60 protein-coding genes, 1 tRNA gene and 1 CRISPR repeat array (1 of these 62 cut by a window edge) are annotated in these 55086 nt (G+C 55.3%); of the genes, 48 read left to right on the plus strand and 13 right to left on the minus strand.

From position 1 onward, the window contains the following. Positions 1 to 573: 573 nt before the first annotated feature. The 3 genes from JTM80_RS08670 (at position 574) to JTM80_RS08680 (ending at position 2898) form a co-directional block, all read left to right on the plus strand. Positions 574 to 1329, plus strand: coding sequence for a metal ABC transporter ATP-binding protein (locus JTM80_RS08670; protein WP_172358456.1), 756 nt, complete (start codon positions 574 to 576; stop codon positions 1327 to 1329). Between the two features lie 134 nt (positions 1330 to 1463). After that, positions 1464 to 2369: a metal ABC transporter permease gene (locus JTM80_RS08675; RefSeq protein WP_205370999.1), complete on the plus strand. Its 906-nt coding sequence runs from the start codon at positions 1464 to 1466 to the stop codon at positions 2367 to 2369. A 238-nt stretch (positions 2370 to 2607) separates the two neighbouring features. Beyond that, positions 2608 to 2898 carry a YiaA/YiaB family inner membrane protein gene (locus tag JTM80_RS08680; protein WP_172358454.1) on the plus strand — a complete coding sequence of 97 codons (291 nt, stop codon included), beginning with the start codon at positions 2608 to 2610 and terminating at the stop codon, positions 2896 to 2898. A gap of 153 nt (positions 2899 to 3051) precedes the next feature. Here JTM80_RS08680 and JTM80_RS08685 read toward each other — a convergent pair whose 3' ends face one another. Continuing rightward, on the minus strand, positions 3052 to 3588 hold the full coding sequence (locus JTM80_RS08685) for a DUF2808 domain-containing protein (protein WP_205371000.1): 537 nt from the start codon (positions 3586 to 3588) through the stop codon (positions 3052 to 3054). A 452-nt stretch (positions 3589 to 4040) separates the two neighbouring features. Further along, positions 4041 to 5690: direct repeats of the CRISPR family, unit length 35 nt; unit sequence GTTTCAGTCCCCTTGCGGGGAAATGGGTTTGAAAG. 1346 nt (positions 5691 to 7036) lie between these two features. On the opposite strand from JTM80_RS08685, the gene JTM80_RS08690 reads away from it, so the two are divergent. The 6 genes from JTM80_RS08690 to JTM80_RS22675 all read left to right on the plus strand — a co-directional run bounded on the left by JTM80_RS08690 (position 7037) and on the right by JTM80_RS22675 (position 13177). Continuing rightward, on the plus strand, positions 7037 to 8203 hold the full coding sequence (locus JTM80_RS08690; RefSeq protein ID WP_172358452.1) for a Re/Si-specific NAD(P)(+) transhydrogenase subunit alpha: 1167 nt from the start codon (positions 7037 to 7039) through the stop codon (positions 8201 to 8203). A 145-nt stretch (positions 8204 to 8348) separates the two neighbouring features. Then, positions 8349 to 8642: an NAD(P) transhydrogenase subunit alpha gene (locus JTM80_RS08695; protein ID WP_172358451.1), complete on the plus strand. Its 294-nt coding sequence runs from the start codon at positions 8349 to 8351 to the stop codon at positions 8640 to 8642. Further along, on the plus strand, positions 8642 to 10060 hold the full coding sequence (locus JTM80_RS08700; RefSeq protein WP_172358450.1) for an NAD(P)(+) transhydrogenase (Re/Si-specific) subunit beta: 1419 nt from the start codon (positions 8642 to 8644) through the stop codon (positions 10058 to 10060). Before JTM80_RS08695 ends, JTM80_RS08700 begins: the two co-directional genes overlap by 1 nt. Before the next feature lie 209 nt (positions 10061 to 10269). Then, positions 10270 to 11115, plus strand: coding sequence for a biotin--[acetyl-CoA-carboxylase] ligase (locus JTM80_RS08705; RefSeq protein WP_172358449.1), 846 nt, complete (start codon positions 10270 to 10272; stop codon positions 11113 to 11115). 224 nt (positions 11116 to 11339) lie between these two features. Then, positions 11340 to 11468, plus strand: coding sequence for a hypothetical protein (locus JTM80_RS22990; RefSeq protein WP_255548897.1), 129 nt, complete (start codon positions 11340 to 11342; stop codon positions 11466 to 11468). A gap of 326 nt (positions 11469 to 11794) precedes the next feature. After that, a complete protein-coding gene (locus tag JTM80_RS22675; RefSeq protein ID WP_225906805.1) occupies positions 11795 to 13177 on the plus strand; it encodes a peptidoglycan DD-metalloendopeptidase family protein in 1383 nt (460 codons plus the stop codon). Between the two features lie 94 nt (positions 13178 to 13271). Here the strand turns inward: JTM80_RS22675 and JTM80_RS08715 are convergent, their stop codons facing one another. Then, positions 13272 to 14273: a folate-binding protein YgfZ gene (locus tag JTM80_RS08715; protein ID WP_172358446.1), complete on the minus strand. Its 1002-nt coding sequence runs from the start codon at positions 14271 to 14273 to the stop codon at positions 13272 to 13274. A 214-nt stretch (positions 14274 to 14487) separates the two neighbouring features. Here JTM80_RS08715 and JTM80_RS08720 point away from each other — a divergent pair, with 214 nt between their 5' ends. Beyond that, complete coding sequence (locus JTM80_RS08720; RefSeq protein ID WP_172358445.1) at positions 14488 to 15078, plus strand: chromophore lyase CpcT/CpeT; 591 nt, start codon at positions 14488 to 14490, stop codon at positions 15076 to 15078. 13 nt (positions 15079 to 15091) lie between these two features. On the opposite strand, the gene JTM80_RS08725 is transcribed toward JTM80_RS08720, so the two are convergent. Further along, positions 15092 to 15949 (minus strand): 2-isopropylmalate synthase, encoded by an 858-nt coding sequence (locus JTM80_RS08725; protein ID WP_205371001.1) that lies wholly within the window; start codon positions 15947 to 15949, stop codon positions 15092 to 15094. Next, the gene (locus JTM80_RS08730) at positions 15946 to 16425 is read right to left on the minus strand and encodes a GNAT family N-acetyltransferase (RefSeq protein ID WP_172358443.1); all 480 of its coding nucleotides are present in this window, start codon (positions 16423 to 16425) and stop codon (positions 15946 to 15948) included. The genes JTM80_RS08725 and JTM80_RS08730 overlap by 4 nt, the downstream gene beginning before the upstream one ends. A gap of 520 nt (positions 16426 to 16945) precedes the next feature. On the opposite strand from JTM80_RS08730, the gene rplC reads away from it, so the two are divergent. The 31 genes from rplC (at position 16946) to prfA (ending at position 35111) form a co-directional block, all read left to right on the plus strand. Further along, complete coding sequence (rplC, locus tag JTM80_RS08735) at positions 16946 to 17587, plus strand: 50S ribosomal protein L3 (RefSeq protein WP_172358442.1); 642 nt, start codon at positions 16946 to 16948, stop codon at positions 17585 to 17587. Positions 17588 to 17666: 79 nt separating this feature from the next. Further along, positions 17667 to 18299, plus strand: coding sequence for a 50S ribosomal protein L4 (gene rplD, locus JTM80_RS08740; RefSeq protein WP_205371002.1), 633 nt, complete (start codon positions 17667 to 17669; stop codon positions 18297 to 18299). Then, a complete protein-coding gene (locus JTM80_RS08745) occupies positions 18292 to 18594 on the plus strand; it encodes a 50S ribosomal protein L23 (protein WP_068510083.1) in 303 nt (100 codons plus the stop codon). Before rplD ends, JTM80_RS08745 begins: the two co-directional genes overlap by 8 nt. Positions 18595 to 18628: 34 nt before the next feature. Further along, positions 18629 to 19492, plus strand: coding sequence for a 50S ribosomal protein L2 (gene rplB / locus JTM80_RS08750; protein ID WP_172358440.1), 864 nt, complete (start codon positions 18629 to 18631; stop codon positions 19490 to 19492). A gap of 76 nt (positions 19493 to 19568) precedes the next feature. Continuing rightward, entirely contained in the window at positions 19569 to 19847 is a 279-nt protein-coding gene (rpsS, locus tag JTM80_RS08755) for a 30S ribosomal protein S19 (RefSeq protein WP_068510079.1), read from the plus strand. A 114-nt stretch (positions 19848 to 19961) separates the two neighbouring features. Then, positions 19962 to 20321 carry a 50S ribosomal protein L22 gene (gene rplV / locus JTM80_RS08760; protein WP_205371003.1) on the plus strand — a complete coding sequence of 120 codons (360 nt, stop codon included), beginning with the start codon at positions 19962 to 19964 and terminating at the stop codon, positions 20319 to 20321. Between the two features lie 88 nt (positions 20322 to 20409). After that, positions 20410 to 21147: a 30S ribosomal protein S3 gene (gene rpsC, locus JTM80_RS08765; protein ID WP_172358438.1), complete on the plus strand. Its 738-nt coding sequence runs from the start codon at positions 20410 to 20412 to the stop codon at positions 21145 to 21147. An 87-nt stretch (positions 21148 to 21234) separates the two neighbouring features. Then, positions 21235 to 21669, plus strand: a complete 435-nt coding sequence (gene rplP, locus JTM80_RS08770; protein ID WP_068510074.1) for a 50S ribosomal protein L16 — start codon at positions 21235 to 21237, stop codon at positions 21667 to 21669. A 2-nt stretch (positions 21670 to 21671) separates the two neighbouring features. Next, complete coding sequence (gene rpmC, locus JTM80_RS08775; RefSeq protein WP_172358437.1) at positions 21672 to 21899, plus strand: 50S ribosomal protein L29; 228 nt, start codon at positions 21672 to 21674, stop codon at positions 21897 to 21899. Between the two features lie 6 nt (positions 21900 to 21905). Then, the gene (gene rpsQ, locus JTM80_RS08780; RefSeq protein ID WP_172358436.1) at positions 21906 to 22157 is read left to right on the plus strand and encodes a 30S ribosomal protein S17; all 252 of its coding nucleotides are present in this window, start codon (positions 21906 to 21908) and stop codon (positions 22155 to 22157) included. A gap of 22 nt (positions 22158 to 22179) precedes the next feature. After that, complete coding sequence (gene rplN, locus JTM80_RS08785) at positions 22180 to 22545, plus strand: 50S ribosomal protein L14 (RefSeq protein WP_172358435.1); 366 nt, start codon at positions 22180 to 22182, stop codon at positions 22543 to 22545. Then, the gene (gene rplX, locus JTM80_RS08790) at positions 22545 to 22877 is read left to right on the plus strand and encodes a 50S ribosomal protein L24 (RefSeq protein ID WP_068510066.1); all 333 of its coding nucleotides are present in this window, start codon (positions 22545 to 22547) and stop codon (positions 22875 to 22877) included. Before rplN ends, rplX begins: the two co-directional genes overlap by 1 nt. Before the next feature lie 64 nt (positions 22878 to 22941). Continuing rightward, positions 22942 to 23490 (plus strand): 50S ribosomal protein L5, encoded by a 549-nt coding sequence (gene rplE, locus JTM80_RS08795; RefSeq protein ID WP_068510065.1) that lies wholly within the window; start codon positions 22942 to 22944, stop codon positions 23488 to 23490. Positions 23491 to 23513: 23 nt separating this feature from the next. Then, positions 23514 to 23915, plus strand: coding sequence for a 30S ribosomal protein S8 (gene rpsH / locus JTM80_RS08800; protein ID WP_068510063.1), 402 nt, complete (start codon positions 23514 to 23516; stop codon positions 23913 to 23915). Between the two features lie 161 nt (positions 23916 to 24076). Continuing rightward, positions 24077 to 24616: a 50S ribosomal protein L6 gene (gene rplF, locus JTM80_RS08805; protein WP_172358434.1), complete on the plus strand. Its 540-nt coding sequence runs from the start codon at positions 24077 to 24079 to the stop codon at positions 24614 to 24616. 3 nt (positions 24617 to 24619) lie between these two features. Beyond that, positions 24620 to 24982, plus strand: a complete 363-nt coding sequence (gene rplR, locus JTM80_RS08810; RefSeq protein WP_205371004.1) for a 50S ribosomal protein L18 — start codon at positions 24620 to 24622, stop codon at positions 24980 to 24982. 50 nt (positions 24983 to 25032) lie between these two features. Then, positions 25033 to 25554 carry a 30S ribosomal protein S5 gene (gene rpsE, locus JTM80_RS08815; protein WP_172358432.1) on the plus strand — a complete coding sequence of 174 codons (522 nt, stop codon included), beginning with the start codon at positions 25033 to 25035 and terminating at the stop codon, positions 25552 to 25554. A gap of 6 nt (positions 25555 to 25560) precedes the next feature. Further along, complete coding sequence (rplO, locus tag JTM80_RS08820) at positions 25561 to 26007, plus strand: 50S ribosomal protein L15 (RefSeq protein ID WP_172358431.1); 447 nt, start codon at positions 25561 to 25563, stop codon at positions 26005 to 26007. Between the two features lie 89 nt (positions 26008 to 26096). After that, positions 26097 to 27401: a preprotein translocase subunit SecY gene (secY, locus tag JTM80_RS08825; RefSeq protein WP_172358430.1), complete on the plus strand. Its 1305-nt coding sequence runs from the start codon at positions 26097 to 26099 to the stop codon at positions 27399 to 27401. Further along, positions 27401 to 27955, plus strand: a complete 555-nt coding sequence (locus JTM80_RS08830; protein WP_172358429.1) for an adenylate kinase — start codon at positions 27401 to 27403, stop codon at positions 27953 to 27955. The genes secY and JTM80_RS08830 overlap by 1 nt, the downstream gene beginning before the upstream one ends. A gap of 352 nt (positions 27956 to 28307) precedes the next feature. Then, the gene (gene infA, locus JTM80_RS08835) at positions 28308 to 28535 is read left to right on the plus strand and encodes a translation initiation factor IF-1 (protein WP_058881950.1); all 228 of its coding nucleotides are present in this window, start codon (positions 28308 to 28310) and stop codon (positions 28533 to 28535) included. 164 nt (positions 28536 to 28699) lie between these two features. Continuing rightward, the gene (rpmJ, locus tag JTM80_RS08840; RefSeq protein ID WP_006618079.1) at positions 28700 to 28813 is read left to right on the plus strand and encodes a 50S ribosomal protein L36; all 114 of its coding nucleotides are present in this window, start codon (positions 28700 to 28702) and stop codon (positions 28811 to 28813) included. Between the two features lie 84 nt (positions 28814 to 28897). Beyond that, a complete protein-coding gene (gene rpsM / locus JTM80_RS08845) occupies positions 28898 to 29281 on the plus strand; it encodes a 30S ribosomal protein S13 (RefSeq protein WP_068510050.1) in 384 nt (127 codons plus the stop codon). Between the two features lie 356 nt (positions 29282 to 29637). Then, positions 29638 to 30033: a 30S ribosomal protein S11 gene (rpsK, locus tag JTM80_RS08850; protein ID WP_068510048.1), complete on the plus strand. Its 396-nt coding sequence runs from the start codon at positions 29638 to 29640 to the stop codon at positions 30031 to 30033. Between the two features lie 234 nt (positions 30034 to 30267). After that, positions 30268 to 31215: a DNA-directed RNA polymerase subunit alpha gene (locus JTM80_RS08855; RefSeq protein WP_172358428.1), complete on the plus strand. Its 948-nt coding sequence runs from the start codon at positions 30268 to 30270 to the stop codon at positions 31213 to 31215. A gap of 117 nt (positions 31216 to 31332) precedes the next feature. Further along, entirely contained in the window at positions 31333 to 31683 is a 351-nt protein-coding gene (gene rplQ / locus JTM80_RS08860; protein WP_172358427.1) for a 50S ribosomal protein L17, read from the plus strand. Positions 31684 to 31701: 18 nt separating this feature from the next. Beyond that, a complete protein-coding gene (gene truA / locus JTM80_RS08865; RefSeq protein ID WP_172358426.1) occupies positions 31702 to 32598 on the plus strand; it encodes a tRNA pseudouridine(38-40) synthase TruA in 897 nt (298 codons plus the stop codon). Positions 32599 to 32700: 102 nt separating this feature from the next. Beyond that, positions 32701 to 33153, plus strand: a complete 453-nt coding sequence (gene rplM / locus JTM80_RS08870; RefSeq protein ID WP_205371005.1) for a 50S ribosomal protein L13 — start codon at positions 32701 to 32703, stop codon at positions 33151 to 33153. Between the two features lie 2 nt (positions 33154 to 33155). Further along, complete coding sequence (gene rpsI / locus JTM80_RS08875; RefSeq protein WP_068510037.1) at positions 33156 to 33569, plus strand: 30S ribosomal protein S9; 414 nt, start codon at positions 33156 to 33158, stop codon at positions 33567 to 33569. Positions 33570 to 33671: 102 nt separating this feature from the next. Beyond that, positions 33672 to 33920 (plus strand): 50S ribosomal protein L31, encoded by a 249-nt coding sequence (gene rpmE, locus JTM80_RS08880; protein ID WP_172358424.1) that lies wholly within the window; start codon positions 33672 to 33674, stop codon positions 33918 to 33920. Positions 33921 to 34019: 99 nt separating this feature from the next. Continuing rightward, a complete protein-coding gene (prfA, locus tag JTM80_RS08885) occupies positions 34020 to 35111 on the plus strand; it encodes a peptide chain release factor 1 (protein WP_172358423.1) in 1092 nt (363 codons plus the stop codon). A gap of 103 nt (positions 35112 to 35214) precedes the next feature. Here the strand turns inward: prfA and JTM80_RS08890 are convergent, their stop codons facing one another. After that, on the minus strand, positions 35215 to 36057 hold the full coding sequence (locus JTM80_RS08890; RefSeq protein ID WP_172358422.1) for an SPFH domain-containing protein: 843 nt from the start codon (positions 36055 to 36057) through the stop codon (positions 35215 to 35217). 219 nt (positions 36058 to 36276) lie between these two features. On the opposite strand from JTM80_RS08890, the gene JTM80_RS08895 reads away from it, so the two are divergent. The 3 genes from JTM80_RS08895 to JTM80_RS08905 all read left to right on the plus strand — a co-directional run bounded on the left by JTM80_RS08895 (position 36277) and on the right by JTM80_RS08905 (position 38887). Next, positions 36277 to 37452: a M20 family metallopeptidase gene (locus JTM80_RS08895; RefSeq protein WP_172358421.1), complete on the plus strand. Its 1176-nt coding sequence runs from the start codon at positions 36277 to 36279 to the stop codon at positions 37450 to 37452. Positions 37453 to 37909: 457 nt separating this feature from the next. Continuing rightward, positions 37910 to 38320, plus strand: coding sequence for a phasin family protein (locus JTM80_RS08900; RefSeq protein WP_172358420.1), 411 nt, complete (start codon positions 37910 to 37912; stop codon positions 38318 to 38320). A gap of 159 nt (positions 38321 to 38479) precedes the next feature. Beyond that, positions 38480 to 38887 (plus strand): hypothetical protein, encoded by a 408-nt coding sequence (locus JTM80_RS08905; RefSeq protein WP_172358419.1) that lies wholly within the window; start codon positions 38480 to 38482, stop codon positions 38885 to 38887. An 89-nt stretch (positions 38888 to 38976) separates the two neighbouring features. On the opposite strand, the gene recR is transcribed toward JTM80_RS08905, so the two are convergent. After that, positions 38977 to 39573, minus strand: a complete 597-nt coding sequence (gene recR / locus JTM80_RS08910; protein WP_225906847.1) for a recombination mediator RecR — start codon at positions 39571 to 39573, stop codon at positions 38977 to 38979. Positions 39574 to 39744: 171 nt separating this feature from the next. On the opposite strand from recR, the gene sppA reads away from it, so the two are divergent. Beyond that, positions 39745 to 40590 carry a signal peptide peptidase SppA gene (sppA, locus tag JTM80_RS08915; RefSeq protein ID WP_172358417.1) on the plus strand — a complete coding sequence of 282 codons (846 nt, stop codon included), beginning with the start codon at positions 39745 to 39747 and terminating at the stop codon, positions 40588 to 40590. A 110-nt stretch (positions 40591 to 40700) separates the two neighbouring features. Next, on the plus strand, positions 40701 to 41093 hold the full coding sequence (aroH, locus tag JTM80_RS08920) for a chorismate mutase (protein WP_172358416.1): 393 nt from the start codon (positions 40701 to 40703) through the stop codon (positions 41091 to 41093). A gap of 5 nt (positions 41094 to 41098) precedes the next feature. Here aroH and JTM80_RS08925 read toward each other — a convergent pair whose 3' ends face one another. Beyond that, complete coding sequence (locus tag JTM80_RS08925; RefSeq protein ID WP_172358415.1) at positions 41099 to 41689, minus strand: Uma2 family endonuclease; 591 nt, start codon at positions 41687 to 41689, stop codon at positions 41099 to 41101. A 361-nt stretch (positions 41690 to 42050) separates the two neighbouring features. On the opposite strand from JTM80_RS08925, the gene recN reads away from it, so the two are divergent. Further along, the gene (gene recN / locus JTM80_RS08930) at positions 42051 to 43892 is read left to right on the plus strand and encodes a DNA repair protein RecN (RefSeq protein ID WP_205371006.1); all 1842 of its coding nucleotides are present in this window, start codon (positions 42051 to 42053) and stop codon (positions 43890 to 43892) included. Positions 43893 to 44140: 248 nt separating this feature from the next. Here the strand turns inward: recN and infB are convergent, their stop codons facing one another. The 4 genes from infB to ileS form a co-directional block, all read right to left on the minus strand. Further along, positions 44141 to 47248, minus strand: a complete 3108-nt coding sequence (gene infB / locus JTM80_RS08935; RefSeq protein WP_205371007.1) for a translation initiation factor IF-2 — start codon at positions 47246 to 47248, stop codon at positions 44141 to 44143. A 545-nt stretch (positions 47249 to 47793) separates the two neighbouring features. Beyond that, positions 47794 to 48084, minus strand: coding sequence for a YlxR family protein (locus JTM80_RS08940; protein ID WP_172358412.1), 291 nt, complete (start codon positions 48082 to 48084; stop codon positions 47794 to 47796). 16 nt (positions 48085 to 48100) lie between these two features. Then, positions 48101 to 48173 (minus strand) — tRNA-Met (locus tag JTM80_RS08945). Between the two features lie 211 nt (positions 48174 to 48384). Continuing rightward, entirely contained in the window at positions 48385 to 51222 is a 2838-nt protein-coding gene (gene ileS / locus JTM80_RS08950; RefSeq protein WP_225906848.1) for an isoleucine--tRNA ligase, read from the minus strand. Between the two features lie 440 nt (positions 51223 to 51662). Here ileS and JTM80_RS08955 point away from each other — a divergent pair, with 440 nt between their 5' ends. Further along, positions 51663 to 53120: a S8 family peptidase gene (locus JTM80_RS08955; RefSeq protein ID WP_172358410.1), complete on the plus strand. Its 1458-nt coding sequence runs from the start codon at positions 51663 to 51665 to the stop codon at positions 53118 to 53120. Between the two features lie 8 nt (positions 53121 to 53128). On the opposite strand, the gene JTM80_RS08960 is transcribed toward JTM80_RS08955, so the two are convergent. Then, on the minus strand, positions 53129 to 53890 hold the full coding sequence (locus JTM80_RS08960; protein WP_225906806.1) for a class II aldolase/adducin family protein: 762 nt from the start codon (positions 53888 to 53890) through the stop codon (positions 53129 to 53131). A 301-nt stretch (positions 53891 to 54191) separates the two neighbouring features. Beyond that, positions 54192 to 55086, minus strand: partial view of a calcium-binding protein gene (locus JTM80_RS23330; protein WP_172358408.1) — the 3' end only. Its footprint extends 1097 nt past the window's final position; the window shows 895 of its 1992 coding nt (coding positions 1098-1992); its start codon lies off the right edge, out of view; its stop codon occupies positions 54192 to 54194.

Raw genomic sequence — 55086 nt, forward strand, 5'->3', positions numbered from 1 at the left:
TCAGGCTCCGAAAGATCCCCCTAAATCCCCCTTGATAAAGGGGGACTTCCGAGCCAGTTCTCCCTGCTTCGCTTCTCCCGGCTTGGGCTACCGTGTACACACATTTCGATGGTTTGCGTCAGGCTCCGAAAGATCCCCCTAAATCCCCCTTGATAAGGGGGACTTCCGAGCCAGTTCTCCCTGCTTCGCTTCTCCCGGCTTAGGCTACTGTGTGTAGACCTCTCGATGGTTTGCGTCAGGCTCCGAAAGATCCCCCTAAATCCCCCTTGATAAGGGGGACTTCCGAGCCAGTTCTCCCTGCTTTGGGTCACTCCGGGATCAGTTCCCCCCTTGTTTAAGGGGGGCAGGGGGGATTACCCCCCTTGTTCAAGGGGGGTTAAGGGGGGATCACAGCATCGCTGCTCAAGCCTAGAAGATTTTGTCGTACACAGTAGCCCGACTTGGGAGAAGGGTTCGGGGATGAGGGCAGATGGAAAATCGCACATCGCGTATTCATCCCTTTCGGGAATATTTGCCCAAATTGCCCAAATTACCCAAGTCTATGAACCCTTCAAACTCCAACTCCTGACTCCTATGACTCGCCTCACCATCGACCATCTCACCGTGAACTACCGCGACACCCAGGCCTTGCGGAACATCAACTTGACGCTGGAATCGGGGCAACTGGTAGGCATCTTTGGCCCCAACGGCGCGGGCAAAAGTACGTTCATCAAAGCTGCGCTGGGGCTGATTCCGACGGTCACCGGGCGCGTGCTGTGGGGCGATTCGAGTAGCGATGCTTCTGGGAATCGCCCGCTCACCCACCAGCTCGATCGTGTCGCCTACGTGCCGCAGCGATCGCAGATCGACTGGAGCTTTCCGGCGACAGTGTGGGACGTGGTGATGATGGGCCGAACCCAAAAAACGGGCTGGTTTCAGCGCTATTCTGCGGTTAGCCGCCGCATTGCTGCCGCTGCACTGGAGCGCGTGGGCATGGCCGCCTATGGCGATCGCCGAATCGGATCTCTTTCCGGTGGGCAACAGCAGCGCGTGTTTCTGGCAAGAGCGCTGGCCCAAGAAGCCGACCTATTTTGCTTCGACGAACCCTTCGTCGGCGTGGATCAAACGACGGAAGCAGTGCTGTTCCGCATCTTTGGCGAACTTGCAGCCGACAGTAAGCTTGTCCTAGTGGTCAACCATGACCTGGGCGAATCGATCGCAAACTTTGACCAACTCGTCCTGCTCAACCGTGACCTGATCGCCGCCGGCCCGCGATCGCACGTCCTCACCCCCGAAAATATGCGCCGCGCCTACGGAACCTCGGTTCAGTTCTTCTCGCAAGCCGCATAATTGGCCCCATCATCGTGTGCTGCATCTGCCTTGCGATCTCGCCGTTACGCACGAGATGCCGTTACGCACGAGCGATGGATGCGTCTTCACTCCTAAACCCCATCACCTGCCCCCTTTCACCTGCCCCCTTTCAAATGTGGGATCTCCTGCTCGACCCGCTCAGCTATAGCTTCATGCAGCGATCGCTCTTGGTGGCGGTCATCGTCGGGGTCATTTGCTCGGTGGTGGGCAGCTACCTGATGGTGCAGCGGCTGTCGCTGTTGGGCGATGCCATTAGCCACTCGCTGTTGCCCGGATTGGCGATCGCCTTTTGGCTAGGCATCAATATCTATGTGGGTGCGTTTGTGGCAGGAGTGCTGAGTACGGTGCTGATTGCCTGGATTCATCGGCGATCGCCCATCAAAGAAGACGCAGCGATGGGAATCGTCCTATCGTCCTTTTTTGCGCTCGGCATCACGCTGATTACGCTAATCCAAAAAGAAAACAAGATTGACTTAAACCATTTTCTATTTGGCAATATTCTCAGCGTTACGCCAGGAGAAGTCCGCGACACAGCCCTGATAGCCGTGCTAGTGCTGGCCTGCGTGGTGCTGCTTTACAAAGAGCTACTGTTCTACAGCTTTGACCCCCTGGGGGCGCAGGCGGCAGGACTGCCTGTTAACTTGCTCAACCTGGGGCTGATGCTGCTGATCGCGCTGACGGTGGTAGCCAGCATGAAGGCCGTCGGCGTAGTGCTGGTGCTGGCGCTGCTGATCACACCAGGGGCGACGGCCTATCTCCTCGTACCGCGATTTCATCAGGTCATGGGGCTGGGCGCTGTGCTGGGCGTTGTTTCCAGCATCAGCGGCATGTACCTCAGCTACTATTTCAACCTGCCCTCTGGCCCGGCGATTGTGCTGGTGGCCTCGGTGCTGTTTTTCCTGGCGCTGCTATTTAGCCCCAGCCAGGGCATTTTCACCCGGCCGCGAACGGGGACAGGGGGCGAGTCGGGCCTGTGGCGTGAGATAAAAGCACTGTGGAGTGGGCTAAAGTCTCGATAATTAGCAACCTCGATAATTAGCAGCACTAGTTATCAGTACGTCTGTTCATCCAGTTCGGGCAACTGACTCCTGGCTTTCAGCCCAAACCGCAGATCCAGCCTAGAAAATTGGTGAAAATTGGTGCTGCGGATCGGTTTTTCCCAAGACAGTTTTGGAAAGTGTCTGGCTGGATAAAATCTGCTGCATCAGCCCTCTTACGATGCTGTTCAAGAACCTGAATCGTAAGGAGAGAACAGCAATGACGAAGGCAAAGGATTTGATGGTTTCCCCCACGCACAGTTCTGCCTGGGTGGTTCAAACGTGGGCAGCATTTATCATCTCGCTGGGAGCGACGAGTCTGGGGATTTGCTACTTACCTGTCAATGGCTGGGTGAAGGCCTACTTTGGCATGGGGTTGGCCTTTACGGTCGGGTCTACCATCAGCCTGTCGAAAACGACCCGCGATATTCACGAAGCGCAAAAACTGGCGGCACGGGTCGATGAGGCACGGGTAGAGCGGCTGCTGGCGGAGCATCATCCGCTGAAATAATCCGTCAGGAACTGTCTGCTCGGTGAAAGGCAAACTGGGTGAAAGGCAAACTGGGCGAAAAGCAACCCACAAGTGTAAAGCCCGGAGCGAGGCGAAAGGATCTTGCTCCGGGCTAGATTTTTGTCTTGATAGGCAATTTCGATGATTCGCGGACTATTCGCGGCCGATTCCGATAATCCAGGTGCCAATGTAGCGACGGAGAGGCACGTCTCCAGTTGCTCGAACCAGCGCGTTGAAATAGAACGTGCCGCCGTTTCGGGGATTTCGCACGTTTGACAGAACAATCTCGACGCGGGAACCCGCCGGAACTGGCTCGGTGGGGTAAATCGTAATTTCACGAGTTTCGCGATTCCAGATCACTTCGTTCAGCGGAACCGAGTTTCCTCGCACCCGTAGTTCAATCCGATTCTCGTCGAACGTGCCCTGGTAGGTATCGGGATAGGTCACCGTAAACTCGTACACGTCTGAGCGCATCTTTTGGCGAGAAATCCGCAGGCGGTATCGATCCGTCTGAAAGGGTCTGCCATTAAAGTCCAACCGATAGTTCAGTTGATTTTCACGCTCTACACCGCTGAAAATCACCAGGCCCGGCAGTCCTTGGGCGTGAACCACAGGAGCTAGTCCCGCTACTACACATCCAGACACCGCCACTGCCGAAAGCATTCGGAGAATTGAGGACTTAGACACCATAGCTCTGCGTTTGAGTAACATGATTTCTCGAACCATCACTAAACTTTACCGTTTAATGCTCCTCTCAGGATACACTACGCTTCTCGGATTCAGAGGCGGAGGCATCAGGATGCAGGGCATCAGGCAGTGTGGACGAACCAGTTCCTAAAAAGTGCCCTGGCAAAGGAGGCGCGTTATTTCTTAGGACAATAGGTTTTCAGGAGGGGTTTAGCTGGTTGCCTGACACAAGTTCCAAAAGCCGCGAAAATGCGCTGTCTTGGAGTCGAAATCCCTGGATTGGAGCCAGAGGGGTTGGACGAAGGAGCTTTTGGGCCAGCGTTCTCTACGAGAAATCGGGGGTTCGCAGAGATGTGTCAGGCAGCTTAGTATCAGGCAGTCAGGTGTCAGGCTTCTTTGCAAATCAGCTCTGTAAGGTTGTTTTTTCGTTTTTCGCTTTTTGTTCCTTCCCAAGCGTTTCAGTCCCCTTGCGGGGAAATGGGTTTGAAAGTTGATGCAAGATCGGCCGCAGGGGTAGCCGATCTTGCATTGTTTCAGTCCCCTTGCGGGGAAATGGGTTTGAAAGTCTCTATGTCACCGATGTAGAGGGAAATCAGACCGATGGGATGTTTCAGTCTCCTTGCGGGGAAATGGGTTTGAAAGCGGCAGATTGGTGGAAACACAAACTGCGCGGGTTCAGTTTGTTTCAGTCCCCTTGCGGGGAAATGGGTTTGAAAGACGGCGAGATCATTGGTTTAGATCCTCGCACCAACTCCCGTTTCAGTCCCCTTGCGGGGAAATGGGTTTGAAAGCTGTTCGAGGATGGCGGAGTGAGCAAGCTGACGATGGATGAAGTCGTTTCAGTCCCCTTGCGGGGAAATGGGTTTGAAAGTGGGAGGAACTGCGGTTTGAAGTAGTTTTAAGTGAGGTTTCAGTCCCCTTGCGGGGAAATGGGTTTGAAAGGCTGGAGCCCAGCTCCAGAACCAAATTTTGAAACTCTCTAGTTTCAGTCCCCTTGCGGGGAAATGGGTTTGAAAGAGTGGCAAATGGATTCCGGATAACAGGTTCCATCACCGTAAGTTTCAGTCCCCTTGCGGGGAAATGGGTTTGAAAGAATACCGGTATCTGTCTGCATACGCTCGGCGCGTTTCAGTCCCCTTGCGGGGAAATGGGTTTGAAAGAGTACAACACCCGCTTCTGCTCAGCACAGGGAGGTTTCAGTCCCCTTGCGGGGAAATGGGTTTGAAAGTTTGTAGCTTCCATACTCCTCTGTATCTTTAATTTCCCGGTTTCAGTCCCCTTGCGGGGAAATGGGTTTGAAAGTCTAGACGAAAAGCTGCCCCTGATACTAGCTCAGGCGGGTTTCAGTCCCCTTGCGGGGAAATGGGTTTGAAAGTGGCTTCATCTGCCGACTCTTTGCCAATGTCACAAGGTTTCAGTCCCCTTGCGGGGAAATGGGTTTGAAAGGTAATTTCGTTTGAAGGCAAACCAAAGTGTGTAATCTGTTTCAGTCCCCTTGCGGGGAAATGGGTTTGAAAGCGGACAAACCCATCGGAGGCAGTCCAGATTGACTGCACCCAAAGTTTCAGTCCCCTTGCGGGGAAATGGGTTTGAAAGCGACTTCACGAAGCGGTAGCGCCCCGTCACGCCACGAAGTTTCAGTCCCCTTGCGGGGAAATGGGTTTGAAAGTTGAACCGCCGGAGATGCGGCATTTTAGGTATTTGGGGTTCAGTCCCCTTGCGGGGAAATGGGTTTGAAAGCGGCAGCTTGGCTATGAGTGTGAAGAGATCCTCTTGGTTCAGTCCCCTTGCGGGGAAATGGGTTTGAAAGAAATGGATACACAGCCCAGGAATTAGCTATACTTACGGTTCAGTCCCCTTGCGGGGAAATGGGTTTGAAAGTTTATACCATTATCTGTATGAGCTACATATACAGGTTCAGTCCCCTTGCGGGGAAATGGGTTTGAAAGTTTTTACTCGTGAATAAAAACGAGTTCGGCGAAAAGCTTGGCGTTAGGGTTCAGTCCCCTTGCGGGGAAATGGGTTTGAAAGCGCCCAACGCACCGGATCCAGGTGGTCGCCGCCACGCACCGTTCAGTCCCCTTGCGGGGAAATGGGTTTGAAAGAGTGCTGTCTGAAACCCGCTCCTGGCAATGGCTCGTAAGCGAAAATCGACGGTAATCATTTTGGAACCCCAAAAATGATTTTTCTCCCTTAAAACCTTGAATCTCTAGCGCCTGAAGTACCTACTGAATAAGGCATCGACACGATTCAACGGAATTATGCGGCTTTCAAGGTTTGGACAGATCGTGGAGGTGGCTTATCTCTGGGTATAGGATAGAAGACCTGCGCCAAAGAAGTCAATGGAAGAAAAAGTTAAGGGGAAGAGGGAAGAGGGAAGAGGGGAGAGGGAAGAGAGAAGAGAGAAGAGGGAAGGGGGGAGGGGGGAGGGGGGAGGGGGTTGGTTGTCTGACGAAAGTTCTGAAAGCTTTGAAATGCGTTGTTTTGGGGTTGAAGCTTGTAGTCTTTGGGTTGGAGTTTGGAGGGGTTGGCTGAAGGGTTTTGGGTCAGCGTCCTCTAGGAGAAACTAGGGGGTTCCCAGAGATGTGTCAGGTGGTTAGGGGGTTTAGGGTATGCTTTGGGCGATCGCCCTCGACTGACTTCCTAAATATTGTTTAATCCAGATATGTTCAAATTTTTCAAAAAATATTTCAAAATACATCCAGATGTTTACATTCTTTCCGGAACCCCTGGAGTTTTTATAGGCTAGAGGGTGAGTGCTTCTTGGCGATTGTGTTTGGGTTGATGATTTGAGTAATCACAAACTGAGTAATCACGAACATTGAGTCATTCTTATGAGGGGAAAATTTCATCGTTCATAAGCGATCCATAAATTAACCTGAAGATGAGCCAGTTCTAGTTCAGAAGCTTGTAGGATGCGAATTGAAGCTTGGTGAGTTGCGAGTCAGTAAGTTTGTCAGTAAGTTTTAGGGCACTAGACTCATTGCAAAACGCTAAAAGTGCTAGTTGCTAAGCTGCTAGTTGAAAGGTGCCAATCGAAAGTCCCCAATCGAAAGGTGTCCGTTTGTGGATATAAGGTCGGTGCAGTCCTGATTAAGTGCTGCCAAGCTGTTCGGAGTGGCGCAGCACAATTTCAGGTTGAGCAAGGGATTGAGGCGATCCAAACTACCTGTACAAAACTACCTGTACAGCGTTATCTTTGCAATGTTTATGAACTGTGTAGTTTGTGTGGATTGCCTTGTTGCTGTTAGAGTTTGTGTCCCAAGTTTTAAGTCATGCTTCCAGTCTTGAAGTCTGATTAAAAACCAGTCATTAAAATTACAGAATTTCATTCTGAAAATTGCAGTCTGATTGCACGGAGGGGTTGCGTCTGAGTTTTTAATTCAGCGCATTTTTTGTGAGGTTTTCAGAATAAACAGTGGTTACTGAATCGTGTCATCCAGGAGAATGAATGAAGATAGCAGTTGCAAAGGAAATTGAAGTTGGAGAACGTCGAGTTGCGCTTGTGCCCGATGTGGTTGGGAAACTGGTGAAACAGGGCTTGGAAGTGTGGGTCGAAGCGGGAGCAGGCGACCTATCTTATTTTTCTGATGCAGCCTATGAGTCTGCCGGAGCGCAGGTTTTGAACGATGGGGCGCGGCTGTGGGGCGAAGCAGACGTGGTGCTAAAGGTGAGTCCGCCGCGAGAGCGAGAAGATGGACAATCCGAAATCGACCGATTGCGTCCGGGTGCAGTGCTGATTAGCTTTTTGAACCCGTTGGGGGAGCCGTCCCGCATTCAGCGGCTTGCTGAGCGAGGGGTCACAGCAATCAGTATGGAGATGATCCCCCGCACAAGCCGTGCCCAGAGTATGGATGCGCTGTCGTCGCAGGCGGGTGTGGCGGGGTATCAGGCGGCGCTGCTGGGTGCGGCGGCGCTACCCAAGTTTTTCCCGATGCTGACGACGGCGGCGGGGACGATTCCACCCGCGAAGGTGTTTGTGATGGGGGCGGGCGTAGCAGGTTTGCAGGCGATCGCCACCTGTCGCCGTCTGGGTGCTGTGGTAGAAGCCTTCGACATTCGTCCAGCGGTGAAGGAAGAAGTGCAAAGCCTGGGGGCGAAGTTCGTTGAGGTGAATCTGGAAGAGGATACCGTGGCCGAGGGCGGCTATGCCAAGGAGATTTCGGAAGCGGCCAAAGCGCGATCGCGCCAGATCATCACCGAACACGTTAAACAAGCTGATGTGATTATCACCACGGCTCAAGTGCCGGGTAAAGCTGCGCCCATCCTGCTGACCGAAGAAATGGTCGCCCAGATGAAACCTGGCTCCGTAGTGGTCGATCTGGCTGCTGAGCAGGGCGGCAACTGTGCCTGCACCGAACCGGGCAAAGACGTGGTGAAAAACGGCGTGACCATTATGGGCCCAATTAACCTGCCGTCGTCGCTGCCCATTCACGCCAGCCAGATGTATGCCAAAAACCTCACCTCGCTGTTGCAACTGATTGTGAAGGACGGCGAACTGGCGCTCAACTTTGAGGACGATATCATTGCCAGCGCCTGCGTTGCCCACGGGGGCGAGATTCGCAATGAGCGCGTGAAGGCAGCGCTGGCGGCGGCGTGTGAGGGCGTAAGGGGATGAGGGGGGAGGGGACGGCAGAAAGAAGAAAGAAGAACGAAAAACGAAAAACGGAACCTCTTCCCTCTTCGTTCTTCCCTCTTCGTTCTTCGCTCTTATTTCTTCCCTCTTCTCTCGCTCTGAAGATTTTTTAATACGGGAGAAAAACATGGCAGACAGTCTCATTATTGGACTGGTGGTGTTTGTGTTGGCTTCGTTTGTCGGGTTTGAAGTGATTAATAAAGTGCCGCCGACGCTGCACACGCCGCTGATGTCGGGTTCCAACGCGATTTCTGGCATTGCGGTGGTGGGGGCGCTGCTGGTGGCGGGCAGCGGCAACGGAACGGTGACGACGGTGCTGGGGGTGGTGGCGATCGCCCTGGCCACCGTCAACGTGGTCGGCGGGTTTCTGGTGACCGACCGGATGCTGCAAATGTTCAAGAAAAAAGAGGCACGGAGCTAATGAACAACACCCTCGATAGCTTATTGCTCAATGGCATCCAGCTTGCTTATTTAGCAGCCGCCTCGCTGTTTATTGTGGGTTTGAAACAACTGGGATCGCCCGCCACAGCCCGACGGGGGAATGTGCTGGCGGCGGTGGGGATGCTGGTGGCGATCGCCGCCACGCTTCTAGATCGCGGCATTATCGACTACACGCTGATTGCAGTGGGCATCCTGATCGGCTCGGCCGTGGGCGTGGTGATGGCGCAGAAGGTAGAAATGACCGCCATGCCCCAGATGGTGGGCTTGCTCAACGGCCTGGGCGGTGGCGCATCGACCTTGGTGGCGATCGCAGAATTTTGGCGACTGACGGGCACAGGCCAGGCGCTGCCGTTGGGAAGCGTGCTGACGATTATCCTTAGCGTCTTTATCGGTGGCATCACGCTCACGGGCAGCTTGGTCGCTTTTGCCAAGCTGCAAGAGTTGTTGAGCGGCGTGCCGATTATCTTTCCGCTCCAGCGGTTTGTCAGCCTGGGCCTAATTGGTCTGTTTTTGGTGGGTAGCGTGCTGCTGATTGCAGAACCAAACGATCCCACAATCTTTTTGGTGCTGGTCGCCATTTCGCTGATTCTGGGCGTGCTGTTTGCAATTCCCATCGGCGGCGCAGATATGCCCGTGGCAATCTCGCTGTTGAACTCCTTTTCGGGGCTGGCCGCCAGCGCGGCTGGGTTCGTTTTGTTCAACAACATGCTGATCATCTCTGGCGCACTGGTGGGCGCGTCGGGGATCATCCTGACGCAGATTATGTGCAAAGCAATGAACCGATCGCTGCCCAACGTCCTCTTCAGCGCCTTTAGCAAGGCAAAGGAAAAAGCGGCGGGTGGTGCAGCAGGGGCGATCGCCGACAAGACGGTTCACTCGGTCGATACCGAAGAAGCGGCGATGATGCTGGGCTATGCGCGATCGGTCGTCATCGTTCCTGGCTATGGCATGGCGGTGGCCCAGGCGCAGCACGCCGTTCGGGAACTGGCTGACCAGCTAGAGCGGCTGGGCGTGGATGTAAAATATGCCATTCACCCCGTTGCCGGACGGATGCCCGGTCACATGAACGTGCTGCTGGCAGAGGCCAATGTGCCCTATCCCCAGCTTTACGACATGGACGCGATCAACCCTGAATTCGAGCATACCGACGTGGCCCTGGTGATCGGCGCGAACGACGTGGTGAACCCCGCCGCTGCCCACGACACGGAAAGCCCAATTTACGGAATGCCGATTTTGGAAGTGGAAAAGGCAAACCACACCATCGTGATCAAACGCGGCATGAATAAAGGGTTCGCGGGTGTCGAAAACGAACTGTTTTATCAAGACAAAACGCTAATGCTGTTTGGCAGCGCAAAGGATGTCGTGACGCAACTCGTTGCTGGGGTAAAGGAACTCTAGTTAGGGCTGTAGGGCCAGGGACTCAGGTCTTGGAAAGCTGAGAGTGGCTATGTTTTAGCCTGTCGCCCTTTGCTTTTGTCTTGAATCACTCAACCCAGTGTGGGAAGCTAAACCACGGCCCTCCCACATTTTTATTTGCTCTATAACTACTTTTCTTGCGCTACAACCTTTTTGCTCTATAACCGCTGCTAGCCAGCCCAATTGCCTCGATGCCCTTTAGCCTTGATCGCTTTTACAACGCGCTTCCGGCGATCGCCCATGCCAACGTTTCCAGTCCCCCAGACCTAGCGGGGCTGAACGTCCAGGTCTACGAGGTGCTGGATTCCACGAACCGGGCCGCTTGGGCGCATCTGGCCCAGCATCCCGCAGATGAGGTCGTGGTCATTGCCGAACAGCAGCGGGCAGGGCGGGGACAGTGGGGGCGGCAGTGGCAGTCGCATCTGGGTGGCTTGTATCTGTCCTGGGGCTTTCGTCCGTCGCTGCGGGCAGAACACGCGCCCCAGATTACCCTGTGGAGCGCTTGGGGTGTGGCGATCGCCCTGCGTCAGGCGGGTGTACCTGTTCAGCTTAAGTGGCTGAATGACTTGGTGGTGTTGGGTTGCAAGCTGGGGGGCGTGCTGACGGAAACGCGGGTGCAGCAGGGGCACATTAGGCAGGCTGTGGTGGGCGTGGGGCTGAATTGGGCGAATCCTGTACCGGAACCGGGTATTAATCTGAACACGCTGCAAGACCAGGGATATGCCCTGAAAATTTCGTCCCTAGAAGATCTGGGGGCGATCGCCCTGCAAGGGCTGCGGTTAGGATACGCATCCTGGCAGCAGCGTGGCATCGAGGCACTGCGAATAGAATACGAAGCGCTGCTGAGCAACTGCGGGCAGACAATTACCCTGGTGGGGGATGCTGAAACCCCTGGCGAAACTGTAGAAATCGTAGGGATTGGCTTAGATGGGCAACTGCGCGTCCAAGCGAACCACGCCTCTGGGCTTTCAGAGCATCTCTTGCCCCCTGGCAGCATCCGGTTGGGCTATCCAGCGGGAACTTGTTCTGAAGGCTGACGGTCTAAGGCGGCGGGGTGATTCCCGCAGGGATCGCTTCGCGCATCGCCCGACTTTTCCTGAGCAATTGCTCTGGCGGGTGAAGAATCTCCAGGATGCCGTGGCTTTGGCGGTCTTCAGCGGTGATTCGCGCCGCTTATCAGATAGATGTTTATTAGAAAAGTGAGCAACCTGTATAGGCGGCACTGGGAAATTACATAGATTTCGCTGTGGGGATTGGCGGAGTGAAGCAATCTGAAGCTGGGTCAGGCAATACGCAGGAATTCTGGCACGCCCAGCCGTCTGTAAAGCATCCCGACGACAGCCAGTCTGCTCTGCTCTATGTTAAGAAAGGACAATATTGGTTTCCTTGATGCGAAATTTATATGAATTGATGAAGTCGTCATCAAGCTCAGTTTTACTTCCATGAGGATCACGGATTGTTGGTTAGGATTGTTTACGAAGTCGTGCAGAGAACCGCAGGTTTAGACTGCTGAGCGTCGCCCTCGCGCACCACGGCGCAAAAATTGGCGGAAACTGCTGATTTCTCAAGGCTTGTTTTGTCAGGACTCGGTTGGCGCGGAATCAGCGGAATCATTTGTCAGGACTCGCATTTGTCAGGACTCGTTTGTTAGGAATGGTGATGACTCAGAATCGGAACACTACCTCTGCAAAGAACTCTTCCGCGAAAGTGGATAGCGTGCGCCGCTCCCTGTCGGTGGTTTTAGGACTAAGCATTATGGGCAGCACCGGAATCTTGCCAAGCGCAGTGGCGATCGCCCAAACGGCAGACAGTGCCGATGAGGTTCCCAGCGCCCAAGAGTTGCTCTCGCCGCCCCCGCCCCCGGCTTCACCAGAGTCCGCCTCGCCCGCCCGCGTTCCCCGGCTGAATCGAGAAACGCCCGCGCCCCAGTCTCCGGTTGCCCAGCCTGCGCCGCTGCCCCAGCCCGTGGTTGAGCGCCCCGCTCCAGAGCGATCGCCCGCCCCGGTTCTGCCCCGCGCCACTGGCACAAGCGATGCTAGCAGCGAATCGCCCGTTAGCGCCGAGAGTCGGCCTGCGGCGAACCAGCCCTCCCTCAATCCACAGGATTACACCAACGTTTACATCGACAACACGCCATACGACCTTGGTTCGACCCGCAGTGGACAAGCGCCCGTCGTCCTCTCGGAGCGGTCTACGGGCTGCCAGGTCGTGCTGCAACCCGGCGCAGGCGTACCCAACAGCGTGTGCGCTCCTGGCATGGGTGCAAGCGGGGTCACAACTGTCCAAATTGACCCAGAGACGGGCAAACCGATTGTGGGCACAGAGGTGATCGCCCCTGGTAGTGTCCCTGGAACTGTGGCAGCCAGTGCCCCCACGGGCGGCGGTCGCGCCCTCAGCCTGTCGGTTGCCTCGCTGCAATCCTTCTACAACCGCACGATTCGTCCCCTGGCGCTGCGCGGCAATGGCAACACCAGCCTGATGTTCCCATTGTCTATTCCTGCCGCCATTTCCTCAGCCTTTGGCTGGCGGGTGCATCCGGTCATGGGAGATGCACGCTTCCACTACGGCACCGACCTGGCCGCCCCGACGGGAACTCCGGTGCTGGCTGCCTTTTCGGGGCGCGTGGAAACGGCTGATTATTTGCGCGGCTATGGCCTGACGGTTGTGCTGAATCACAACAACGGTCGTGAGCAGACGCTCTATGCCCACATGTCGGAACTCTTCGTCCGGGCGGGGCAAACGGTCGAGCAGGGCGAAGTGATTGGCCGGGTTGGCAGCACGGGCCTATCCACCGGGCCGCACCTCCACTTCGAGTTCCGCGAGCTGACCCCGCAGGGCTGGGTGGCGCTGGATGCGGGCCAGGTGCTGCAAGCGGCGCTGAATAACTTGTTTAACGGCGTTCAGCTTGCTCTGGCGGCTCCGGCAACCAAGGTTGAAAAGTCGGAGTCCGAATTTTCGGTAAAGGGACTCCAGGATTTTGGCAAGCTGGCGGAACGGGCCACGCCCCAGGTTGAGGCCGCAGCGGCATCCAATGCGCCTGAGGATCAGGCAGCGTTGCCGACTGTTACGGTTCCTAAGCAAGCGCCGGGAGCAGAATAGCTCCTGTTAGTCCGCTAAGTGGTGCAGTTAAGGGTTACGAAGGGGCCGTTGGCGAATAACCCTAACCCTTGCTACATCGGCTGAATTAGCTGAACTATAGGTACTCGTGGCTGAGGAAAGGCAGTGGAACCAGTGTCCCCACTACGTCGCTTGCTTGCACTGTCCCCAACCCTGCCTCGATTGCCTTCGTGCGGATGTAGGCCAGCCCCAGTGCCCCCGACTCGGTTTCTACCACGCTAGTCACATGCCCCACTTTATCTTCGCCGGAGGTTAGCACCGTCTCCTGCGGCGTGGCGGCACTGAATTGTACGCCCCATAATTGCTGCTTGACCCCGCGATAGGTGTGCAGACGGGCAATGGTTTCCTGCCCAATGTAGCAGCCTTTATTCAGCGAAATGGTGTGCCAAAGTCCTGCTTCTAGCGGGTTGTAGTCTTCCGTCAGTTCGTGGTCGGGCATCGGCCGTCCCTGCTCGATTCGCAGTCGCTCCCAGGCAGCCGCTTCTATCTGCGTCGCGCCTGCCGCCTGTACCGCTGCCCGGAGAGGCTCTGCTGCTGCGACTGGAGCCATGAGCGTGTAGCCTGGTAGCCCCAGCCCGCTGCCTACCGCCACCCGCACCGCTGCTCCTGCGATGGGATAGAGGGCATGGCTACCGTAGGGCTGTCCCGCGCGATCGCCCGCTCCCAGCGCTTCAATCAGGCGATCGCTCTCTGGGCCAATCAGCACCAGTGCGGTAGTCTCTGCGGTCACGTCCGCCAGCTTCACCTTGTCAGCAAAGAAAATAAACCGATCTAGCCAATCCATCAAAAACTCGCGGCGGATAGGCGACACCAGCAGCAGCACGGAATCATCTTGCACGTAGGCTGTTGCCAGATCGATTGTCCGCCCCGTCGAGGTGACAAACACGGTATCGCAGCCCTCTCCTGGCTGACGAGTCTGGAAGGTGTTCGTCGTCTGATTGTGCAAAAATCGCAGGCGATCGCCATCTGACACCACAATGCGCCCCCACTCCGAGGCATCGTATACTACGACGCTGCTGCGGGCTGCCGTTACTTGGTCGCCAATCGAAACCTGAGTTGAATCAAACCCCGCACTCATTCCAAACCCCGTCCTGTCAAATGTTTACTGAATACCCTTGTTTATTCAATACTCTACGTCGGAATTCGGTCAGTCGGAATTCGGTCGAAGTCTTCGGAATTCGAGGTTAGTGCTTCACTCCTGCTTCCCGTCCGCTAGCGCTGCGGAGCCATTCCCAAATCCCTGCCCCTTGTTCCCTTACAATAAATTGCAATGCTTCAAAATGCGATCGCCCATGACTCATTCGACCGACCTCACCGCCCTGGCCCGCTGGATGGCTGCCGACTTTAGCAACCAAGAACAAGCCTTCGAGAACCCGCCTTTTTTTGCCCATATCCGGGTCTGTATGCGGCCGCTGCCCGTGGAACTGCTGTCGGGCATTAGCCTGTTTGTGGAGCAAGCCTACGACTATGCGCTAAATGATCCCTATCGGCTGCGGGTGCTGAAGCTAGTGAACGCAGGCGACCATATCGAGATTGAAAACTACACCGTCAAGGACGAGACAGAGTTTTATGGTGCATCTCGCGACCTGACTCAGTTGAGCAAGCTGACGGGCGATCGCCTAGAAAAACTACCAGGCTGCAACATGATTGTGGAATGGACGGGGCACAGCTTTCGCGGCAAGGTGGAACCTGGCAAAGGCTGCATGGTGACTCGTCGTGGCAAGGAAACCTATCTAGACAGCGAGTTTGAAATCGACGACCAGATTTTTATCAGCCTCGACCGGGGCCGCGATCCCGAAACAGACGAGCATATCTGGGGTTCCGTCGCGGGGCCGTTTCACTTTGTGCGCTGGGCTAGCTTCGCGGATGAGATCCGCGCCTAGATCGCTATTCCAATCACGCTTCCAATCGTGCTTTCGGCGGTAGCGATTGCGCCAAAGCTGCAACTTGCGCTGACAAGGCAGGCAGGTGAGCCGCTTGAACCCCGGTGTGAAACTTGGGATGGGAGGCAATCGCCGCTACGATAGCTTCTAGATCGGCGTTGCCCGCCCGCGCTCCCAGCCCATTCACCGAACATTCCACCTGGCGCACACCGACCGTCAGGGCCGCCAAGGAGTTTTCGTCCGCCAGCCCCAGGTCATTGTGACAGTGAACCGCCAGCGTTGCCTGGTCAATATTCGGAACGCGATCGCCCACAGATTTGACCAGCGCGACAAACTCAGATGGCCTTGCCACTCCCATACTGTCGGGAATCGTGATGATGCTGGCTCCGCTGCAAATGGCCGTTTCCACCGCGCGACACACCACGTCGAGAGGGCAGCGCGTCGCGTCAAACGCAGACCATTCCACCTCTCCGCTATAGCGTCTGGCTAGGGACACCCCCTGCCGAATAGCGGCGATCGCCTCTGACTCAGCCCCCGCCGACGGGACGCGAATCGGCGTGAACACATTGATCCGGCTCCGCTCAGCGGGTTTCAGCGCTGCTGCCACCGCCTCAATTTCTTCCGGCTGACTGCTGGCAAGTCCGCAGATCGTTGCCTGCTTGACCTGGGCTGCCACCTCCAGCAGGTCGTCCCTATCTTTGCGAAACGCGCCCGGATAGCCCACTTCGATCACGTCTACACCCGCCGCCTCCAGCATCAGCGCCAGTTGCAGCTTTTGAGCAAGGGTAAATTTTTGCGTCAGCGCCAGTTCACCGTCGCGCAGCGTCGTGTCAAAGATGGTAACTTGAACCGTTTCATCTGGCTGCCTCATCGCTCTACGCTCCCTTCCGCCAGATATTCCACCAAATATCGGGTAAACGCCACGCCGTTAAAATCCACCGCTTCAGTGTCGTATAGACGGAAGCCGAATTTCTGAAACAGCCCCAGGCTAAACTCGCTGGCTTCTGCATAGAGCCGCGTGACAGGTTTCGCGGCTGCGTCGTCCAAAAGCGCTTGCAGCAGCATAGACCCGATACCCTGATGGAGGCGATCGCCCCGCACATAGGTCGAGCGAATGTGGCCATTGATCTCGATACCTGCAAATCCCACAATTCCGGTTTCATCAGTCGCCACATAGGTCGTCGCGTCAAATATAAAGTGGCGAAAGAGGTCCAGATTTTCGGCAAAGGATGCCCAAGTCTGCGTTTGAACGAGGCTGTAATGCTGCGGCCCGTGCTGCAAGACGGTGTGCTGATACAGCGCCGCCAGTTCAGCCAGATCTGATTCTTCATCGAGTCGAATATTCATAGTCCCTATCCCGCCGCTTCCACTCCCTGAACTTTGCCCATCTCTTTTTTTCTCATCTCATCTCTTTAAGGGTCGCGAAACCTGTAAAAGATTTTTTCACGATGCTGATTTTATGCGTTATCCTAGACAAGGCACAAATCTCTAACACAGCTTGCAGATTGTCTTTGAAAGTTCTGTCTGCAACTTGCTAGACAGCTTGTGTTGATTGGTTTATAATTTGAAATTGTCGCCAAAATCGGGCCGTGCGTGTTTACGAGTGCCTTCCCGGCAGGAATAGTGCCCGGAAGCCCTTACGGATACTGGGTGGTTGATCTGCTCAAGTCCCGGCGACTCAGGCAGAAGCCATTTATTTGAGCTAGTAAGTCTGTCTGCAAGATTGTAGAACATCTGTGAATCTGTGCGCCTTTGGGCTGACAGCAGATTGATTATGTTCGACAGAAACAGCTTGGTGTCTTATGAAGTTTGCGAGGCAAATTTTGTCTGGCACTCTTGCAGCGTGTAAATAGGGGGACGATTAACCGTGTCTGTTGGAATTCTTGGCACCAAACTGGGGATGACCCAGGTTTTTGATGAGGCAGGGAAGGCTATTCCTGTAACCGTCGTCCAGGCTGGCCCCTGCACAGTCACGCAAATTAAAACAGCAGAGGTGGATGGCTACAGTGCTGTCCAAGTTGGCTTTGGCGAGGTTACCGAAAAGGCGTTGAACAAGCCTGAACTCGGACACCTCAAAAAAGCTGAAGCGTCTCCCCTCCGCCACTTAAAGGAATATCGCCTCGACAGTCCTGCTGATTATCAGTTAGGGCAGCAGTTGACGGCGGATATCTTTACGCCAGGGCAGCAGGTGGACGTAATTGGAACGAGCATCGGACGCGGCTTTGCGGGCTACCAAAAGCGCCACAACTTCAAGCGGGGGCCGATGGCTCACGGTTCCAAGAACCACCGTCTTCCCGGTTCTACGGGTGCAGGCACTACGCCAGGTCGCGTTTATCCTGGCAAGCGCATGGCAGGTCGTCTGGGTGGCACGAGAACCACGATCAAGAAGCTGACAATTGTGCGGGTGGATGGCGATCGCAACTTGCTCCTGATCAAAGGGGCAATCCCTGGAAAGCCGGGTGCCTTGGTCAATATTGTTCCTGCCAAACAGGTCGGAAAAACGAACTAAAAATTTGCTGAGCGTTTGGATTTTGCGATTTTGGTGATTGGAGCAGTGAGCCAGCACCCCGACGAGGAGAAACAGACCCATGGTTGAGTGTGTAGTTAAAAATTGGCAGGGTGAAAGCGCTGGCACCGCCTCGCTAGATCTGCGCGTCGCTAACGAAGACAATGCGCCCCATATCGTTCATCGGGCCTTGGTGCGCCAGTTGAATAATGCTCGACAGGGCACTGCCTCTACCAAGACTCGTTCTGAGGTTAGAGGTGGTGGACGTAAGCCTTGGCGGCAAAAGGGCACAGGTCGCGCCCGTGCGGGTTCGATTCGCTCTCCCCTATGGCGCGGCGGCGGCGTTATCTTTGGCCCCAAACCCAGGGACTACTCCGTCAAGATGAACCGCAAGGAGAGGCGCTTGGCGCTCGGAACCGCGCTGCAAAGCCGTGCTGAAGACCTGATTGTGGTTCAAGATTTCGCAAATGAGTTGCCCCGTCCCAAAACCAAGGAACTGGCGCAGGCGCTGACTCGCTGGGGTGTAGGGGAAAACGAAACGGCTCTCCTAATTGTTTCTGAGCGAGACGAGATGGTTTATCTGTCGGCTCGAAACATTAGCTCCATCAAGCTAATTTCTGCTGGCAATCTCAACATCTTTGATTTGCTGGCGGCTGACAAGATCGTGGCAACTGCGTCTGCCCTAGAAAAAGTGCAGGAGGTATACGGTGACTAAGTTTGATTCGCGCAACCTGGCAGATCTGATTCGCCGTCCCCTAGTGACTGAAAAGGCAACTCAGCTTCTTGAGGAAAACAAGTACGTCTTTGAAGTGGTTCCCAGCGCAACAAAGCCGCAGATCAAGGCAGCTATTGAATCTTTGTTTGAGGTGAAGGTGGTTGGTGTGAACACCAGCAAGCCCCCGAAGAAGCATCGTCGAGTCGGTCGATTTGCTGGACACAAGCCCCAATACAAGCGGGCAGTTGTGACCCTGGCAACAGGTGATTCCATCGTCCTGTTCCCCGAAGTGTAACGTCTGAAAGCCATCCCCTTAAGAGATTGAAGCCATGGGCATTCGTACATACCGACCTTATACACCTGGCACGCGAGAGCGCTCCGTTGCTGACTTTGCTGAGATCACTCGTAGTGAACCAGAAAAGTCCCTGACTCGCTCGGTGCATCGTCCCAAGGGACGCAACAATCGGGGCGTAATCACCTGTCGCCATCGGGGTGGCGGGCACAAGCGACTGTATCGGATAATTGACTTTCGCCGCGACAAGCGAAACATTCCCGCTAAAGTAGCAGCAATCGAGTATGATCCCAACCGCAACGCCCGGATTGCGCTTCTATATTATCAGGATGGCGAGAAGCGCTACATCCTTTGTCCGGCTGGCTTGACGGTCGGTACAACTGTGATCGCAGGTGAAGACTCTCCTTTTGAGGTCGGAAACGCTTTACCACTGGGCAGTATGCCGCTAGGTACGACGGTTCACAATGTGGAATTAGTCCCTGGCAAGGGTGGACAGATTGTTCGCGCAGCAGGCGCTTCGGCGCAAATTGTAGCGAAAGAGGGTGATTTTGTGACACTCCGCCTGCCATCCACAGAGGTGCGGATGGTTCGCCGCGAGTGCTATGCCACGATTGGTGCGGTGGGTAATGCCGAGTCTCGCAACATTAGCCTAGGCAAGGCAGGGCGCAAGCGTTGGTTGGGCCGTCGTCCGGAAGTTCGCGGTAGTGTCATGAACCCAGTCGATCACCCCCACGGCGGCGGTGAAGGACGTGCTCCGATCGGTCGTTCTGGCCCTGTGACCCCCTGGGGTAAGCCAGCCTTGGGCATGAAGACTCGGAAGAAGAAGAAGGCAAGTAATGCGTTGATTGTTCGTCGCCGCCGCCGCACGTCCAAGCGCGGTCGCGGAGGTCGTGAGTCTTAAGGTTCCGAATCTTTTTACAGGGTTTATGGTTCGTTGACTATCACACGTTTGGTCAATTGGTAGAGGTAAGTCGGTTATGTCTCGCTCACTCAAAAAAGGTCCTTTCGTGGCTGATCACCTTCTAAAAAAGGTTGAAGCGTTGAATGTGAAGGGCGATAAGCAGGTAATCAAAACCTGGTCTCGTGCCTCAACGATTCTGCCTCAGATGATTGGACATACGATTGCCGTTCATAACGGTCGTCAGCATGTTCCGGTTTATGTAACGGAGCAAATGGTGGGACACAAGTTGGGTGAGTTTGCGCCGACTCGTACCTTCCGGGGACATGCCAAGAGCGACAAGAAGTCTCGTCGTTAGGTTGAGTCAGGTTTATTTCAGGACGTTCGCAGTAGTTCACAGATACTTGGATTTAGTGCTTGCTGTTGCTCAAACTCTAAAAGCTCTCTGCAAGACACTTGAGAGGAAATCATCATGGCAGTTACGACCGCAGACGAAGTAAAAGCTGTTGCCCGTTATATCCGCATGTCGCCCCACAAGGTGCGTCGGGTTCTGGATCAGATCCGGGGGCGTTCTTACCGAGAGGCACTGATTATCCTGGAGTTTATGCCCTACCGCGCTTGCGATCCTGTGCTTAAGGTGCTGCGTTCTGCCGTTGCCAATGCTGAGCATAACGAGGGCTATGCCCCTGCTGATCTCGTAGTGACGACTGCCTATGCTGATCAGGGCCCCGTGCTGAAGCGGTTTCGTCCCCGCGCTCAGGGTCGGGCCTATCAAATCCGCAAACCGACTTGTCACATCACGATTGCGGTTGCGCCGGGTGCTGAAGACTAAGTTACGACCCTGTTTGGGCGTTTTGAATGGCGATCGCTCCTTGTTTTATACCCTTCACTCAAATTTTTGCCTTTTCTGAGGACGCATTGTGGGACAGAAGATTCATCCAGTTGGTTTCCGCCTCGGCATCACCCAGGAGCATCGCTCTCTCTGGTTTGCTGACTCCAGCCGCTATCCCAAGCTGCTGCAAGAGGACTACAAAATCCGCAAATATGTTGCCAAAGAGTTGAGCAGTGCAGGTATCTCTGAGGTTCGCATTGAGCGCAAGGCCGATCAAATCGACCTCCAAGTTCTGACGGCCCGCCCTGGCGTGGTTGTGGGTCGTGGCGGCGCGGGGATCGAAAAGCTGCGCGAGGGTCTTCAAAAAGAGTTGGGAGACACCAGTCGTCAGATTCGGATCAACGTAGTTGAGGTTGCTCGTGTGGATGCTGATGCTGCGCTGATTGCTGAATACGTGCAGCAGCAGCTCGAAAAGCGGGTTTCGTTCCGTCGGGTTGTGCGTCAGGCGATTACTCGCGCTCAGAAATCAGGGGTGCAGGGTATCAAAATCCAGGTGAGTGGTCGGCTAAACGGCGCAGAAATTGCCCGTACTGAATACACTCGCGAAGGCAAGGTGCCGCTCCACACGCTGCGGGCAGATATTGACTATGCCTACACCACTGCCCAGACGATCTACGGCATTTTGGGGATCAAGGTGTGGGTGTTCAAAGGCGAGATTATTCCTGGGCAGGAACGAGTAACGCAAGAAGCCGCTCCCAATAATGTGCCGCCCCGTCGCCGTCAGCAGCGCCGCCGCCAGTTTGAGGATCGTTCTAACGAAGGATAGGGAAGGCGGGCTGAAGGGCGAAAGCTGAATCAGACCAGTGCTTCCATCCCCACCCTGACCCTAGCTTCAATTTCAAGGTAGTGAGCCATGTTAAGTCCAAGACGAACTAAATTCCGCAAGCAGCAGCGCGGCCGCATGAAAGGGCGGGCAACTCGCGGCAACAATATTGACTTTGGTGATTTTGGGCTTCAGGCAATGGAGCCGTCCTGGATTACCTCCCGTCAGATTGAGGCTAGCCGTCGAGCCATGACTCGATACATCCGTCGGGGTGGCAAGATCTGGATTCGTATTTTCCCGGATAAGCCTGTTACCATGCGTCCAGCCGAAACCCGGATGGGTTCGGGTAAGGGCAACCCTGAGTTTTGGGTGGCAGTGGTAAAGCCGGGTCGAATCTTGTTTGAGATTGCTGGAGTACCGGAAGAGACAGCCCGCGAGGCAATGCGACTGGCGCAGTACAAACTCCCAATCAAGACCAAGTTCATTGTTAAGGAACAACAAGAGCAAGCAGTGGAGGAGTCGTAGAGATGGCTCTGCCTAAGATTTCAGAGATTCGTGATCTCAGTGATCAAGAACTCAGTGAGCAGATTGTAGCTGCCAAGAAGCAGTTATTTGACTTGCGCTTCCAAAAGGCGACGCGGCAACTGGATAAGACGCATCAGTTTGGGCATGTCCGCCACCGGCTGGCGCAACTGATGACTGTGGAGCGGGAGCGACAATTGGCAGCTGCACAAGCGGATGCAGAGAAGGAGTAAGGGGCAATGGCAGTCAAAGAGCGAGTTGGAGTCGTGGTGAGCGACAAGATGGAAAAGACGGTCGTCGTCGCGGTGGAGAACCGTGCCCCTCACCCGAAGTATCGCAAGATTATGGTGCGAACCAAGCGTTATAAGGTTCACGACGAAGAAAACAAGTGCAAAACGGGCGATCGCGTTCGGATTCAAGAAACCCGTCCGCTCAGCCGCACAAAGCGTTGGATCGTTGTGGACATCCTAAATCAGACTTCAGAGAGCTAGTCCACCCCGGAGGAGAGACACCATGATTCAACAGGAAACTTATCTCAGCGTGGCGGACAACAGCGGCGCTCGCAAGCTGATGTGCATTCGAGTGTTGGGTGGCAACCGCCGCTATGCCGGTGTGGGGGATGTGATCATCGCTGTGGTTAAGGATGCCATTCCGAATATGGCAGTCAAGAAGTCTGATGTGGTACGGGCAGTGGTTGTGCGAACCAAGAAGGGTCTGCGCCGAGACAGCGGCATGAGCATTCGGTTTGACGATAATGCCGCTGTGATCATCAACAACGATGGCAACCCTAGAGGAACTCGCGTGTTTGGCCCGGTTGCGCGGGAGTTGCGCGATAAGAACTTTACTAAGATTGTCTCGCTGGCTCCGGAGGTGCTGTGATGGGCAAGCTGCGCTACAAAATGCATGTGAAGAAGGGCGACACCGTCCAGGTTATTTCAGGAAGCGATAAGGGCAAAGTCGGCGAGATCTTGCGTGTTTATCCTGAAACCAGCAAGGTGGTGGTCAAGGGCGTTAACGTGCGGACGAAGCATGTTAAGCCTCAGCAAGAAGGGGAGTCTGGTCAGATTCAGACCTTTGAGGCTCCGATTCATAGCTCCAATGTCCTTCCCTACTCTACCAAGCAGAAGGTTGCGAGCCGAATTTCTTATACCTTCAATGCGGATGGCCGAAAAGTCAGAATGCTGAAGAAAACCGGTGAGATTATCGACTAGCGTTTCAGATTCACGTTTCATGTTTCATTCCTGACCAAGCCCAGGAATATATCAGGAGAGTGTTATGGCAAGTCCCAGGTTAAAAACCTACTATCAGGAGACCGTAGTTCCGAAGCTGGTTGAGCAGTTTAACTACGAAAACGTTCATCAGGTTCCTAAAGTGGTCAAGGTGACCGTGAACCGGGGGATGGGCGAAGCGGCTCAGAATGCAAAAGCGCTGGAGGCTTCTCTGGCAGAGATTGCGGTAATCACTGGACAAAAGCCAGTGGTGACGAGGGCTAAGAAGGCGATCGCCGGTTTCAAGATCCGTAAAGGAATGCCAGTGGGTATCATGGTCACCCTGCGCTCGGAGCGCATGTATGCCTTTCTGGATCGCCTTATAAACTTGGTGCTGCCTCGGATTCGAGATTTTCGCGGCATCAGCCCCAAGAGCTTTGATGGTCGTGGCAACTATACTCTGGGGCTTCGTGAACAGCTCATTTTCCCCGAAATCGAGTACGACAACATTGATCAAATTCGGGGCATGGACATTTCGATCATCACCACGGCAACCACAGATGAAGAGGGACGTGCCCTGTTAAAGGAACTGGGAATGCCCTTTCGCGATAACTGAGGCAGGCTGACAAAGAGGAAATTATGGCGTCTAACGACACAATTGCAGACATGCTGACCCGCATTCGCAACGCGAATCTCGCCCGGCATCAAACGACCGAAGTCCCGTCTACCAAGATGACGCGCAACATCGCTCGTGTGCTCTTGGAAGAAGGATTCATTAGCGAGTTTTCTGAGACAGGCGAAGGAGCGCAGAAGCGACTGGTAATTGCTCTGAAATATAAGGGCAAAGGCCGCCGTCCGATTATCAATGCGCTACAGCGGGTCAGCAAACCTGGACTGCGAGTTTACTCAAACTGCCGCGATCTGCCTCGCGTGTTGGGTGGCATTGGAATTGCCATTGTTTCAACCTCCAGCGGCATCATGACGGATCGGGATGCCCGTCGTCAGGGTGTGGGAGGAGAAGTTCTCTGCTACGTCTGGTAAGGATTTTTCTCGATCTGGCTTTGTCTGAGCGGATGGCTGCTTGGGTCAAAGCTAAATCTAGCCTTTCATTTTATTTGTGTTTGCTTTGTGTTTGCCTGGTGGCGCTTGTGTCGTAAGCGCATCGCTTGAAGGCCAGCAAGATCGTCCAGGAGTGACTTGTCATGTCTCGCATTGGAAAACGTCCTATTAGTGTTCCTCAGAAGGTGACCGTTACCCTTGACGGTCAAACTCTGGTTGTTAAAGGCCCCAAGGGAGAACTCTCGCGCACGCTTCCGCCAGAGGTTGAGGTTCTGCAAGAGGGCGATACGTTAACGGTGAATCGTCGCAACGAGTCCCGTGCTGCCCGTCAGCGCCACGGGTTGTGCCGAACGCTGGTTGCCAATATGGTGGAGGGCGTATCTCAGGGATTCCAGCGCAAGCTTGAAATCCAGGGGGTGGGTTATCGGGCTCAGATTCAAGGGCGAAATCTGAACCTGATTGTAGGCTATAGCCATCCAGTTTTGATCGAGCCGCCTGATGGAGTTCAATTTGCTGTTGAGAATAACACCAACATTCTGGTCAGCGGAATTGATAAAGAAATTGTCGGTAATATTGCGGCTCAGGTTCGCGCAGTTCGTCCGCCAGAACCCTACAAGGGCAAGGGCATTCGCTATGCTGGCGAGGTTGTCAGACGTAAGGCCGGTAAGGCAGGGAAGAAATAACCTATGAAACTGACTCGTAAAGAAGCGACTCAGCGTCGTCACGTCCGCATCCGCCAGACAGTTTCTGGCACGTCTGAACGTCCTCGTCTGGCTATATTTCGCTCTAATCAGCATATCTACGCCCAGGTCATTGATGACACGCAGCATCGAACGCTTGCTGCTGCATCGACGCTAGAGCCTGCGCTGCGCGAAAAGATCACTTCAGGTGCTAACTGCGATGCGTCTGTAGAAGTCGGTAAGCTGATCGCAGCGCGATCGCTCGAAAAGGGGATTACGCAAGTCGTGTTTGACCGGGGCGGCAAGCTGTATCACGGCCGCGTCAAGGCTTTGGCAGATGCCGCTCGTGAAGGTGGTCTAAGCTTCTAGCCTTTCAGATTCATCTTTAGGACAAGCACACTATCCAGGACAAGCAAGCTATGGCGAAGAAAACCAAGACAAGTCGCGTCAAAGAAAAAGAAACTGAGTGGCAGGAGCGTGTTGTTCAAATCCGCCGCGTTACCAAAGTGGTTAAGGGGGGTAAGAAGCTTAGCTTCCGGGCGATCGTGATCGTCGGCAACGAACGGGGTCAGGTTGGGGTTGGGGTTGGCAAGGCCGCTGACGTAATCGGTGCAGTGAAGAAAGGCGTTGCTGACGGCAAGAAGCACTTGGTCGAGGTTCCCCTGACTAAATCTGACTCCATTCCTCACCCAACCAACGGCGCAGGCGGCGGCGCGAAGGTGATGATTCGTCCTGCAGCTCCGGGAACTGGTGTAATTGCAGGTGGTTCCGTGCGTACCGTGCTAGAACTGGCGGGTGTGAAGAACGTTCTGGCGAAACAGTTGGGTTCGGGTAACCCGCTCAATAATGCCAGGGCCGCTGCAAATGCACTTTCTGCCCTCCGCACCTTCTCTGAGGTAGCAGAAGAACGCGATGTTCCCATTGAAAAACTCTATTCTTGACGAACTATGAGACTTTCAGACACATTTCCAAAACCGGGTTCTCAGAAGCGTCGTCGCCGGGTTGGCCGGGGCATTTCCGCCGGGCAGGGTGCAAGCGGCGGCTTCGGAATGCGGGGACAAAAGTCGCGCTCTGGACGCAGCACCCGACCGGGTTTTGAGGGTGGGCAGTTGCCTCTCTATCGCCGGATTCCGAAGCTGAAGCATTTTCCGCTGATCAACCGGATGTCCTACACCATCGTGAACGTCGGAGACTTGGCTGAACTGCCTAAGGGGACAGAGGTCAGCCTCGATTCGCTGATGGAATTGGGAATTGTGACGCAAAACGATGGCCCGTTGAAGATTTTGGGCGACGGTGAACTGAGTGTTGCGCTTCAAGTGACGGCTGCGGCCTTTACTGAATCGGCGAAGCGTAAGATTGAGGGCGCAGGCGGAAGCTTCAACCTGCTAGATTAAGATATGGAGCGACTTTGCAGCAAGGCAGAGCGGTGAGTGGTTGGCTCTCCTGCTCTGCTTAGTTTTATAGAGGGAGAGGTACTGAGACTATGGTGCGCGATAAGACACCCACGGCGCAGGAAACTTTCTTGCAGATGGCCCAAGCGGCCGGACTGCGAGGACGACTTTTGCTGACTTTGGGAATGTTGATTCTGGTACGGTTGGGTGTCTTTATCCCGATCCCTGGCATTAATCGACAGGCCTTTCAGGCGGCCACAGAGACCGGCGCTTTATCGGCCATCATTGGCTTTTTAGATGTGTTTACGGGTCGAGGACTTTCGACGCTGGGTATTTTTGCACTGGGTATTTTGCCTTATATTAATGCGTCTATTATTCTGCAACTGCTGACGGCTGCGCTCCCCAGTCTTGAGAAGCTGCAAAAAGAAGAGGGAGAAGCGGGACGCCGAAAGATTGCTCAAATTACGCGCTACGTTGCACTGGGTTGGGGCATTATTCAAAGCCTGGGTCTAGCGATTTTTGTGAACCAGTTTGCTGAGTCGCCGGGGCCGCTGTTCATTGCACAGATGGTGCTGGCTCTAACGGCTGGCTCGATGTTTGTGATGTGGGTGGGTGAGCTGATTACGGAGCGGGGTGTGGGCAATGGTGCGTCGCTGCTAATTTTCGTCAGCATTGTGTCAACTTTGCCGCGATCGCTCGGACAAACTATCGACCTTGCCCAGAGTGGCGATCGCAGCGTGGTTAGCGGCGTGATCATTCTGCTTCTAGTGTTCCTGGCAATGATCGTCGGCATCGTCTTTGTTCAAGAGGGAACCCGGCGTATTCCCATCATCTCTGCCCGTCGCCAGGTCGGGCGCAGGCTCTACCTTGAGAAGAGCAGCTATCTGCCGCTGCGCCTCAATCAGGGCGGCGTAATGCCGATTATTTTTGCTACAGCGGTTCTGTCTCTCCCGATCTACCTCTCGCAGTTTTTTGGGGATAACGAGATGGTGACGCGGGTGCTGTCTTATCTGCGTCCGGGCACTTGGGTCTACGTGCTGCTGCTGCTGCTGCTGATCTTGTTTTTCAGCTACTTCTATGCCTCGCTAGTGGTCAATCCAGTAGACATGTCCCAGAACCTGAAGAAGATGGGCGCAAGCGTGCCGGGGATTCGTCCTGGTAAGGCAACGAGTGACTATCTTGAGCGGGTGCTGAACCGACTGACCTTTTTGGGTGCGATTTTTCTGGGATTGGTTGCGATTGTTCCGGCTGCCGTTGAAGGCGCGACCCGCGTGACGACCTTTCAGGGCTTGGGTGCTACGTCACTGCTAATTCTAGTGGGCGTCGCAATCGACACGGCAAAGCAGATTCAGACCTATGTAATTTCGCAGCGCTATGAAGGGATGGTGAAGCAATAGTGGCACGACTGATATTTTTAGGACCGCCCGGAGCGGGCAAAGGAACTCAGGCGGCCGAACTAGCGGCTAGCTCTTCGATTCCTCATGTTTCTACAGGAGATATTTTGCGGGCTGCTGTGGCAAGCGGAACCGAGCTTGGGCAAAAGGCTCAGTCCTACATGGATCGCGGGGAACTGGTGCCGGATGCTTTGATTCTGGACTTGGTGCGCGATCGCCTCAGCCAGCCAGATGCCCAAGGAGGCTGGATTTTGGACGGCTTTCCTCGCAATGTTGAGCAGGCCAAGTTTCTCGATGAGCTATTGGCAGAAATTGAACAGTCCTGCGATTGTGTCGTTAATTTGGAAGTGCCCGATGAGGTTTTGGTGGCCCGCCTCCTGGGTCGAGGGCGGACAGACGATAACGAGGAAGTGATTCGTACTCGTCTGGCGGTATACCGCAATCAAACTGCGCCGCTGATTGACTTTTATCGCGATCGCCAGCAGCTTGTTTCAATCGATGGCAATCAATCCATTGAACATGTGGGGGCGGCGCTACGCCAGTTGATTAGCAGCTAAGCAGCGTAGCTTGGCTTGAAAAAAACATGTATAGATAGACCGTCCCAAGCTTATTGGTCGTGCCGCGGATAACAACACACGCAGGTTCTTGGAGTATTTGTTAATCTAATAGATGGCGCATTTTTTATAGATGGCGCATTTTTTAGGTGTTTAGGGTACTCAACGGTTCCCTGGGGTATGAAAGCGGTTTGCTTCAAGACCCTTTGTGATGGATATGTTTGGAATACCCGCTTGGAACATCAGAGAGGCAGGATCGCTCTAGGCTGTAAATTGGCACGCTGCAAAGCGCTATGGGGTCTGGATCAATGGTCTGAGTCACTGGTTTGAATCGTTTGTAGTTTAGGAGGATGCATTGTCTAAACAGGATCTGATTGAAATGGAAGGAACGGTAACGGATTCGTTGCCCAACGCCATGTTTCGCGTGGACTTAGACAACGGATTTAACGTCTTGGCCCATATTTCGGGCAAGATTCGCCGAAATTACATCAAAATTTTGCCGGGCGATCGCGTCAAGGTTGAGCTAACACCCTACGACCTGACAAAAGGGCGAATTACCTATCGCCTCCGAAATAAGAAGTAGGAGACGCACTGCATTCAAGTGTTAGTAGCTGTTAATGGCGTTTAGCGCGATCGCCTGCCCACAGGCGGCATATTTAATCTGAGACTTTTCCTTGACATTCTATCTAAAAAGTTGATAAGATACTGGGTTTGTAGTCAGTACTCAAATTTGGGACATTTCGGGGCATGAAAGTCCGAGCATCCGTCAAGAAAATCTGTGAGAAGTGTCGCGTCATCCGTCGCCGCGGCCGAGTTATGGTGATTTGTTCTAACCCCAAGCATAAGCAACGGCAGGGTTAGTACGTTGAGTGGTTGAATCGACCTAATCTTAGGTCAGTTTGAAGTTGAGTTCATTGCTGAGCGGCAGAAGTAGGAGTACAAAGCGTGGCACGAATTGCCGGAGTGGATCTTCCTCGCGATAAGCGTGTTGAAATCGGTTTGACCTATATCTATGGCATCGGGCTGACCCGATCCAAAGCAATCCTTGCGAAGACGGGTGTGAACCCCGATACTCGCGTTAAGGATCTGAGCGACGCAGATGTTGCAGCCCTGCGCGAAACGGTGGAGTCTGACTATGAGGTCGAGGGTGACCTCAGACGTTTGGAATCCCTGAACATTAAGCGCCTGATGGACATCGGCACCTACCGCGGCCGGCGGCACCGGATGGGTCTACCCGTTCGCGGACAGCGGACTCGCACGAATGCTCGAACCCGTCGCGGCGGTCGGCGCACGGTGGCTGGCAAGAAGAAGGCTCCTGGCAAGAAGTAGACGATAGGTTGAGGGTGGTGCTAGCGGACTTGTGTGAACCAGTGCGTGGTTCTTTGTCAGGCCGCTTTTGCCAGAAGTGAATTAGCGCGTTGGTTTTGTTCCCTCTTTGGTGTGGTTGTATCTGATTGCTTGACCTACTTGCCTCAGCGATCGAGATAGTTGCGGGCGGGAAGGCTTTTAGTCCTGGCTCTAAGGCTGTTTGAGTGCGATCGCCCTTCTACTTTCCTCTCAAGTGCTGCCAGTCCAATCTTCCACGCCTATTCACCCCATCCCTCTGAATCTATTTCCCTGTCCTAACAGTTTGACTACCCTTGGTTTGACAAAGTAAACCCTATTCCTAGACTTAGCGAAGAGAAATGGCTCGACAACCCACGAAACGAACTGGCCCCAAGAAGCAAAAGAAGAACATCCCCAGCGGCGTTGCCCATATCCAGTCCACATTCAACAACACGATCGTGACGATCACGGACGCAAACGGAGAGGCGATTTCTTGGGCCTCTGCTGGCTCCAGCGGCTTCAAAGGGGCCAAGAAAGGAACCCCTTTTGCGGCTCAGACTGCTGCTGAAAATGCGGCTCGTCGTGCCATGGATCAGGGAATGCGTCAGATTGAGGTGATGGTCAGTGGGCCCGGGTCAGGACGGGAGACTGCCATTCGAGCGCTCCAGGGCGCTGGACTGGAAATCACACTAATCCGCGACGTAACGCCTATCCCACACAACGGCTGTCGTCCTCCCAAGCGGCGTCGAGTCTAGTTTTTCCTGCTTTGTTGGGGCAAGGACTGCCGGAAGCTCAGCAAGCAGGGAGTCGAGCGGATTCAGTTGAGGGATAAAGCGCTGGTTTTTGTTTCGACGGTTGATATCTTTGCTAGGCTGACCAGTCAGGTTTTGTTTCTCCAGAGCAAGGGGATAGAGCGCTGGCAGACGAGAACATTGAAAACATAAGAAGGTTGCCTGCCTTCTGTGGCTAAGGAGAAGAGAGGTTGGTCTATGGCACATTTCAAGGTTGAGTGCATAGAGTCCGAAACAGGGAAAAACCAGAGTCTATACAGCAAGTTTGTTCTTGAGCCTTTGGAGCGGGGTCAGGGTACGACGGTCGGAAATGCACTCCGACGTGTGCTGCTGTCGAACCTAGAGGGGGCTGCGGTTACGGCAGTCCGCATTGCAGGGGTGACGCATGAGTTTATGACCGTGCCGGGTGTGAAAGAGGATGCCCTCGACATCCTGCTGAACATGAAGGAAGTCGTGCTGAAGAGTTACTCTTCTCAGCCCCAGATTGGACGGCTTCGGGTGGAGGGCCCGCTGGAGGTCACCTCTGCTTACTTCGATCTTCCATCTGATGTCGAAGTGGTGGATGAGACTCAGCACATCGCGACAGTTTCCGCAGGTTCTGTGCTGGAGATGGAGTTTAAGATCGAGAAGGGCATCGGCTATCGAGCCATTGATCGGAGCCGGGATGACTCTTCGGCGGTTGATTATTTGCAGATCGACTCAATTTTCATGCCTGTGCGTAAGGTGAATTACACCGTTGAGGATGCACGGGTTGGCGGATCTCTAGAAAAAGATCGCCTAATCATGGAAGTGTGGACGAATGGTAGCATCACTCCTCAAGATGCCCTGAGTCAGGCTGCCAGTATTCTGGTGGATCTATTTACCCCGCTGAAAGACATCACGATTGATGACATTGGGCCCATCTTCCCGGATGATGAAGATCCCCACAACCAGATCTTGATTGAGGAACTGAATCTTTCGGTTCGCGCCTACAACTGTCTGAAACGGGCCCAGATCAATACAGTGGCGGATTTACTGGAGTACTCCCAAGAAGATTTGTTAGAAATCAAAAACTTTGGTGCTAAGTCTGCCGAAGAGGTGATCGAGGCGCTTCAAACTCGCATGGGGATTACCTTGCCCCATGAAAAGCCTGCCAAGACTGGTTAAGGTCGTTGGGGTTCTAGCTTGCTGTGCCGTATTGGGGCTGGGCAAGGGTTAAGGACTTTGGGTGGGGACTTTACCGTGCTGCTTTCGTTTTGCTGTTTAGTTTAATTTCTAAGTGATATGCGTCACCGTCGTCGTGTTCCACAACTGGGTAAGCCCGCAGATCAGCGGCGCGCTCTCCTCAGAGCGCTGACTACCGAGCTCATTCGTCACGGTCGCATCACAACGACCAAGGTGCGGGCCAAGGCAGTTCGTTCCGAAGCAGAGCGAATGATTACGCTTGCAAAGGACGGCTCTCTGGCTGCTCGACGTGAGGTTCTGGGCTACCTTTATGACAAGCAGCTTGTTCACGCCCTGTTTGAGGGTGCGAAGGAGCGCTATGGCGATCGCAATGGGGGCTACACTCGCATTCAGCGAACCGTAAGCCGCCGGGGCGATAATGCTGAAATGGCGATTATCGAACTGACTTGAGGATGTAGGCATCTGGCTATGGCGATCGCGCTGCCAACGCTAAAGGAGTCTGCTAGTTCAGGGGAAGCCTGCTCGGTAGACTCACAACGGGTTGCCTTGGTCATTCAATACCTAGGCACTCGGTTTCACGGCTGGCAGCGGCAGGCGCAGCATCGCACCGTCCAGGAAGAAATTGAGCGGGCGATCGCCGCTGTGCTGGGGCATTCTGTGACGCTGCATGGCGCAGGGCGAACCGATTCTGGCGTTCACGCAGCCGCTCAGGTGGCTCATTTTGATGCGGCGACCCTGATACCGCCCTACCGCTGGCGCGATATTCTCAATAGCCGCCTGCCAGAAGACGTGCTGATTCGGGCTTCGGCCCCGGTGGATCGTTCCTGGCACGCTCGGTTTTCAGCGATTTGGCGACGCTATCGCTATACGCTCTACACCGACGCTTGCCCCAATTTGTTTGTCCGCCCCTTTAGTTGGCACTATTACCATGCGCCGCTGGATGTTGAAGCCATGCAGAAAGCGCTGACCCCATTGCTGGGGCGACAGCATTTGGCGGCATTTCACCGGGCTGGCTCGAAGCGGGCTCATTCCTGGGTCGATGTGCAGGCGGTAGAGTGCGTCCGACGCGGGCCCTTTGTGCAGCTAGAGATTCAGGCGAGTGGGTTCCTCTACGGCATGGTGCGTCTGCTGGTGGGAATGCTGGTTGACGTGGGACGGGGAGAGCGATCGCCCACCGAGTTTACCCGCCTCTGGCAAGAGCAGCGCCGGGACGAGGTAAAGTATGCCGCTCCGCCGCAGGGACTCTGCTTGCTGCGCGTAGGCTATCCTGATTCGCCCTTTGAGCCGAGCCTCTGGTATGACACGCAGCCCCAGTTCCTCTTGCCGCTGACCGAGCCAGCGATCGCCGTTGCCTCGTCTAGCTAGTGCGTCGTCAAGCCTTTTTCCTCTTTTGCCTAAGCCTCCTACTCTGAGCCTCCTACGAGCCTTTCCTGACCCTTTGACCCTCCTGGAACCCGATAGAACATCATGAACAAGACCTATCTTCCTCCCACAACCGAAATTGAGCGTAAGTGGTACGTCGTCGATGCGACCGATCAGCGCCTCGGACGGCTGGCCAGCGAAGTCGCCAATGTGCTGCGCGGCAAAAACAAGCCGACCTTTACGCCGCATCTGGACACGGGTGATTTCGTAATCATCGTGAATGCTGAGAAAGTAGACGTGACGGGCAAAAAGCGCACTCAAAAGCTCTACCGTCGTCATTCTGGGCGGCCCGGCGGCATGAAGGTGGAGAACTTTACCAAGCTCCAGTCTCGCCTGCCAGAACGGATTGTAGAACAAGCCGTGAAGGGGATGTTGCCGAAGAACTCTTTGGGTCGCCAGTTGTTTACTAAGCTCAAGGTCTACGCGGGTCCGACCCATCCTCATGCGGCTCAGCAGCCCGAAGTTTTGACAATTAAAACGATTCCTGGAGAGAATTAAGAATGCAAGCTACTGAGAAGTCTGGTCGTGTTGTGTATTGGGGGACGGGTCGTCGCAAGTCGGCGATCGCCCGCGTTCGGCTGGTGCCTGGTACGGGTAAGCTGATCGTGAATGGCCGCCCCGGAGAAGAGTATCTCCAGTTCAACCCATCCTATTTGGCGATCGCCAAAGCGCCGCTGGAAACCCTGGGACTGGAAAATGAATACGACGTGTTGGTGAATGCAACGGGTGGCGGACTGACCGGACAGGCAGACTCAATCCGCCTGGGTGTAGCGCGAGCGCTCTGCGAGCTAGACCCTGAGAACCGCAAGCCGCTGAAAATTGAAGGCTACTTGACCCGCGATCCCCGTGCTAAGGAGCGGAAGAAGTACGGTCTGCACAAGGCCCGCAAGGCTCCCCAATACTCGAAGCGCTAGACTGGCTGTAGGGGCGATGTAGGCTGCACCTTGCCCGATTGCCTGCATTGACCGTTTGACAATCCTTGACAACCCTTGAAAAGCAACAGACTTGAGACTGCTATGCCGAAGCCTGACATCCATCCTACTTGGTATCCTGAAGCCAAGGTCTACTGCAACGGTGAATTGGTCACGACCGTTGGTTCCACTAAGCCCGAACTGCACGTCGATGTGTGGTCTGGAAACCATCCCTTCTACACGGGCACTCAGAAGATTATCGACACTGAGGGTCGCGTGGAGCGCTTCTTGCGGAAGTATGGGATGACCGACTCGCGCACAGGCGATGGCGCAGCGGCGGATAAGAAGAAGTAGCGATAGGAAAATTGGCGATCGCCTCCATTTTCTGAATTTTGACCCTCACGGGTGGCGAACCCTTCGCCTCACCTATCGTTCTTTCCCACTCCCACCGTTATGGCAGAAGCCTATCTTCTCGACAAGCTGAATTCTGTAGAGCAAACCTTTCACGAACTGACGCGGCGGCTAGCTGATCCCGATATTGCAACCGATCCCACGGAGTTCCAGAAGCTTGCTAAAACTCGGTCGTCACTAGAAGAAACGGTGACGACCTTTGACGCATGGAAAAAAGCCCAAAGCGACCTAGAAGGGGCGCGACAGATTCTGAAAGACGCGGGTGGCGACGCAGAACTGCGGGAAATGGCGGCGCTGGAAGTGGACGAGCTAGAAGAAAAAATCGCGCACCTGGAAAATCGGCTAAAGGTGCTGCTGCTGCCGCGAGATCCCAACGATGACAAGAACATCATGCTGGAGATCCGGGCGGGTGCAGGTGGCGACGAGGCTAGCATTTGGGCGGGTGACCTGCTGCGAATGTATTCCCGATACGCCGAAAGCCAAAACTGGCGGGTCAAGATGGTCAGCGAGTCGCTGGCGGATATGGGCGGCTTTAAAGAAGCCATTTTGGAAATTCAGGGCGACCAGGTATACAGCAAGCTCAAGTTCGAGGCTGGCGTTCATCGAGTGCAGCGAGTCCCCGTGACGGAAGCAGGCGGGCGGGTTCACACCTCGACGGCGACGGTCGCTATCATGCCGGAAGTCGATGATGTGGAAGTGGAAATCGATCCAAAGGATATTGAGCTAAAAACAGCGCGATCGGGTGGCGCAGGCGGGCAGAACGTGAACAAGGTGGAAACCGCTGTTGACCTGATCCACAAGCCAACAGGCATTCGCGTATTTTGCACCGAAGAGCGATCGCAGCTTCAAAACCGCGAACGTGCCATGCAAATCTTGCGAGCCAAGCTCTACGAAATCAAGCTGCGAGAACAGCAAGAAGCCGTCACCTCAATGCGCCGCTCTCAGGTTGGTACGGGTGAACGCTCCGAAAAAATTCGGACTTACAACTACAAGGACAATCGTGTCACCGACCATCGCTTAAACCAAAACTTTAGTCTCAACGCCGTCCTTGAAGGCGATTTAGAAGACCTGATTCAATCTTGCATTTCCAAAGACCAGCAAGAGCGATTGGAGGAAATGGCTGCGTCTTCTTGATGCAAGCCCGGCCGATGCATGTCAAGCCTGCATCAAGTCTTCGTGAAGCTCGATACCTCTACTCCGTCCGTTTTAGCAGGACACTAGAGTCAAGAGAGACCTATTACTCTTTGGGCGGATTTAGGGGATGCTGACTGGGTGGTGGAGCATTAGGATCGATTAGTTCGCTCAGGGCTTCGGTCAGTGCCTTCGGGTCCATGAACACAATTTTGGAGTTTGGGCTGTCGCCGAGTCGATAGCTGGCATCGACGTATCGTTGTGCGACCAGATATTTCATAATCTCCCGGCTATTGGGCTGAGACTTTAGCGCATCCGCAATCATCTTCATGGACTGCACTGCACCCTCGGCTTCTTCAATTGCCGCCTGTTTTTTGCCCTGCGCTTCAGAAATAGCCGCCTTCTTTTTACTTTCGGCAGCACGTTCTAGCTCCATTGCCCGCAGCACATCTGGGGCAGGCTCAATGCTCTGCACCTCCACCCGCGTCACCTTCACGCCCCAGGTTGCAGTTGCTTCGTCAAGCTGGTGCAGCAAGGCCTGGTTGATCTCGTTTCTAGAGGAAAAAGTCTGAGCCAGACTCATTCGCCCAATTTCGGAACGGAGCGTCGTCGTCACTAGGCTCTCCAGCGCTTCCTCAATATTTTCCACGGCATAGAACGTACGCTCTAGCTGCAAAATTCGCCAGTAGACTACCGCGTCTACGTCAGCCGATACGTTGTCCCCGGTAATCGCCTTTTGCTTGTCGATATCCAGCACGCGCTCCCGGGTGGATTCTTCTAGAACAATCGTGTCGAGGAACGGCACCACAAAATTCAGCCCTGCCGTGAGCTTGCGGTGAAACTTCCCGAGTCGCTCTACTAGCGCCTCGGTGCCCTGATTGATGATTCTGACGGAGCCGACAGTGTAACCCACAATTAGGAGAGCAAGGGCAGCAACGATGGACTCCATAGGGTGCGATTCTCCAAAGCAGCGTTAGAGAGAAGAGAGTAGGGAGAAAGACTAGAGAGAAAAGACTATAGAGAAGAGACTGTTCCTCTAATGTATCCTTTGTGGCGGGATTTGGTACGGATGAACCGTGATAGGGTGATGAGGTGATGGAGGCGGCCAGTAGAACCTTTTCTTAACAACTCTTTATTATGAGGTTAACCTCTACCATTGTCTGTCTCCATGCTGAGCCAAATTAAAGATCTTGCTGCGAGCCTTGCCCCCCGACTGGTTGAAATTCGCCGCCATCTGCATAGCCATCCTGAACTGAGCGGACAGGAATACCAGACGGCTGCTTATGTTTCAGGTGTGGTGTCGTCTTGTGGACTGCATGTGCAGGAACTAGTCGGTAAGACAGGCGTAGTGGCAGAACTGCGCGGCACAGACAGAGACTCCCGAATGTTGGCAATTCGCACGGATATGGATGCGCTGCCAATTCAGGAGCGTACAGGCCTGGAATTTGCTTCGCGGCAGCCGGGAATTATGCACGCCTGCGGTCATGATGTGCATACCACTGTGGGGCTGGGGACAGCGATGGTGCTGGCGCAGTTGGGGATTCAGTTTCCAGGCACGATTCGGTTCTTGTTTCAGCCTGCGGAGGAAACGGCGCAGGGCGCAGGCTGGATGATTCGTGATGGGGTGATGGAGGGCGTGACGGCTATCTTTGGGGTTCACACGTTTCCGACGATTCCGGGGGGATCGGTGGGGATTCGCTATGGGGCGCTGACGGCGGCGGCGGACGATTTGGAACTGGTGATTATGGGCGAATCGGGGCATGGGGCGCGACCGCATGAGGCGATCGACGCGATCTGGATTGCATCGCAGGTGGTGACGACGCTGCAACAGGCGATTAGTAGGACGCAAAACCCGCTGCGGCCAGTGGTGCTAACGATTGGGCAAATCCAGGGCGGGCGGGCACCGAATGTGATTGCGGATCAGGTGCGGATGCTGGGGACTGTGCGATCGCTCCATCCTGAAACCAGCGCCAGTCTGCCGGTCTGGATCGAGCAAATCGTGGCGAATGTCTGTCAGAGCTATGGGGCAAAGTACACGATGAACTATCGCCGGGGTGTGCCTTCGGTACAAAATGACCCAGCGTTGACGCAGATTATGGAGTCGGCGGCATCGGAAGCTTGGGGGGGCGATCGCGTCCAAATTCTTTTAGAACCCTCCCTCGGTGCTGAGGACTTCTCACTGTATCTGCAACATGCTCCTGGCACTATGTTTCGCCTGGGTGTAGCCTTTGCTGACAAGCCCAACTATCCGCTGCACCATCCCCAGTTTCATGTAGACGAAACGGCGATCGTGACGGGTGTGGTGACGATGGCCTACGCAGCGTATAAATATTGGCAGCAGTAATCGGAGGGTTGGGGCGTGGAGGATAAGAGCCGCCCTGGACTTGCTGCGGCACACTTGCTCTTGCTGGCAGTAATCGGAGGGTTGGGGTGTGGAGGATGAGGGCAGGATCGCTGGGCCCTTCCGCTACATGGGCCCTTCCGCTACATGGGCCCTTCCGCTACTAATGTCTGCCACAAATGTCCCCCACAAATTTCCGTACCTGGGTGTCTAGAAATCCAACCCGGTTAACCACCTCGCTAAACCGCTATGCTGAATAGTATTGACCACTGGAAAAACGCCAGATGGCTGCGTAGTCTTTCGGCAGTACTCGGCAAGATTTCGCATACTTTTGTGCGTTTGTCTGGTTAACTTCTAACGCAACATCGCCACATTGCAATATTGCAACTCACAATATTGCAACATCGGAATATTGCAACATTTGCAACATCTAGACGCTTGGCAGAGGAGCCACATCGCTATGGCAGGCTTTGGAGATCTGGTTCAAAAGGCATTTTATCTGGGAGTTGGACTAGCATCCTACGCGGGTGAAAAAGCGGGCAGCACGCTGGCAGATTTGCGGGTGCAGGTGCAAAAGCTGGCAGATGAAATGGTTGCTCGTGGCGAAATCAGCGCCGAAGAAGCCCGCCGCATGGTGGAAGAGATGATGAACCGCGCTCAGCAGCCTGCGGGGGGTGAACCTGAAAAACCCGCAGAGCCGCGTCGCATCGAAATTCTGACGGATGAGGAAGAGCCGACGCAATCTGCTGGCCAGCCGACCGCCGAAAGCTCTGCAACATCGAGCCAGTCGCCTAGCCAGCCAACGGCAGATGATCTGCGTCAGCAAGTTGCCAAGCTGCAAGAGGAACTGAGACGGCTGAAACGGGATTAGGGGCTGGGGATTCGGAATTGGGGATGAGGAGCGGTAGAGTGTCTGCTTGACAGGGCTGCGATCGCGCTGATTCTAGGTTCCGTATTGATCCCAACCTTTGCCCTTGGTATTGCTGCTCGACCCCGACCTTTAAAACTTGATCCCCAACCCCTGAGACCTATGTTTGAGACGATCGCCCAGCAAGTAGAACAGTTCCTGGAAGAGATTAACCGCGACGTGAATGAGGCGGTGGATGCAATTTTTGAATGGTCGGACGAAGTAGCAGAGCGGCTGAATGAGGCGATCGCCCCTGATCTCGATCAGATTGATCGCCAGATGGAAGAATGGCTGGCTCCCTTTATCAATGCGGTGACGGGCGTAGAAAGCACCATCCAGGAAACCGTACAGCCCTTTAACCAAACCGTTGACCCCATTCTCAACCGTCATCCCGCCTGCGTCGGCTGCCGCAACTACCACGGCCAGGTCTACGGCGGCACGATGCTGGTCTGCGGAATGCACCCGTTTGGCTGGGAAGGGGAGCATTGCCCCGATTTTGAGTCGGTCTGGAAAGGTGGAGATAAAGTCTAAAGTAAATGCCTAAAGTAAACGCTGGCATCCTTGTTGACTGTTTACTGCTGATTGTTTACCTTTACGTTCGGCCTTTCCGTTTACTCTCGCTACTCTAGCTCTCGCCTGCCCTCTAGCGCTCGCGCCAGCGTCACCTCGTCGGCGTATTCCAGGTCGCCCCCCATCGGCAGCCCAAAAGCAATGCGGGTGACCTTGGTAAACGGCTTTAGCAGTTGCCCAACATAAAGCGTGGTGGTGTCGCCTTCTACACTTGGGCTGATGGCCATGATGACTTCCTCAACGCCCTGCTGGGCTACGCGCTTAACCAGGGGCGAAATATGGAGATGGTCGGGGCCGATGCCTTCCATCGGAGAAATCAAGCCGCCCAAAACGTGGTATTTGCCCTTGTATTCGCGAGTTTTTTCTAGGGCGATGACATCGCGAGAATCGGCCACCACGCAGATGAGCTGCGGATCGCGGCTGGGATTTTTGCAAATGTCGCAGACGGGTTCGGCCGACAGGTGAAAACAAACGGAACACAGTCCGACTTGCTGTTTTGCCTCTAGCAGCGCCTGTGCTAAGGCTTTCACTTCTTCTTCTGGCCGCTTAAGAATGTGCAGCGCCAGCCGCTGAGCCGATTTGGGCCCAACGCCAGGAAGCCGTTGTAACTGTTCAATAAGGCGGGCGAGGGGACGAGTGTAGACCAGGGTTCCTCCAGGGGCCGCGAGGCGCAAAAGGGGTATAGATTTTCGATCATAGAGGATGGTTGCAGGATTAGGGCTGCTCAGCAGTTGCATCCTGGCTACGAATTTGAGGACACCTGCGATTCCGCTTTAGAATCGTAGAATTGAGCGTAATTTTTGTTAGTTAGAAAACCTATGGTGAGGCTCTTTAAGCCGTCGTTTCGCAAGCAGATTGCCCGGATTGAGGTGGCGGGGGCGATCGCCAGTGACACTCGTAAGCGCGTTCTGGAAGCCCTCAAGCAAGTCGAGGAGCGGAAGTTTCCTGCACTGTTGCTACGAATCGACAGCCCTGGTGGAACGGTGGGCGATTCTCAGGAAATCTATCAAGCGCTAAAGCGGCTGGGTGAAAAAATCAAAATCGTCGCCAGCTTTGGCAATATCTCAGCCTCTGGCGGTGTTTATATTGGCATGGGCGCACAGCATATTGTGGCAAACCCTGGCACGGTGACGGGCAGTATTGGTGTCATTCTGCGGGGCAATAATCTGGAGCGCCTGCTGGAGCGAATTGGCGTGTCCTTCAAGGTGATTAAATCTGGCCCGTATAAAGACATTCTGGCCTTTGACCGAGAACTGACAGAGCCAGAGCAACATATTCTGCAAGAGCTGATTGACACGAGCTACGGTCAGTTTGTGCAAACGGTGGCTGAAGCTAGGAACCTAGCGGTTGAAACCGTCCGGGGCTTTGCCGATGGACGGATTTTCACTGGGCAACAAGCGCTGGAACTGGGTGTGGTGGATCGCCTGGGGACTGAGGAAGATGCCCGTCGCTGGACCTGCGAACTGGCTGGCCTCGATCCAGAAAAGACTCGCACGTTTAACATCGAGGAGAAAAAGAGCTTGCTCCGTCGATTGCGAACGGGGAGTGAAATGCAGGGCGATCGCCTTGGCAGTTTGCTTGCCCACAGGCTATCTTCGGCTACAGACTGGATCGAGTTTGAACTGGCGACGAGCGGCGTGCCGCTGTGGATGTATCGGCCATAGGCGGTGTGATGGAGTCACGAAGTGATGGCATGGCGGGGCAGTAACCCTTCTCCCAATCCCAATCCTTCTACGCTCCATTCCCCAAATACTCAAAACGGGAGGACAAATCTGTGGGTTGGCGAGTTCGGGCAATTCGGGGCGCAACGACGGTTGCAGAGAATACAGAAGGGGCGATCGCCGAAGCGGTAATCGAGTTATTGGAAGAATTAGAACGGCTCAACCCCGGAGTCCTCGACCCGGACGAAATCGTGAACCTGATTTTCTCCGTTACGCCAGACCTGGATGCTGTCTTTCCGGCCAAAATTGCCCGCCAGCGCCCTGGTTGGAACGATGTGCCGCTGCTGGATTTGCAGCAAATGGCAGTGAAAGGGAGCCTACCGCGCTGCATCCGCCTGCTGCTGCAAATCAACTTACCCGCTGAGGTGCGCGTCCGCCATGCCTACCTGCGAGAGGCGGCAGAGCTGCGTCCGGATTGGCAGTATGCGCCGATGACGCTCCAGTAGGAGCATTACTTCACCGCGCCTTCCCATAGCCAGCCCAATTGCAAAACCAGCCCTGGCAGAACGGGTTCACCGGACAGGCTGGCGGGCGCGTCTAGCACTTCTACGGGCTGGTCGGGTCGATAAATTTCGGCTTGCTGTTCCTCTGGATTCAGCATCCAACCGAGCTTTACGCCACAGGAAAGGTATTCCTGCATCTTGGCGCGAATGGTTTGGGGATTGTCGCTGGGGGAGAGAAGCTCCAGCACAAAGTCGGGGCAGATGGGCGGAAACTTGCGACGGAAATCGGGCGGCAGGGCTTCCCAGCGAGCCTTTTCAACCCAGGCTACGTCAGGAGAGCGATCGCCCCCACCCGGCAACCGAAAACAGGTAGACGAATCGAACACAACGCCTAGATCTGTACTTTCATTCCAGATAACGAAGCGAGCAGTCAATTTTGCATTATCTTTTCCAGTTTCTCCGCCGCTGGGAGCCATGATGACGAGTTCTCCGTTGGGGGTGCGCTCAAACTTGATGTCGGGATTGTTGGCACAGAGCGCGTCAAACTGAGCTTCAGTCAGCACAGTAATGGCACTCAGATCAATAGTGAAGTGGGTCATTGGACGGTGGCTCCTTGCGCCGACGTTAACTCTAGAATAGGCTCTATGGCAAGGATTGGAGGTCAAGGAGTAGAGTTCAGGGCTGAACGCTAGAAAATTTTGAGACTTTGAGATACGAGATTTTGAAACATGAGACTTTGAGATATGAAATTTTGAGACTATTTACAGACTCGAAGATGTCCCAAAGATCTTGATGCGCCATTTGCCTGCTATACACTGAAATGTGTGGCCGAGTAGCAATTCAAATGTTCTACTCTAAGATTCTAGCCCCTGATAGTTGAGCCATCAGGGGGATCCATACTTTGATCCCCATATATTTTGATCTCCATATCTTGAGCCAGGTGTTCTCTTTGCCCCTCCTATGTTAATTTCTCTCAACATTGAGAACTTTGCCCTGGTCGATCGCCTAGAGATTCGGTTTGGCCAGGGCTTGAACGTGCTGACGGGGGAAACGGGCGCGGGTAAATCGATTATTCTCGACGCGCTGGATGCGGCACTGGGCGGCAAGGTATCGGGGCGGGCGGTGCGAACAGGGGCGGATTCGGCGCGAATCGAGGCGATTTTTGCGATGGAGCCTGTGCTGCAAGACTGGCTGGCGGCGCAGGATCTTGAGCCGCTAGAGGATGAAACGCTAGTGTGTAGCCGCGAGATGACGCTGGGGCAGGGCAGCGTCCGCAGCCGTTCGCGGGTGAATGGGGTGGTGGTGAACAAGCAGCAGATGGAAGACCTGCGCGATCGCCTCGTGGAAATTACCGCCCAGGGGCAAACCGTGCAACTAGGGCAGCCCAGCCTCCAGCGCGACTGGCTCGATAGCTTTGGTGGCGCTGCCCTAATGCAGCAGCGAGAAGTCGTCGCAGCCGCCTATGCCGCGTTTCAGCAGGCGGCACAAGCGCTAGAAAAACGCCGCCAGATGGAGCAACAACGCCAGCAGCAGCTTGATTTGTTTGAATATCAGGCAAAGGAACTGGCGGCGGCAAATCTCAGCGATCCGCAAGAGTTGGAGCAGTTGGAGCAGGAACGCCAGCGCCTCAGCCATACGGTGGAGCTACAGCAACAGAGCTATCAGGTGTATCAGGCGCTTTACCAGAACGACACGGGCGGCAATGCAGCGGCAGATCTGTTGGGCAAAGCGGAAAATTGGTTGACGGATATGGTGCGCTATGACCGAGATCTGGAGCCAGTGTTGGATATGGTGGCGGAAGCGCTGGCGCGGATACAGGAGGCGGGTCGGCAAATCAACACCTACGGTGAGGGGTTGGAAACGGACCCGGAGCGCCTGGAAGCCGTAGAGCAGCGAATTATTCAGCTTAAGCAGATTTGCAAGAAGTATGGCCCGACTCTTGCCGAGGCGATCGCCTACGCGCAGCGGGTGCAGGCGGATGTGGACGCGCTCAGCGATGGCGGACAATCGCTAGAAGCGCTGGAAGCCCAGTATGCCCAGCGTCAGCAAGAACTCGCCGCCGCCTGTGCCCAGCTTACGGAACTGCGTCGCGCTGCCGCCCACACGCTGGAAGCTCGAATAATTGAGGAACTGAAGCCACTGGCAATGGAAAAGGTGCAGTTTCAGGTGGAGATTATGCCGGTGAATCCAACAGCGGCCGGGGGCGATCGCATCACGTTTCTGTTTAGCCCCAATCCTGGCGAACCGCTGCAACCGCTGACGGCGATCGCCTCTGGTGGGGAAATGAGCCGCTTTTTGCTGGCGCTGAAGGTGTGCTTTTCGCAGGTCGATCCGATCGGCACAATGGTCTTTGACGAAATTGACGTGGGGGTGTCGGGGCGCGTGGCCCAGGCGATTGCCGATAAGCTGCACCAGCTTGGCAGCCGCCATCAGGTACTCTGCGTGACGCACCAGCCGCTCGTTGCCGCCATGGCCCATACCCACTTTCGGGTCGATAAGCAGGTGATTGACCCAGCCGCAGAATCCACCAGCAAAAATGACCGCAGGAAGGCTAAAGCAACCCCTGAGCCAGTAGATCCTGAGCCAGTAGATACAGATTTGCTGGAGGGATTTGAAGACGTGCGAACGGTGGTGCGCGTATCCCAACTGAGCGATGAGCAGCGCCGCCATGAGCTGGCTCAGCTCGTGGGTGGGAATGAAGAGGCGATCGCCTTTGCCGATTCGCTGCTGACTCAGGCCGCATCCCGTCAGCAGGACTCTGGAACTAAAACTGTAGCCAAGCCTAGGCGAAATCGGGGTTGAAGGCTTGCAAAAACTGTATCTTTGGGCTACCTGCAAGAATGACAACTGTCATGAGCTTGCAAGAATGACAACTGCCCTGAGCAGCCCTATCCTCTTTCGAGGAATTCTTCCAGAAATAACTTCCCCAGCCTTCCTAATTAAGACAATAAGAAAAAATTTTTTCAGATGTCTTCATTAAGCAGACTGGGGAGATCAAAATGGAGTCCACCAGTGCTTTAATTTGATGAGCCTGGGAGTCAGCAGGCTTGCTACGCAGAGAGCGTCCGACGCTTGGTGATCAGGCGATAGACTTCAATGATGTCACCTTCCTGCCAATCCTTGAAGTTGTCTACGCCGATGCCGCATTCGTAGCCTGCGCTGACTTCCTTCGCGTCTTCCTTCATCCGCTTCAGCGAGTCGAGGTTGCCCTCGAAGATGACCTCGCCGCCGCGACGCACGCGCAGTTTGCTGTTGCGGATGACCTTGCCTTCCTTGACATAGCAGCCTGCAACGGCTCCCTTGCCCACGGTAAACACAGCGCGGACTTCTACCTGGCCCAGCGGCTCTTCCACCAGTTCAGGTTCCAGCAGACCTTCCATTGCGCCCTGGATGTCATCCAGCAAAGCATAAATCACGGTATAGTCGCGCACATCTACATCGGCCTGGTCGGCTGCCTGACGCGCCCCACTTGCAAAGGTTGTGTTGAACCCGATGATTACGGCGCTGCTGGCGGCCGCTAGGTCTACGTCAGTTTCGGTGATCTCGCCCGGAGCCGCCAGCAGCACCCGCACCTGCACTTCTTTTTGGGGAAGCTGTTGCAGCGCTGCCAGAATAGCTTCGACCGAACCCTGTACGTCTGCCTTCAGAATCAGGTTCAGCTCCTTCAGGTCGCCCTCTTGGGCCTGGCTGGAAATCGTATTCAGGCTGACGCGACGAGAGGACATGGCCTGCTGCAAGCGAGAGAGACGCTGCTGATCAGTGCGGTTGCTGGCGATCGCCCGCGCTTCTTTCTCATCCAGATAGACATCGAACTCGTCACCCGCAGCGGGCACATCGCTCAGACCCAGCACCTCGACCGCAAAGGATGGCTTACCCTCTTCCACCCGCTTGCCGCGATCGTCCACCATTGCGCGGACTTTGCCAAAGACCGAGCCGGCCACCAGGATATCGCCAACACGCAGCGTGCCGTTCTGAATAAGCAGCGTCGCCACCGGGCCTTTCGCCTTGTCCAGATGTGCTTCGATCACTGTACCCTTGGCAGGGCGATCGGGGTTGGCGTAGAGGTCTTCCACCTCAGACACCAGCAGGATCATTTCCAGCAGGGTGTCCAGGTTCTCTCCTGTCAGAGCGCTAACGGGCACCATAATGGTGTCGCCGCCCCACTCTTCAGCCACCAGCCCATATTCAGTTAGCTCTTGCTTCACGCGATCGGGCTGGGCTTCTTCCTTGTCTACTTTGTTAATGGCGACCACGATGGGAACTTCAGCCGCCTTGGCGTGGCTAATTGCCTCGATGGTTTGGGGACGCACCCCGTCATCCGCCGCCACCACCAAAATAGCGATATCCGTCACCCGCGCACCCCGTGCCCGCATGGCGGTAAAGGCTTCGTGACCCGGCGTATCCAGGAAAACGACCTGCTGCGTCTCGCCGTTATGTTCCACATCAACGTGATACGCGCCGATGTGCTGCGTGATGCCCCCTGCCTCGCCCTGAGCCACCTTGGTCTTGCGGATCGAGTCGAGTAGGGTCGTCTTGCCGTGGTCTACGTGACCCATGATGGTCACCACAGGCGGACGGCGCTGGAGATTTTCTAGATCTCCCGCATCCAGCATTTCTGTGACTTTCTTCGCCTCTGCTTCAGGCGCTTCGGTATCCACCAGAATGCCCATCTCTTCCGCCACCATTGTCGCGGTGGGGATGTCGAGAACCTGGTTTACCGTGGTCATGATGCCCTTCATAAAGAGGGCGCGGATGACTTCGGTTTCGGGAACAACCAGCATATCAGCGAGTTCTGCCACCGTCAGGCTGCCCGTGAGGGTAATGATTTCGGGGCGCTGGCGAGTTTCCTGCTGTTCGCGGCGATCGCGCCGACTAAAGCGCTCGTTGCTAGAACCCCCGCGCCGCCGCTGCGTCGGTGCAGCCACCGCCACGGGCTTTGCTGGAGCTTTTTGGCTCTTGGGCTTGGGCGGGCGCATCAGCGAAATACTGAGGGCGGTCGGGGCCGAATCATCTCCGTCGGCTCCATCCAGCACCTCATCCAGATCGATGTCTTCGTCGTCGTCCAAAACGTTGGGCGATCGCCGCTTGGACTTCACACCGGCCTTAGCCACCTTGTTGGGATTTTCCTCGTCTTCCTCCTCCCAATCCTTGCCGCGCTTTGCCACCTTGGTTGGTGGCGTGGGCTTTGGCTTGAGCGTGGGTGGCTCTGCCAGGATAGGCATACCGCCTGCGCTGCGGGTGTCGGCTGCGCCAGACTCTTCGGATGCGCTCGGAGCCATCGGACGAACGGGCTTGCGACGTAGCTCCAGCACTGGCTTGGCGCGCAGTACAGGTGGTTCAGAGGTTTCTGTAATACCAATGCGGCGGGGGGCAGACTCACTGGCTTCTCCAGAGCGGGACTCTGGGCGAGCAGCGGTGGGCGATCGCCGAAGCCCTTGGTCATCGCCTCCCACTCGCATGACCACCTGATCACTGCGATCGCTCGCCTTCTTCAGAACTGGGCGGCTCACGGAACTCACAGACTCTGTCTGCACAGGCTTAGAAGGCGGCCCCATTAAAGAGGGCTGCTCTTCGTCGGGCAATGGTGCAGGCTCAGCCACTTCAGGGCGCACAGGAGGCGGCTGGGGCGCGTCAACTGGAGGAGACTCTACTTCTTTAGGTGCTTGCGACTTGGGTGCTTCCGAAACGGGAGTCGCAGGCTTTTGCACAGCAGGAGGAGTGGCAATTGGCCGAGGCTCAACTGTCCGTACCTCAGCAGGCTCTGCTGCTGGACGATCCGGACGCACCGGCGCAGATGAGGTGGGCTGCGGGGCTGGAGCAGGCTGAGCTTCTGGCCGCTTAGGTGGCTCTACCGCAGGGCGATGGCGACGGACTTCAAGAATTTGCTGCTTTTTAACAGGCGGCTGCACGGCGCTCTGTTTTCGTTGAGGCATAGAAGAAGGCGTTGAAGTAGGCCGGTGAACAGGAGGGGTATGGGATGCAGAAGGGCTATGGGCAAGCCGCTCGGCCGCTGAGCGGATGCGGGCTGCCTCAGCTTCGGAAATAGTGCTGCTGTGGCTCTTGACCGGAATATTCAATTGTTCGCAAACGTCCAAAATCTCTCTATTATCCAGATTCAATTCCTTTGACAACTCGTAAATTCTCACCTTACCGTTCATCCACTCTCCCCTTCTTAGCCAACTGAGATTTTCACATAATGTTGCTTCGCTTTCCTAACGAGACGACGTGACAAGACGACGTTTACAATGCTCGACAGTTAAAGCCCAGACAAAAACAGCTTTAGGCTTGCTGCGTTGACTTTTGTTTCTAGTCCTTGTTCTAGCACTAAGGCTTCGAGAATTCACTGCCCATCAGGTTGAGGTTCTACAAATGTCTCTTGCCGCATCTGCAAAGAAACCCCGAACTAGAGCAGAACACAAAACTAAAACAAAGCTCTCCTGGGTTGAAGGCACGCCCTTATCTGGCCGAGGCTGCCCAAAATGCTTAGTGGTTGAAGGCTCGTTCTCCCTTAAAGTCAACACAACGTAGAGTCTGGCACCTAAAGTCTGGCATCCAGCCGATTTGATCAGTTGTAAGTGTCTCCGTGTCGGTCATTGAATCTCTGTGGCTTTTACCTGGCCCATACCTAACTTGAGCGTCTGACAATGGGATTGCGACAGACCACTCCCCTAGAGTAACAACTCTCAGAAAGTTCCCAGGACAATCATTGGGTTTGCCCCAGCGAGTCTAGCTCCTGAGTGGAGTCCACAGCGATACGCTGCCGCAGCGTTTGATAAACGGCTTCAGGTACAGACACTTTTAATGACTTCCCTAGCCTATCTTTCCTTTGGGCTGCCTGCAAGCAGCTAGCCGTCGGGCACAGGTAAGCCGATCGACCCATCCCATAATCTAATTGTATCGTCTGAGACGGATATACCCGCACGATTCGCCAGAACTCTGTCTTGGGTGCAAGTCTTCGGCAACTGAGACAGCGACGATAGTTAGGCGGTGACATGACCGTTTTCAGAAAATGGCTCAGGCGGGATTTGAACCTGCGACCTTGGGCTTATGAGTCCCCTGCTCTAACCACTGAGCTACTGAGCCAGCAAAGCTGCAACTGAACGCCTTGAGCCAGTTTTAACTAGCAAGCTTGATTCTACCTGCTTGGTTTTACCAGACTGATAGCGTTCTAAATTTTAGCCTTTATTAAGATAGCATATCTGACTGGTGGATTAGGGCGATCGCCCGCTAGAAAATTTCTGCAATTTGCTCGGAACCCACAGCAGAACTGGGGCGATCGCCCATCCTGCGCCGCTTAAAACTCTCCCTCTAGGGCGGGAATGCAGCGTTCGCAGAGCAGCGGATGCTCAGCAGACTCGCCAACGTGAGTGGAATAATTCCAGCAGCGATCGCACTTTTTGCCTTCGGCATCGACTACGCCAATGCTGAGGCTGCCTGCTTCGGCGCTATATTTCAGATCGGCCAAGATGCCAGGGGAATCGAGCAAGTCCACCTGAGAAGCCAGGAAAAGATAACGCAACTCGTCTACGCCGTTGCCGCTGAGGCTGCTGGTGGGGTTGAGCGCCTCAAGCTGTTGCCGAAAATCGACATCTGCTGCGTAGAGCAGCACCTTGGCCTCCAGCGACGAGCCGATTGCCTTGTCGTTCCGGGCTTGCTCCAGCACCTTGTTCACTTCGGTTCTCAAATCACGCAATTTTTCCCACTTCATCGCCAGTTCGGGATTTTCCCAAGATGCTTCCAGCTTGACCCAGCCGGACTCAAAGACGGACAGGTAGGGGGTTTTGTAGGGCAGAAATTGCCAGATGTCCTCCGCTAGGTGAGAGAGGACGGGGGCGATCGCCCGTGCCAGATTTTCGATTGCGACGGCCAGCACGGTCTGGCAACTGCAGCGGCGGGGCGCATCGGCGGCGCTGATGTAGAGCCGATCCTTGGCAATGTCGAGGTAAAAATTCGACAAGTCCACTACGCAGAAGTTCTGCACCGTCTGGAAAAAGCGGAAAAACTCGTAGGTCTTGAAGGCATCCGTGATGTCGGCAAACACTTCCGTCATTCGGTGCAGCATATAGCGATCGAGTTCGGGAAGCTCGTCATAGGGCACGGCATGAGTCGCTGGGTCAAAGTCATGCAGGTTGCCCAACAGGAATCGGGCCGTGTTGCGGATCTTGCGATACACGTCTGCCATCTGCTTCAGGATGTTTTTGCCCAGCGGCACATCCGAGGTATAGTCTACCGACGACACCCACAGCCGCAGCACATCCGCGCCATAGGCTGGCTCCTCCTTCTGGTTTTTGCCGCCTTCAATGACGATGGCCGGATCGACCACGTTTCCTAGAGATTTGCTCATCTTGCGCCCCTGTTCGTCTAGCGCAAAGCCGTGGGTCAGCACGGTCTTGTAGGGCGCGTGACCATTCACAGCAACGCTGGTCAAAAGGCTGGACTGAAACCAGCCCCGGTGCTGGTCTGAGCCTTCTAGGTACATTTCCACGGGATAGTGCAAACCCTCTCGCTGCTGGGCCACTGCTGCCCAAGACGAGCCAGAGTCAAACCACACGTCCATCGTGTCGAAGCCCTTGCGGTAGCTGCGCCCGTTGCTGCGATAGGGTTCAGGCAGCAACTCTTCGACCGACATCTCCCACCAGGCATCGGAACCGTGTTCAGCAAAGATTTTCTGCACATGGCTGATGGTGTCGGCATTCAGCAGCGGCTCGTTGGTTTCCTCGTCATAGAAAACGGGGATTGGCACGCCCCAACTGCGCTGGCGCGAGATGCACCAATCCGAGCGATCGCCCACCATCGCCGTAATCCGGTTTTCGCCCTGTGCAGGAATCCACTCCACTTCTTTGATAGCCCGCAGCGCCTCTTCGCGGAAGCCTTCGACCGACGCAAACCACTGCTCCGTTGCCCGGAAGATTGTCGGCTTCTTGGTGCGCCAATCGTAGGGATAGCGGTGGCCGTAATCCTCTTCCTTCAGCAGGGCCCCAGCCTCCCGCAGCGCCTTGATCACGGCAGCATTGGCATCGCCCAGCACGTTCAACCCAGCAAAGGGCCCCGCCTCCGCCGTAAAGTTGCCCTCGTCGTCCACAGGTGACAGCACGGGCAGCCCATAGCGCTGTCCCACGATAAAGTCATCCTGACCGTGCCCCGGAGCCGTATGCACCAGCCCCGTGCCGGATTCTGTAGTGACGTAATCGCCGCCAATGACAATCGGACTCTCCCGATCAAACAGCGGATGGCGATAGGTGGAAAACTCCAGCGCCTTGCCCGAAATTTCTGCCTGCACGCTCAGCGATGTGCCCAGCACTTGCGTCAGTCGCTCCACCAGATCCTTGGCCACGATGAGGTGTGCAAAGGGGGTTCCCAGTTCACCCTTGAGCTTGCTGCCCTCATCTTTGACGACAGCGTAGGTCAGTTCGGGGTTAACGGCTACGGCCAGATTTGCGGGAATTGTCCAGGGCGTGGTCGTCCACACCGCAACACCCAGGTCGCTCAAATAAGGTTGCAGTGCCGTTGCCCCATCGCCCAAGCTGATCACCGGAAAGGCGGCATAGATGCTGCGAGAAACGTGGCCTTCGGGATATTCCAACTCGGCTTCGGCCAGCGCAGTGCGGGAACTGGGACTCCAGTGGACAGGCTTGAAGCCGCGATAGATATAGCCTTTCAGCACCATCTGCCCAAACACGCCGATCTGCGCGGCTTCGTAGTCGGGGGTGAGGGTCAGATAGGGATGCTCCCAGTCACCCCATACGCCGTAGCGCATAAAGCTGGCGCATTGCTGCTGCTGTTGTTCTAGGGCCCAGGCTTTGGCGCGGCGACGCAGTTCAATCGGGGTCAAGCTGCGCCGCTCTTCGGGCTTCATTGCTTGCAAGACTTTGACCTCAATGGGCAGCCCGTGACAGTCCCAACCAGGGATATAGCGAACTTTTCGCCCGTTCAGGAGCTGGAACTTGTTGATGGTGTCCTTCAAAATTTTGTTCATGGCGTGCCCGATGTGCAGCGCCCCGTTGGAGTAAGGCGGGCCATCATGCAGCACAAAGGGTTCGCCGGGGTTGGATTGCGACAGCTTTTCGTAAATTCGGTTGTCGGCCCAAAATTTCTGAATTTCTGGCTCACGCTTGGTGGCGTTGGCCCGCATGTCGAATTGGGTTTTGGGTAGGCTGACCGTATCTTTGTAGCTTCCGGGTTCTGTCGCTGTCACGGCGGTTGCAGGGTGAAAAGAACTGTGGTTTATCGAAACTATTATCAACCAGGGTTGAGCAACTGGGGGGCATTTTTGCAAATCTCCCCTGGCCGGGTAAGGAGGGATGGAGGGCGATAGAGTGCTTCTCGGTAAATTTCACGGGATTGGGCTATCTTACAAGGCATATCCTCAGGCTTGCATCTGCGATCGCCCCTATGGACGGCTTTTTCCCGACCTCTTCGCTATTGGGCAAGCGCCCGTCCACGGTTGGACTTCCTGCTGGAGGGTCAGCTTTCCTGGCAGGAAGTGCTTTAGGGCGATCGCCCTCGTCTCAGCCATTGTCTCAGGGCCGTTCTATCCGGGATCGTCCAATCAAACTCCGAGCATCGTTGGGGATGGTCAACCCCGGCGGGGGGAGTCCTGGGGTCATCAGTCCCGATGTGCGCCTGCCGAGGCGATCGCAGCTGAACCAACCCCCCGCGCCGCCCCTAAAGCTCAACGACACGGTACGAGGCCACCTCACCCTGCAAGATTGGCGAAATCTGCTGCGAGGCGGTCGCTTTGCCAAGGACTTTGTGATTGTGGGTGGCAAGACCGAGCGGCGCGTGGAGATTCGGCTGCGATCCCAGGCGTTTGATGCTTACCTGGAGCTAATCAGCGATCGCACGGGCCAGCCTCTTCTATTTGGCGACGACCTGAGTACGCGCAACACCAATGCTCGTATGGTGTTTACCCCGAAGGCGGGCGATCGCTACCGGGTGCGCGTAAGCAGCGCGTCTGGTGGGGCAGTGGGTGGCTATACGCTGATCAGCACAGTGACCAGCCGCACGCCGTCTGCGGACGGATTCAACTTCTACTATGGCTATGGCCGGGTGAACGCAGCGGTGGCGGTCGCGCGGGTCTTGGGGGCGTTGCCAGGGGCGGTGAAGCGGGAGGGCGATCGCCCCTGGCTCACCCCCAGCTACAGTCCCACCGCAGGCAACCAAAACATTCTGGGACAGGGCATCACGGTTGCCGTGATTGACGACGGGGTGGATTTGTCTCACCCGGCACTGGCAGACAATCGCTGGGCAAATCCGGGCGAAATTGCCGACAACGGCATCGACGACGACGGCAACGGGCTAGTTGATGATGTCTCTGGCTGGAGCTTTGTGGAGGGCAACAGCCAGTTTGCCCGCTATAGTGGCGAACCCCCTGGATTGGACCATAGCGAACACGGCACCCACGTCGCCGGAATTATCGCCGCCAAGGGAGATGGGGGTGCTATTTCTGGTGTTGCCCCGGCTGCAAAAATTATGGCGCTGCGGGCGATCGCCAGCCACACCAACACGGGCAGTCCCCAGTTTGACGACTCCATTGCCGCCAGCATCATCTATGCCGTCAACCACGGCGCACGAGTGATCAACCTCAGCCTGGGCAATTACATTGGTGATCCTGTCATGAGCAAAACGGTTGCGGCGCTGCGGTTTGCTGCTCAGCAGGGCGTGGTCGTGATTGCGGCGGCGGGCAATGAGCGCGAAACCCTGGGTGCTGTGCTGCCGATCGAACCCGCGCTGTATGCCAGAGAGGGACTGGCGATCGCCGTGGGGGCGCTGGCGGGCGATCGCCGCATGGCCACCTTCTCGAACCCAGCGGGCGATCGCCCTTATCCGTTTTTGGTCGCTCCCGGTGCAAATATCTACTCCACCGGGCTGAGAGGCGGGTATGTCTACAAATCCGGCACATCAATGGCGGCTCCCTATGTCGCGGGCGTAGCGGCACTCATGCTCAGCGCCAACCCCAGCCTGACTCCCGCATCAGTAGCGGCAATTCTAGCGGAAACGGCTGATGCGTCAGGAATTGAAGTCGTTTAAAGCCCGACTTACTCCAGCAAATCTGGCTCTTCCCACACGATTTTGTCATAGAGCGACTGGAAGCAAAACCAGCCCATAAAATGCGTCCCGACCTGGCTGTAGGTGAGGCTGGCGACTTCGTGGGGAATAGCGACAGGTTTGCCGACGGCTTCGGCCATCAGTTGCGCCTGACAGGTGCGATCCATCGTGATGAACCACCACGCCGCTTCATCGACCGAGTGCCCAACGGTCAGCAGCCCGTGGTTGCGGAGAATCACCGCTTTGCGATCGCCCAGCACTCGCCCAATCCGCTGCCCTTCCGACAAGTCCAGCACCACGCCCGTATAGTCATCAAACAGCGCATGGTCGTCATAAAACGAGCAGGCATCCTGCGTCAGCGGGTCGAGCAGGCGGCCAAGGGAGGCCCAGGCCTTGCCATAGAGCGAATGGGCATGGGCAGCAGCCACCACATCAGGACGTGCCTGATGAACCTGCGAGTGAATCGCAAAGGCGGCCGCGTTGACAGGGCAACTTCCCTCTACCACCTCGCCCTTATGGTTCACCAGCAGCAGATCCGATACGCAAATGTGCCCGAAATACATCCCAAATGGATTCACCCAGAAGTGATCGGGATGCTCCGGATCGCGGGCAGTAATGTGTCCTGCCACGCCCTCATCGAAGCCGTAGCGGGCAAACAGGCGAAAGGCGGCCGCGAGGCGCTGCTTGCGGTGTAGGCGTTCATCCTCAACACGCTCGAATGTAGGCGGCTGCGGCAGGTTGGGTTGGATCATGGTCAGGCATTTGAATTCAGAATTTCCCTTCCCAGTATGCCTAAAGGTCGGATACGTGGCCCTGTGCTGTCAATTGGGCTTAGGATAACGCCTAAAACCACGCCTAAAACCACGCCTTAAAACGCTGTAAATAGCTGCTGTAAATAGCTATAGCGGTAATCACAAGCGGTCATCATAATCAATAAAGCGAGCCTGTGGCACGGTTCTCCCTACCCCCAAGCTCGCTACTGTGTTCTATTGCGTAACCTGCCTAAACTGCTGTGACCCCCGCCATCGCAGCTTAGGTCGTTACATCAAACGCTCACACCACCACGAAATCGCGTCCTAGCAGCACATTGGTCGTATCGCGTACCACCGCAATCAGGTCGTTGCCACGATAGATCAGCGTGTCTAGGGCTGCCCCACCTTCCAGGCTGCGGGTCTTGTCCAGTCGATACTGGCTCAGCGCACCCTTGACCTGGAACTTGTCCAACTGGAACGCGCTGAAGTCGGTGATGCTGGCGTAGGAGTTGCCCACCGTGTTCAGATAGTAGGAACCCGCGCTGTTGCCCAGTTCAAACGTGTCTGCCCCCAATCCACCGGTCATGATGTCCCGTTCACCTGCATTGTTAGCCGTCGTACCGCCGCGCAGTCGATCGTTGCCGTCGCCGCCCAGCAGCGTATCCGACCCAGATCCGCCCACTAGGGTATCGTTGCCGCCCAGACCGCTCAGCACGTTATTGCCGCTGTTGCCGTTGATCACGTTGTCTCGGAAATTCCCTGTGCCGTTGATATTGGCAACACCACTCAGGTTCAGGTTCTCAAGGTTGGCAGAGAGCGTGTGGCTGACGGAGGCAATCACTAGGTCGATACCGCCTGCCACCTCAGCCGCCACGTCGCCCAGTGAATCGACGATGTAGGTGTCGTCGCCAAAGCCGCCGTTCATGGTGTCATTCCCCAGACCACCACTCAGCAAGTCGTTACCATCCCCACCGTTGAGCGTGTCGTTACCTGCCAGACCAAACAGGAAGTTGTTGCCAGCGTTGCCGTTGATCACGTTGTTCAGATCATTGCCCGTGCCGTTGATATTGGCAGCACCCAGCAGCGTTAGGTTTTCGACGTTGGCAGAGAGGGTATGGCTGACGAAGGAGCGGACTTCATCAATCCCTTGCCCGGCGAGTTCAACCACCACGTCTGAGGCAGAATCGACAATGTAG

The organism is Thermoleptolyngbya sp. PKUAC-SCTB121, from assembly GCF_016919485.1.
Lineage (GTDB): Bacteria > Cyanobacteriota > Cyanobacteriia > Elainellales > Elainellaceae > Thermoleptolyngbya > Thermoleptolyngbya sichuanensis.

What these genes read in the sequence shown, in the direction of transcription:
- rplM (WP_205371005.1), top strand. Translation starts at nt 32,701, where the DNA reads ATGAACAAGACCTATCTTCCTCCCACAACCGAAATTGAGCGTAAGTGG.
- JTM80_RS08725 (WP_205371001.1), bottom strand. Translation starts at nt 15,949, where the DNA reads ATGAGGCAGCCAGATGAAACGGTTCAAGTTACCATCTTTGACACGACG.
- JTM80_RS08855 (WP_172358428.1), top strand. Translation starts at nt 30,268, where the DNA reads ATGGCACATTTCAAGGTTGAGTGCATAGAGTCCGAAACAGGGAAAAAC.
- rpsE (WP_172358432.1), top strand. Translation starts at nt 25,033, where the DNA reads ATGGCGAAGAAAACCAAGACAAGTCGCGTCAAAGAAAAAGAAACTGAG.
- rpsK (WP_068510048.1), top strand. Translation starts at nt 29,638, where the DNA reads ATGGCTCGACAACCCACGAAACGAACTGGCCCCAAGAAGCAAAAGAAG.
- JTM80_RS08700 (WP_172358450.1), top strand. Translation starts at nt 8,642, where the DNA reads ATGAACAACACCCTCGATAGCTTATTGCTCAATGGCATCCAGCTTGCT.
- JTM80_RS08695 (WP_172358451.1), top strand. Translation starts at nt 8,349, where the DNA reads ATGGCAGACAGTCTCATTATTGGACTGGTGGTGTTTGTGTTGGCTTCG.
- JTM80_RS08730 (WP_172358443.1), bottom strand. Translation starts at nt 16,425, where the DNA reads ATGAATATTCGACTCGATGAAGAATCAGATCTGGCTGAACTGGCGGCG.
- rplO (WP_172358431.1), top strand. Translation starts at nt 25,561, where the DNA reads ATGAGACTTTCAGACACATTTCCAAAACCGGGTTCTCAGAAGCGTCGT.
- JTM80_RS08900 (WP_172358420.1), top strand. Translation starts at nt 37,910, where the DNA reads ATGGCAGGCTTTGGAGATCTGGTTCAAAAGGCATTTTATCTGGGAGTT.
- JTM80_RS08905 (WP_172358419.1), top strand. Translation starts at nt 38,480, where the DNA reads ATGTTTGAGACGATCGCCCAGCAAGTAGAACAGTTCCTGGAAGAGATT.
- rpsI (WP_068510037.1), top strand. Translation starts at nt 33,156, where the DNA reads ATGCAAGCTACTGAGAAGTCTGGTCGTGTTGTGTATTGGGGGACGGGT.
- rplN (WP_172358435.1), top strand. Translation starts at nt 22,180, where the DNA reads ATGATTCAACAGGAAACTTATCTCAGCGTGGCGGACAACAGCGGCGCT.
- JTM80_RS08670 (WP_172358456.1), top strand. Translation starts at nt 574, where the DNA reads ATGACTCGCCTCACCATCGACCATCTCACCGTGAACTACCGCGACACC.
- secY (WP_172358430.1), top strand. Translation starts at nt 26,097, where the DNA reads ATGGTGCGCGATAAGACACCCACGGCGCAGGAAACTTTCTTGCAGATG.
- rplR (WP_205371004.1), top strand. Translation starts at nt 24,620, where the DNA reads ATGAAACTGACTCGTAAAGAAGCGACTCAGCGTCGTCACGTCCGCATC.
- infB (WP_205371007.1), bottom strand. Translation starts at nt 47,248, where the DNA reads ATGAACGGTAAGGTGAGAATTTACGAGTTGTCAAAGGAATTGAATCTG.
- rpsQ (WP_172358436.1), top strand. Translation starts at nt 21,906, where the DNA reads ATGGCAGTCAAAGAGCGAGTTGGAGTCGTGGTGAGCGACAAGATGGAA.
- rpmJ (WP_006618079.1), top strand. Translation starts at nt 28,700, where the DNA reads ATGAAAGTCCGAGCATCCGTCAAGAAAATCTGTGAGAAGTGTCGCGTC.
- ileS (WP_225906848.1), bottom strand. Translation starts at nt 51,222, where the DNA reads ATGCGGGCCAACGCCACCAAGCGTGAGCCAGAAATTCAGAAATTTTGG.
- sppA (WP_172358417.1), top strand. Translation starts at nt 39,745, where the DNA reads ATGGTGAGGCTCTTTAAGCCGTCGTTTCGCAAGCAGATTGCCCGGATT.
- JTM80_RS08925 (WP_172358415.1), bottom strand. Translation starts at nt 41,689, where the DNA reads ATGACCCACTTCACTATTGATCTGAGTGCCATTACTGTGCTGACTGAA.
- JTM80_RS08720 (WP_172358445.1), top strand. Translation starts at nt 14,488, where the DNA reads ATGACTCATTCGACCGACCTCACCGCCCTGGCCCGCTGGATGGCTGCC.
- rplE (WP_068510065.1), top strand. Translation starts at nt 22,942, where the DNA reads ATGGCAAGTCCCAGGTTAAAAACCTACTATCAGGAGACCGTAGTTCCG.
- rplV (WP_205371003.1), top strand. Translation starts at nt 19,962, where the DNA reads ATGGCAGTTACGACCGCAGACGAAGTAAAAGCTGTTGCCCGTTATATC.
- rplP (WP_068510074.1), top strand. Translation starts at nt 21,235, where the DNA reads ATGTTAAGTCCAAGACGAACTAAATTCCGCAAGCAGCAGCGCGGCCGC.
- rplF (WP_172358434.1), top strand. Translation starts at nt 24,077, where the DNA reads ATGTCTCGCATTGGAAAACGTCCTATTAGTGTTCCTCAGAAGGTGACC.
- rpmC (WP_172358437.1), top strand. Translation starts at nt 21,672, where the DNA reads ATGGCTCTGCCTAAGATTTCAGAGATTCGTGATCTCAGTGATCAAGAA.
- rpsH (WP_068510063.1), top strand. Translation starts at nt 23,514, where the DNA reads ATGGCGTCTAACGACACAATTGCAGACATGCTGACCCGCATTCGCAAC.
- rplD (WP_205371002.1), top strand. Translation starts at nt 17,667, where the DNA reads ATGGTTGAGTGTGTAGTTAAAAATTGGCAGGGTGAAAGCGCTGGCACC.
- JTM80_RS08890 (WP_172358422.1), bottom strand. Translation starts at nt 36,057, where the DNA reads ATGGAGTCCATCGTTGCTGCCCTTGCTCTCCTAATTGTGGGTTACACT.
- rplB (WP_172358440.1), top strand. Translation starts at nt 18,629, where the DNA reads ATGGGCATTCGTACATACCGACCTTATACACCTGGCACGCGAGAGCGC.
- JTM80_RS08940 (WP_172358412.1), bottom strand. Translation starts at nt 48,084, where the DNA reads ATGTCACCGCCTAACTATCGTCGCTGTCTCAGTTGCCGAAGACTTGCA.
- rpmE (WP_172358424.1), top strand. Translation starts at nt 33,672, where the DNA reads ATGCCGAAGCCTGACATCCATCCTACTTGGTATCCTGAAGCCAAGGTC.
- JTM80_RS08685 (WP_205371000.1), bottom strand. Translation starts at nt 3,588, where the DNA reads ATGGTGTCTAAGTCCTCAATTCTCCGAATGCTTTCGGCAGTGGCGGTG.
- JTM80_RS08715 (WP_172358446.1), bottom strand. Translation starts at nt 14,273, where the DNA reads ATGAGTGCGGGGTTTGATTCAACTCAGGTTTCGATTGGCGACCAAGTA.
- JTM80_RS08675 (WP_205370999.1), top strand. Translation starts at nt 1,464, where the DNA reads ATGTGGGATCTCCTGCTCGACCCGCTCAGCTATAGCTTCATGCAGCGA.
- JTM80_RS08680 (WP_172358454.1), top strand. Translation starts at nt 2,608, where the DNA reads ATGACGAAGGCAAAGGATTTGATGGTTTCCCCCACGCACAGTTCTGCC.
- rplX (WP_068510066.1), top strand. Translation starts at nt 22,545, where the DNA reads ATGGGCAAGCTGCGCTACAAAATGCATGTGAAGAAGGGCGACACCGTC.
- JTM80_RS08690 (WP_172358452.1), top strand. Translation starts at nt 7,037, where the DNA reads ATGAAGATAGCAGTTGCAAAGGAAATTGAAGTTGGAGAACGTCGAGTT.
- rpsS (WP_068510079.1), top strand. Translation starts at nt 19,569, where the DNA reads ATGTCTCGCTCACTCAAAAAAGGTCCTTTCGTGGCTGATCACCTTCTA.
- JTM80_RS08705 (WP_172358449.1), top strand. Translation starts at nt 10,270, where the DNA reads ATGCCCTTTAGCCTTGATCGCTTTTACAACGCGCTTCCGGCGATCGCC.
- JTM80_RS08895 (WP_172358421.1), top strand. Translation starts at nt 36,277, where the DNA reads ATGCTGAGCCAAATTAAAGATCTTGCTGCGAGCCTTGCCCCCCGACTG.
- JTM80_RS08960 (WP_225906806.1), bottom strand. Translation starts at nt 53,890, where the DNA reads ATGATCCAACCCAACCTGCCGCAGCCGCCTACATTCGAGCGTGTTGAG.
- rplQ (WP_172358427.1), top strand. Translation starts at nt 31,333, where the DNA reads ATGCGTCACCGTCGTCGTGTTCCACAACTGGGTAAGCCCGCAGATCAG.
- prfA (WP_172358423.1), top strand. Translation starts at nt 34,020, where the DNA reads ATGGCAGAAGCCTATCTTCTCGACAAGCTGAATTCTGTAGAGCAAACC.
- recN (WP_205371006.1), top strand. Translation starts at nt 42,051, where the DNA reads ATGTTAATTTCTCTCAACATTGAGAACTTTGCCCTGGTCGATCGCCTA.
- truA (WP_172358426.1), top strand. Translation starts at nt 31,702, where the DNA reads ATGGCGATCGCGCTGCCAACGCTAAAGGAGTCTGCTAGTTCAGGGGAA.
- JTM80_RS08955 (WP_172358410.1), top strand. Translation starts at nt 51,663, where the DNA reads ATGGTCAACCCCGGCGGGGGGAGTCCTGGGGTCATCAGTCCCGATGTG.